The sequence below is a fragment of the Selenomonas sp. oral taxon 920 genome, assembly GCF_001717585.1.
Taxonomy (GTDB): domain Bacteria; phylum Bacillota; class Negativicutes; order Selenomonadales; family Selenomonadaceae; genus Centipeda.
This window is the reverse complement of the sequence record NZ_CP017042.1, coordinates 57,672-115,342: the sequence shown is the minus strand read 5'-3', so window position 1 is coordinate 115,342 and position 57,671 is coordinate 57,672. Positions and strand designations below refer to the sequence as shown.

General features: G+C 53.8%; 46 protein-coding genes, 1 tRNA gene and 1 pseudogene (2 of these 48 cut by a window edge). 19 read left to right on the top strand and 29 right to left on the bottom strand.

Going from position 1 to position 57,671, the window contains the following annotated elements; all coding sequences use genetic code 11:
• The 10 genes from BCS37_RS00490 to BCS37_RS00445 form a co-directional block, all read right to left on the bottom strand.
• Positions 1-459: the 5' portion of a hypothetical protein gene (locus tag BCS37_RS00490; RefSeq protein ID WP_069179642.1), read on the bottom strand. Its footprint begins 294 nt before the window's first position; only the first 459 of its 753 coding nucleotides appear in the window; its start codon is at positions 457-459; the stop codon falls past the left edge of the window.
• Positions 460-605: 146 nt separating this feature from the next.
• The gene (gene rsmG / locus BCS37_RS00485; protein WP_069179641.1) at positions 606-1,307 is read right to left on the bottom strand and encodes a 16S rRNA (guanine(527)-N(7))-methyltransferase RsmG; all 702 of its coding nucleotides are present in this window, start codon (positions 1,305-1,307) and stop codon (positions 606-608) included.
• 137 nt (positions 1,308-1,444) lie between these two features.
• Entirely contained in the window at positions 1,445-2,674 is a 1,230-nt protein-coding gene (locus tag BCS37_RS00480; RefSeq protein WP_069179640.1) for a glycerate kinase type-2 family protein, read from the bottom strand.
• 400 nt (positions 2,675-3,074) lie between these two features.
• A complete protein-coding gene (locus BCS37_RS00475; RefSeq protein WP_069179639.1) occupies positions 3,075-4,037 on the bottom strand; it encodes a D-2-hydroxyacid dehydrogenase in 963 nt (320 codons plus the stop codon).
• 50 nt (positions 4,038-4,087) lie between these two features.
• Entirely contained in the window at positions 4,088-5,365 is a 1,278-nt protein-coding gene (locus tag BCS37_RS00470; RefSeq protein WP_069179638.1) for a TRAP transporter large permease, read from the bottom strand.
• Positions 5,365-5,883: a TRAP transporter small permease gene (locus BCS37_RS00465; protein ID WP_069179637.1), complete on the bottom strand. Its 519-nt coding sequence runs from the start codon at positions 5,881-5,883 to the stop codon at positions 5,365-5,367. The genes BCS37_RS00470 and BCS37_RS00465 overlap by 1 nt, the downstream gene beginning before the upstream one ends.
• Before the next feature lie 36 nt (positions 5,884-5,919).
• Positions 5,920-6,978, bottom strand: coding sequence for a DctP family TRAP transporter solute-binding subunit (locus tag BCS37_RS00460; protein WP_083205745.1), 1,059 nt, complete (start codon positions 6,976-6,978; stop codon positions 5,920-5,922).
• Between the two features lie 52 nt (positions 6,979-7,030).
• On the bottom strand, positions 7,031-7,897 hold the full coding sequence (locus tag BCS37_RS00455; RefSeq protein ID WP_069179636.1) for a phosphogluconate dehydrogenase C-terminal domain-containing protein: 867 nt from the start codon (positions 7,895-7,897) through the stop codon (positions 7,031-7,033).
• 43 nt (positions 7,898-7,940) lie between these two features.
• The gene (locus BCS37_RS00450; RefSeq protein WP_069179635.1) at positions 7,941-8,879 is read right to left on the bottom strand and encodes a transketolase family protein; all 939 of its coding nucleotides are present in this window, start codon (positions 8,877-8,879) and stop codon (positions 7,941-7,943) included.
• 1 nt (position 8,880) lies between these two features.
• Positions 8,881-9,702: a transketolase gene (locus tag BCS37_RS00445; protein ID WP_069179634.1), complete on the bottom strand. Its 822-nt coding sequence runs from the start codon at positions 9,700-9,702 to the stop codon at positions 8,881-8,883.
• 318 nt (positions 9,703-10,020) lie between these two features.
• Here BCS37_RS00445 and BCS37_RS00440 point away from each other — a divergent pair, with 318 nt between their 5' ends.
• Entirely contained in the window at positions 10,021-10,749 is a 729-nt protein-coding gene (locus BCS37_RS00440; protein ID WP_069179633.1) for a FadR/GntR family transcriptional regulator, read from the top strand.
• Between the two features lie 72 nt (positions 10,750-10,821).
• Here BCS37_RS00440 and BCS37_RS00435 read toward each other — a convergent pair whose 3' ends face one another.
• Positions 10,822-11,676 (bottom strand): aldo/keto reductase, encoded by an 855-nt coding sequence (locus tag BCS37_RS00435; protein WP_069179632.1) that lies wholly within the window; start codon positions 11,674-11,676, stop codon positions 10,822-10,824.
• 225 nt (positions 11,677-11,901) lie between these two features.
• Between BCS37_RS00435 and BCS37_RS00430 the strand changes: the two genes are divergently transcribed.
• From BCS37_RS00430 to glyA, 4 genes are all read left to right on the top strand, one after another.
• Entirely contained in the window at positions 11,902-12,138 is a 237-nt protein-coding gene (locus tag BCS37_RS00430; protein WP_069179631.1) for a DUF1653 domain-containing protein, read from the top strand.
• Positions 12,139-12,389: 251 nt separating this feature from the next.
• Positions 12,390-13,649, top strand: a complete 1,260-nt coding sequence (locus tag BCS37_RS00425; protein WP_069179630.1) for an SLC13 family permease — start codon at positions 12,390-12,392, stop codon at positions 13,647-13,649.
• A 170-nt stretch (positions 13,650-13,819) separates the two neighbouring features.
• Positions 13,820-15,142: a serine hydroxymethyltransferase gene (locus tag BCS37_RS00420; RefSeq protein WP_069179629.1), complete on the top strand. Its 1,323-nt coding sequence runs from the start codon at positions 13,820-13,822 to the stop codon at positions 15,140-15,142.
• Between the two features lie 216 nt (positions 15,143-15,358).
• Positions 15,359-16,594: a serine hydroxymethyltransferase gene (gene glyA, locus BCS37_RS00415; protein ID WP_069179628.1), complete on the top strand. Its 1,236-nt coding sequence runs from the start codon at positions 15,359-15,361 to the stop codon at positions 16,592-16,594.
• 83 nt (positions 16,595-16,677) lie between these two features.
• Here the strand turns inward: glyA and BCS37_RS00410 are convergent, their stop codons facing one another.
• Positions 16,678-17,427 (bottom strand): hypothetical protein, encoded by a 750-nt coding sequence (locus tag BCS37_RS00410; RefSeq protein ID WP_107528570.1) that lies wholly within the window; start codon positions 17,425-17,427, stop codon positions 16,678-16,680.
• Between the two features lie 377 nt (positions 17,428-17,804).
• Between BCS37_RS00410 and BCS37_RS00405 the strand changes: the two genes are divergently transcribed.
• Both BCS37_RS00405 and BCS37_RS00400 read left to right on the top strand, forming a co-directional pair.
• Positions 17,805-18,149 (top strand): single-stranded DNA-binding protein, encoded by a 345-nt coding sequence (locus BCS37_RS00405; RefSeq protein ID WP_069179627.1) that lies wholly within the window; start codon positions 17,805-17,807, stop codon positions 18,147-18,149.
• 34 nt (positions 18,150-18,183) lie between these two features.
• Entirely contained in the window at positions 18,184-18,876 is a 693-nt protein-coding gene (locus tag BCS37_RS00400; protein WP_069179626.1) for a formate dehydrogenase, read from the top strand.
• 803 nt (positions 18,877-19,679) lie between these two features.
• Here the strand turns inward: BCS37_RS00400 and BCS37_RS00390 are convergent.
• The 5 genes from BCS37_RS00390 to BCS37_RS00370 form a co-directional block, all read right to left on the bottom strand.
• Positions 19,680-20,600 carry a Ppx/GppA phosphatase family protein gene (locus BCS37_RS00390; protein WP_069179624.1) on the bottom strand — a complete coding sequence of 307 codons (921 nt, stop codon included), beginning with the start codon at positions 20,598-20,600 and terminating at the stop codon, positions 19,680-19,682.
• A 3-nt stretch (positions 20,601-20,603) separates the two neighbouring features.
• Entirely contained in the window at positions 20,604-21,605 is a 1,002-nt protein-coding gene (locus tag BCS37_RS00385; protein ID WP_069179623.1) for a pyridoxal-phosphate dependent enzyme, read from the bottom strand.
• A gap of 203 nt (positions 21,606-21,808) precedes the next feature.
• A complete protein-coding gene (locus tag BCS37_RS00380; RefSeq protein WP_069179622.1) occupies positions 21,809-23,668 on the bottom strand; it encodes a phosphoethanolamine transferase in 1,860 nt (619 codons plus the stop codon).
• A gap of 12 nt (positions 23,669-23,680) precedes the next feature.
• On the bottom strand, positions 23,681-24,382 hold the full coding sequence (locus BCS37_RS00375; protein ID WP_069179621.1) for a 3D domain-containing protein: 702 nt from the start codon (positions 24,380-24,382) through the stop codon (positions 23,681-23,683).
• A gap of 85 nt (positions 24,383-24,467) precedes the next feature.
• Positions 24,468-25,298 (bottom strand): menaquinone biosynthesis protein, encoded by an 831-nt coding sequence (locus BCS37_RS00370; RefSeq protein ID WP_069179620.1) that lies wholly within the window; start codon positions 25,296-25,298, stop codon positions 24,468-24,470.
• Between the two features lie 390 nt (positions 25,299-25,688).
• On the opposite strand from BCS37_RS00370, the gene BCS37_RS12355 reads away from it, so the two are divergent.
• From BCS37_RS12355 to BCS37_RS00330, 8 genes are all read left to right on the top strand, one after another.
• Positions 25,689-25,976, top strand: coding sequence for a winged helix-turn-helix transcriptional regulator (locus BCS37_RS12355; protein WP_069179619.1), 288 nt, complete (start codon positions 25,689-25,691; stop codon positions 25,974-25,976).
• A 161-nt stretch (positions 25,977-26,137) separates the two neighbouring features.
• Positions 26,138-27,310 carry a phosphoribosylaminoimidazolecarboxamide formyltransferase gene (locus BCS37_RS00360; RefSeq protein ID WP_069179618.1) on the top strand — a complete coding sequence of 391 codons (1,173 nt, stop codon included), beginning with the start codon at positions 26,138-26,140 and terminating at the stop codon, positions 27,308-27,310.
• 230 nt (positions 27,311-27,540) lie between these two features.
• Positions 27,541-29,658, top strand: coding sequence for a TonB-dependent copper receptor (locus BCS37_RS00355; RefSeq protein ID WP_069179617.1), 2,118 nt, complete (start codon positions 27,541-27,543; stop codon positions 29,656-29,658).
• A 272-nt stretch (positions 29,659-29,930) separates the two neighbouring features.
• Entirely contained in the window at positions 29,931-30,560 is a 630-nt protein-coding gene (locus BCS37_RS00350) for a hypothetical protein (RefSeq protein WP_069179616.1), read from the top strand.
• Between the two features lie 36 nt (positions 30,561-30,596).
• A complete protein-coding gene (locus BCS37_RS00345) occupies positions 30,597-31,028 on the top strand; it encodes an LktC family protein (protein ID WP_069179615.1) in 432 nt (143 codons plus the stop codon).
• A gap of 51 nt (positions 31,029-31,079) precedes the next feature.
• Positions 31,080-31,153: transfer RNA gene (locus tag BCS37_RS00340), tRNA-Gly, on the top strand.
• Positions 31,154-31,288: 135 nt separating this feature from the next.
• The gene (locus BCS37_RS00335; RefSeq protein ID WP_069179614.1) at positions 31,289-32,467 is read left to right on the top strand and encodes an AAA family ATPase; all 1,179 of its coding nucleotides are present in this window, start codon (positions 31,289-31,291) and stop codon (positions 32,465-32,467) included.
• On the top strand, positions 32,449-33,024 hold the full coding sequence (locus tag BCS37_RS00330; protein WP_069179613.1) for a hypothetical protein: 576 nt from the start codon (positions 32,449-32,451) through the stop codon (positions 33,022-33,024). The genes BCS37_RS00335 and BCS37_RS00330 overlap by 19 nt, the downstream gene beginning before the upstream one ends.
• Positions 33,025-33,356: 332 nt before the next feature.
• Here the strand turns inward: BCS37_RS00330 and BCS37_RS00325 are convergent, their stop codons facing one another.
• From BCS37_RS00325 to BCS37_RS00315, 3 genes are read right to left on the bottom strand one after another with little or no spacing between them, the layout of a single operon-like run.
• The gene (locus BCS37_RS00325; protein ID WP_069179612.1) at positions 33,357-35,087 is read right to left on the bottom strand and encodes a nuclease-related domain-containing DEAD/DEAH box helicase; all 1,731 of its coding nucleotides are present in this window, start codon (positions 35,085-35,087) and stop codon (positions 33,357-33,359) included.
• Positions 35,088-35,102: 15 nt separating this feature from the next.
• Positions 35,103-40,292 (bottom strand): DEAD/DEAH box helicase, encoded by a 5,190-nt coding sequence (locus BCS37_RS00320; RefSeq protein ID WP_069179611.1) that lies wholly within the window; start codon positions 40,290-40,292, stop codon positions 35,103-35,105.
• Positions 40,293-44,420, bottom strand: a complete 4,128-nt coding sequence (locus BCS37_RS00315; RefSeq protein WP_069179610.1) for a DNA-directed RNA polymerase subunit alpha C-terminal domain-containing protein — start codon at positions 44,418-44,420, stop codon at positions 40,293-40,295.
• Between the two features lie 836 nt (positions 44,421-45,256).
• Here BCS37_RS00315 and BCS37_RS00305 point away from each other — a divergent pair.
• Positions 45,257-46,069 carry a hypothetical protein gene (locus BCS37_RS00305; RefSeq protein ID WP_083205743.1) on the top strand — a complete coding sequence of 271 codons (813 nt, stop codon included), beginning with the start codon at positions 45,257-45,259 and terminating at the stop codon, positions 46,067-46,069.
• A 97-nt stretch (positions 46,070-46,166) separates the two neighbouring features.
• Positions 46,167-46,294 (top strand): annotated as a pseudogene (locus BCS37_RS12155) (secretion protein HlyD); the annotation flags it as partial.
• A 20-nt stretch (positions 46,295-46,314) separates the two neighbouring features.
• On the opposite strand, the gene BCS37_RS00300 reads toward BCS37_RS12155, so the two are convergent.
• Entirely contained in the window at positions 46,315-47,037 is a 723-nt protein-coding gene (locus BCS37_RS00300; RefSeq protein WP_069179608.1) for a DUF805 domain-containing protein, read from the bottom strand.
• Positions 47,038-47,363: 326 nt separating this feature from the next.
• On the opposite strand from BCS37_RS00300, the gene BCS37_RS00295 reads away from it, so the two are divergent.
• Entirely contained in the window at positions 47,364-47,978 is a 615-nt protein-coding gene (locus BCS37_RS00295) for a TNT domain-containing protein (protein ID WP_069179607.1), read from the top strand.
• 95 nt (positions 47,979-48,073) lie between these two features.
• The gene (locus BCS37_RS00290) at positions 48,074-49,240 is read left to right on the top strand and encodes an MFS transporter (protein WP_069179606.1); all 1,167 of its coding nucleotides are present in this window, start codon (positions 48,074-48,076) and stop codon (positions 49,238-49,240) included.
• A 175-nt stretch (positions 49,241-49,415) separates the two neighbouring features.
• On the opposite strand, the gene BCS37_RS00285 is transcribed toward BCS37_RS00290, so the two are convergent.
• The 8 genes from BCS37_RS00285 to BCS37_RS00255 all read right to left on the bottom strand — a co-directional run.
• Positions 49,416-50,672, bottom strand: coding sequence for an ADP-ribosylglycohydrolase family protein (locus BCS37_RS00285; protein ID WP_083205742.1), 1,257 nt, complete (start codon positions 50,670-50,672; stop codon positions 49,416-49,418).
• A 197-nt stretch (positions 50,673-50,869) separates the two neighbouring features.
• Positions 50,870-50,998 (bottom strand): hypothetical protein, encoded by a 129-nt coding sequence (locus BCS37_RS12320; RefSeq protein ID WP_257784611.1) that lies wholly within the window; start codon positions 50,996-50,998, stop codon positions 50,870-50,872.
• Positions 50,995-51,405: a hypothetical protein gene (locus BCS37_RS00280; protein WP_069179605.1), complete on the bottom strand. Its 411-nt coding sequence runs from the start codon at positions 51,403-51,405 to the stop codon at positions 50,995-50,997. The genes BCS37_RS12320 and BCS37_RS00280 overlap by 4 nt, the downstream gene beginning before the upstream one ends.
• 97 nt (positions 51,406-51,502) lie before the next feature.
• Complete coding sequence (locus BCS37_RS00275; protein WP_069181502.1) at positions 51,503-54,619, bottom strand: type III restriction-modification system endonuclease; 3,117 nt, start codon at positions 54,617-54,619, stop codon at positions 51,503-51,505.
• Complete coding sequence (locus BCS37_RS00270; RefSeq protein ID WP_006692348.1) at positions 54,619-54,981, bottom strand: HepT-like ribonuclease domain-containing protein; 363 nt, start codon at positions 54,979-54,981, stop codon at positions 54,619-54,621. Before BCS37_RS00270 ends, BCS37_RS00275 begins: the two co-directional genes overlap by 1 nt.
• Complete coding sequence (locus BCS37_RS00265; RefSeq protein WP_069179604.1) at positions 54,978-55,283, bottom strand: nucleotidyltransferase family protein; 306 nt, start codon at positions 55,281-55,283, stop codon at positions 54,978-54,980. Before BCS37_RS00265 ends, BCS37_RS00270 begins: the two co-directional genes overlap by 4 nt.
• A 41-nt stretch (positions 55,284-55,324) precedes the next feature.
• On the bottom strand, positions 55,325-57,226 hold the full coding sequence (locus BCS37_RS00260; protein WP_173862581.1) for a site-specific DNA-methyltransferase: 1,902 nt from the start codon (positions 57,224-57,226) through the stop codon (positions 55,325-55,327).
• Between the two features lie 125 nt (positions 57,227-57,351).
• Positions 57,352-57,671: the 3' portion of a DUF4391 domain-containing protein gene (locus tag BCS37_RS00255; RefSeq protein ID WP_069179603.1), read on the bottom strand. The gene runs 337 nt beyond the window's last position; 320 of the gene's 657 nt are visible here — the last part of the coding sequence; its start codon lies off the right edge, out of view; it ends in the stop codon at positions 57,352-57,354.

Below are 57,671 nucleotides of genomic sequence, written 5' to 3'. Positions count from 1 at the left end.
CCCATCCTCCGCCACCGGCTCTCCCTCATGGTTCTCGACCAGACGGACCCACACATCGAGGATCTGCTCCGTCGGGCGGTACGGACGCGGAATCCACCGCGTATTCTGCGAATCCATGTAGTAGGTAAACCCGTTGTCCTCAAACAGGGTCTTGTAGCGTGCAGCCTTTTCGCGCTTCGCCGCTTCCTTCGCCGCCTTTTTCTCCGCGCGGGCAGCCGCCTTCTGAGCTTTCTTCTCTGCCTTCGCGGCAGCCTTCTCCTCTGCTGCCGCTGCCTTATCACTGCGCTCCGCTGCGTGCAGCGATTCCATACGGTCAGCGAGCGACGTCACCTGCGGTTCACCCGCCGGCTCCTGCACAGCTGCCGGCTCCTTTGCCGTATCCTCCGCAGCCTCCGCGAACGGTGCGGACAGCAGGACGGCGGTCAGCGTACCGAGTGCCAGACCTCTCCATCGTTTCATCACGTCATCCCCTTATCGACTCGTGTTCCTATTCACCTGCCGCGCCGAAAATCGGCGCAGCAAATACACGCATACTCGTTTTTATCTATTCGACACAAAGAAGATAAATCCTTTGTTAAAGAAATTATTTGCGTTGTGTACGCCTCCTATTTCACCTGCCGCCGCGGATATCCCTTCGGTGTCGGGCGCTCCTTGCGCACCGAGAGAATCGCGCGCACATCGTCCAGCCCCGGCAGACGCACGGGCCGCGCAGTGATCGCGCCGCCGCCGAGCGTCCTCGCCGCCGCTGCGCCCTCTGCCGCCTCCTCGGCGTACGCGCGCCCCTTCAGGGCGAGCAGCGTCCCGCCCACACGCACCAGCGGCAGCGTGTACGAGAGCAGCACCGGCATGCGCGCCACCGCACGGCTCACCGCGATGTCGTAGTGCTCACGATGCGCGGGCTGACGCGCCGCCTCCTCCGCACGCGCGTGTATGCAGGCCGTATTCGTGAGCCCCATCGCACGCGTCACCTCCGTGAGGAAGCGCACGCGTTTCTGGAGCGCATCCATCAGCGTCACGCAGATGTGCGGCGCCGCGACCGCGAGGGGAATGCCCGGCAGCCCCGCGCCCGTCCCTACGTCAATGAGCGTCTTTGCCCCATCGAACAGCGCGGCATCGTACGCCGTCAGGCTGTCGATGATATGCTTCACCGCCACATCCTCGGGTGATGTCAGCGCCGTCAGATTCATCCGCGTGTTCCAGTCGATGAGCATCTCATGGTAGACGGCGAACTGCGCGATCTGTGCATCCGTCAGCAACAGTCCCGCCTCTGCGGCACGCTGCGTCAGGATCTCCTCGAAAGCTGCCATGTGTCCCTCCTTTTCCTTTCTCAATTATAAGGTCTCCGCGCGCTGCGGTCAATCGCACGCCCCGGCTTTTGTCCGTCGAACACAAAGACCCCGCCCGCACAATCGCCGACGAGGTCTTTCCTCAATTTTCGACCGGATTACCCGCGCACGAGCAGTACCGCAACATCGTTCACATTCGTGCCCGTGGGCCCCGTCATGATGAGTCCGCCGACGGCGTTGAGCGTGGGGTAGGCATCATTCTCCGCGAGTGCCGCTGCCGCGCTCCGTCCCTCGCGTGCGAGTGCCGCCTGTGTGCCGCCGTCGACATAGCCGCCCGCCGCATCTGTGGGGCCGTCAGTGCCGTCGCTCCCGACGCTGAATACGGCGACGTTATCGAGCCCTGCAATGCCTTCCGCTGCGGCAAGGGCGAGCTCCTGATTGCGTCCGCCGCGTCCCTTCCCTTTGAGCTGCACCACGGTCTCACCGCCTGCGATGTATGCGAATGATCCATCGTCCGCGTGTGTGCGTGCAATCGCGGCGAGGAAGCGTCCCGCCTCGCGTGCCTCAGAGTTCAGCTGATCGGTGAGGAGGACGGGCGTGTAGCCGCGCTGCTCTGCTGCCCGTGCCGCCGCCGTGCAGAGCTCGCGCACGCTGCCCGTGATCTGCGTCGTGACATTCGGCAGCGCCGTCGGCAGGGGACTGTCGAGGAGTGCCGCAGCCTCTGCCGAGAGGCTGAGATGGTATTTCTCCACGACGCGGTGCGCATCCTCTGCGGTCGAGGCATCGGGATGCGCGGGGCCTGAGGCGATCATGTCGAGCGGGTCGCCGAGGATGTCGCTGAGAACGATCGAGAATACATGTGCGGGCGCACAGTGCTCCGCGAACCGGCCGCCCTTGACCGCGCTCATGCGCTTGCGGAGGGTATTCATCTCAACGATGTCCGCACCCGATGCGAGGAGCGCATGCGTCAGCTCCGCCAGCTCCCCGGCGGGGATCAGCGGCTGCTCGAAGAGTGCGCTCCCGCCGCCCGAGAGGAGGAAGAGCACCGTATCGTCCGCCGTAAGGTTCTCCGTGAGACGCAGCGCCGCACGCGTCGCCGCAAACGAGTTCTCATCCGGCACGGGATGCCCCGCCTCCATGCACGAAACGCGCGGGATCTCGCCCATGACATGATCGTATTTTGTGATCACAACCCCCGTGTCGATGCGCTCCCCAAGCACATCCGCCGCTGCGCGCGCCATCTGCCACGCCGCCTTGCCCACCGCGACGAGCACAATGCGCCCCGACGCGAATACGTGCCCCGCAAGCGCCTTTTTCACAGCCGCGTCGGGCAGAACCGCCGCGAGACACTCCTTGATAATTGCGTCTGCATCGCTGCGCAGATTCATGATGATCACTCCTTTTCTACATCATTTTCCCCATCATAGCGTATTCATGCTTGTCAAAAGCGTGGTTGCCTGTTATAATAGGCGTAGAAAGAAACGTCCTATGACGGCATCTTTCCGATAATCGTTCATTGTTTTACAACAACCGCTCATTGGTCAGAATGGGCGGTTATTTCTTTTGGGTTGTCGCAAGAATGTACCCGGTCGCTACAACAAGCAATGCGATTGCGTCAGCTTCCGTCATCTCACTCACCCCCTTTCGGGGGAAAGATACCGCCACAAGGCCTGGGACGTTCCACGCTTATTATATGGCACATCCCGCCTGAAAGTCAAACATAGTTTCCGAAAAAAGCCTGTTTGGAGCGTATTCCTCCAAACAGGCTTTTATGATATCGGAACGTCCTCAGTTCACAACATTCTCGGGCTTCCCGGCAATGAACGATTTCACGTTGTCCGCCGTGGTCTGCATGATGCGCTCGCGCGCCTCCTTCGTCGCCCATGAGATATGCGGTGTAATGATGCAGTTCTTCGCCGTGAGCAGGACATTGTCCGCCTTGATCGGCTCCGTCGACACCACATCAAGCGCTGCGCACGCGACCTTGCCGCTGTTCAGCGCCGCCGCGAGATCCGCCTCCACCACGAGAGGACCGCGGCTGTTGTTGATGAGAATGACACCATCCTTCATCTTCGCGATATTCGCCGCATTGATGATACCCTCCGTCGCCGGGAAGAGCGGGCAGTGCAGGAAGATGAAGTCCGACTGTGCGAGGAGTTCATCGAGACTGACGTATTCGGCAACTGCACGCCCTGCGTCCGACTCGTGTGCATCACACGCGATCACGCGTACGTTGAGTGCACGCAGCACCTTCGCCGTATTGACGCCAATACGTCCAAGCCCGATGATCCCCGCCGTCTTTCCGCTGACCTCGATCATCGGATGGTGCCAGTAGCACCAGTCCGGATTCGATGCCCATTCACCCGCATGGACGGAGCGGTCATGATCGCCGATGTGCGAGCACGCCTCAAGCAGAAGCCCGATCGCGAACTGACTGACATTGTCCGTGCCATACACAGGCACATTCATGACAGGGATATTCTTCGTGCGCGCGTATTCGTAGTCCACAACATTATAGCCCGTCGCAAGGACCGCAATTGCCTTCAGATTCGGGCATTTGTCCATTGTCGCCTTCGAGATCGGGGTCTTGTTGATAACGATGACCTCCGCATCGCCGATGCGCTCCGCGATCAGCGGCGACTCCTCGTATGCCGTGCGGTCATAGACCGTCACAGCGCCAAGCGCCTCCAGCGGCGCCCAGCTGATATCCCCCGGATTCTCCGTATATCCGTCGAGTACAACAATCTTCATCGCATTTCCTCCTTTTTAATGTACGTCCTTGTCCCTGTGAGAAAATTCTATCACGGGGCGAAGGAGATGTCAAAGACGACCTGCACGTACATATAGAAGAGCAATATGGCAAATTCGAGGATCAGGTAAGGCATGACCCGTTTCGAAATTGCACCAATACTCGCCTTGGTAATACTGCTTGCAACAAATATGTTGACTGCCATCGGCGGAGTAATCATACCGATTGAGGTATTGACGATAATGATCAGCCCCAGAACAATTGGATCAACGCCGAGTGCCACAGCAATCGGGAGCAGGATCGGTGTTACAAGCAGGATGATGGACTGCGTTTCAAGGAAGCAGCCAAGGAAGAGCAGCAGGAAGTTCATCATCAGAAGGATGACATACTTGCTGCTGAACGCCGCCATAATCGTAGTCGAAAGGATCGTCGGGATATTCTCCGTCGTCATAAACCAACTGAACGGTGCCGACATACTGATGATGAACATGACGATGGCCGAGCTGACGCAGCTCTCTGCAAAGATATCGTACAGCTTCTTTGCATCCACCTCGCGGAAGACAAAGACAGAAACGACCAGTGCGTAGACGCAGGCAACTGCAGCCGATTCAGTCGGCGTGAATACGCCCGTATAGATGCCGCCGAGGATGATCACAGGCATCAGGAGTGCGAGAAACGCGTCCTTAAACCGTACGACGTATTCTTTTGCAGGGTACGGCGTACGATCCGGTGTATCAAACTTGCGGCACTTAAACATATTCATGACGCAGAGGCCAACCGCGAGCATAATGCCCGGAATCCATCCGCCCAGGAACATTGCCGTAACTGATACACCTGCCGTCACGGCATAGGTGACCATGCCGATGGACGGCGGGATAACAACGCCGAGCGTCCCCGAAGAGGCCGCGATTGCCGCCGTCACGTCACGCGGATACCCCTTTTCTAGCATCTTCGGTGAGGTGATGCCGCCAATGGCAGCCACCGTCGCGGGGTTGGAGCCCGAGATCGCACCGAAGAATGCCGACGCAACAACAGAGATACACGCGAGACGTCCGGGCAGACGCCGCAGCAGCAGCTCGATAAAGCCGATCAGGCGATCCGAAATACCGCCGACCGCCATGATGTTGCCTGCGAGGATGAAAAACGGTACCGCCATAAGGGTAAAACTATCCAGCTGCGTAAACATACGCGTCGGCACCGAGGCAAGATACTGCGGATTGCTTGTTACAAGCATCGTAACGACCGCAGCAATGCCGAGACTGATCGCAATTGGAACGCCCAAAAAGAGGACGAGGAAGAGCACTGCAAAGAGAATTCCTGCAATTTCCATCAGGTCGTCGCCTCCTTCTCATCCTCGGGCACAGCCCCCGCGGATGCCGCGCGAAGCTTCTCCACGGTGCGATAGGTATAGAACACCGCCATGAGCACGATCCCGATAGGGATCAGCGCATAGAGACCGCCGAGGGGGAGTTTCAGCATGGGGCTGAGCTTCCCCTGTGCAAGCATCTTCGATACGATGTCCCAACCATAGCTTGCCATAAATATGGCAAACGCATCGAGCAGTACCGTAACAACGACATTCACCCCGAGTATGACACGCGGCGATTTCCGAAAGATGAGCGGTACCAGCTCAACAATGAAATGGCGTTCCTGCAGGGATGCAAGCATCAACCCGAGGTAGACGATGGCGATCATGCAGTAGCGCGCAAACTCCTCGCTCCAAGGGATGGCAAAGAGCTGTGAGTACCGCCCAACGGTCGCCATAAAAACGACGAGAACCATGAGCGCCATGAGGATAACCAAAAAGGCTTCGACGACTTTCGCAAAACCGTTCACCAATTTTTTCATAAGCCCACCTCAGATTCGGCGATTCCCTGCAGCAGCTCAGCGGCCGGTGATGGCGCGAATGCGGGAGAGTAGATTCTGATCGATGCCGAGAGAGGAATCCTGATAGACGCTCTCCGTTGCCTTCATCCACTCAGCCTTGTTCACATCTGTGAATACGATGCCCTGTGCAGTCAAACGCTCACGCGCCGTATCGTCGATATTCTTCGAGATCTCGCGCTCCTTCATCTTGCCGTATTCCGCAGCCTCATCGAACCACTTCTTCTGCTCATCGGTGAACTTGTTGTAGGTGTCCTCATTGATCATGAGTACGCAGGGGCTGTAGAAGAGATCGATCATCGAGATGTACTTCTGCACCTCATAGACCTTTGCCGTCAGGATGATCGCAAGCGGATTCTCCTGCCCATCGACGGTGCCCTGCTGGAGTGCGGAGAAAATCTCACCCCACGCCATTGCCGTCGGTGTTGCTCCGAGATCCGTGTAGCTCTCCATATGGACGTGGTTCTCCATCGTGCGGATCTTCATGCCTGCGAGATCTGCCGGCGTCTTGATCTCCTTCTTGTTGTTCGTCAGCTCGCGGAAGCCGTTCTCCCAGAAGCCGATCGCCTTGACACCCGTGCCCTTGAATTCACCTAGGAGTTCCTTGCCAATTTCGCCGTCCAGAACCTTGTATGCCTCCTCACGCGACTCGAAGAGGTACGGCAGGTCGAGCGTGCCCCAGTTCGTCGTTGCATCCGAGAACGTCGGGATGGGACCCGTCGAGGAGAGCACCATATCCTGCGTGCCGAGAGAGACATTGTCGAGCATGTCGGACTCGCCGCCAAGCGCCGAGTTCGGATAGATGTCGAGCGTCATCGTGCCGCCCGAGAGCTCCTCGAGCTTCTTCTGCATCTCGATCAGACCGAGGACATAGTGTCCGTCCGGCGCCGTCGTCGTACCGACTTTGAGATGTGTCTTTGCCGTTTCGCTGCCGAGGAGCTTCACCTCATCGCCCTTCTGCTGATTTTTGGGCGCAGCACCATTATCCCCGCCGCCGCAGCCAATCATTGTGAGCGCCATAATCATCGTCATGGCAAGGAGTGTCAGTCGCTTCAACATGTTGGATTCTCCTTTTCTCTCTTAGAAAATAAAACTCATCTGCCCAGAAGCCTCAAAGCTTGGGATTCTCAGGGTGAAGCATCGTGGCGATTGCCTTTTCAAGCATATCGTCCTCCCAGATCTTCTTCCAGTCGTCGCGCAGCACATGACGATTGCCAATGCCAATGGCGACCTTGCAGGCGTCCGAGACAGGCGGATTGCCCGGCAGATAGCCGAGGAAGTTCGCACTTAGATTGAAGATGTGTCCCGTCAGGAAGGAGACCGCTGCCTCTCGTTCAATGCCGCGGCGCACCGCCTCATCCACCGTCTCTGCCATCGCGTACAGCGTGCTCGCGCCGAGGATCTCTACGAGTGTCGGCTCGAGGAACGCGATCTGTTCGGAGGTCATGATGTACGCCTTGTCCGCACGGTACATGCAGCGTGCCGTCTCCTGTGCCAGATCGAACTTTGCATCATCGCCGCATATTTTCGACATGACAATGTCCTGATGTCCGCCCTCGCCGCCAAAACGGTCAAGATATGCATCCTCTTCCTTCTGCCACTTGAAATAAGATGGATGACATGGATGGGCAACCCCGAAAGTGCAGTCATCACGCAGCGTCAGCTCCTTGGCGACTGCAGCCGCAGGATCGAGGATAAGAAACACCGTACCGGGGCGCAGGAGCGGCACATACTCTGCCGAAAGTGTCCGGATCATCGTATCCGGCACGGCGAAGATGACGACATCGGCGAAGTCAAGGGCTTCCTTGACGGGGGTCACCGAGAGGCCACGTTCCTTCTCAATGCGCTCGACAGCAGGCGGATAAGTCTCCACCAGTTTCACATCAAATTTATCAGGGAACTTCGTGATGAGGTTATTCGAGGTGCGCGTCCCCATCTTCCCGCCTGCACCAATCACTGCGACCTTGATCTTGCTCATAGATTCGGCTCCTTTCTGCCGCTCTGAACAAAGTGTTCAGAGATTATTTCCCAAGCGCTTTCAGCGTCTCCTCCGCAATGCCCGTAGGACTGAATCCGTAGCGGTCTCCGAGTTCCTTTGCCGCACCGGACTCCGCATAATCCGTGAGTGCAATCCGCTTCACACGCACCGGCTTATGTTCGGTCGCCAAACGGCTGATGTAGGAGCCGAGTCCACCGTTGATGTTGTGATCTTCAACCGTGACAACGCAGTCGGTCTTAGCCATGACATCGAGAATCTTCTGCGGATTCTTGCCATAGAGGATATTGATGTCCGCAACTGTGACATTGACGCCGCGTGCCTTTAGCTCCTCTGCCGCCGCCATTACACGGTCAAGGACAAATCCATTCGAGAAGATCACTGCATCCGTCCCATATTCCTTCAGGACTGTGATCCCGTCGAGGGAGAACGGTGCCTCCGGCGTAAAGACGTCCGCCTCACGGCCCGATCCGCCGCGAATGTAGACAGGACCCTTGATCTCGGCCGCATAGCGCACCGCCTTGTACATCTGATTGCCGTCCGCCGGCGTCAGGATCGTGAAGTTCGGCAGGGAACTGACAAAAGCCAAGTCCTCGTAGAACTGATGCGTGACCCCCTCGCGTTCGCCGCCGAGACAGCCCGCGTTGAACCCCGCACATTTTACATTGAGATCTGTATAGCCGACAAAGGTACGCATCTGCTCGCCCGCACGCATGGTCATAAAGCCGCAGTAGGTGCCGACAAACGGAATGCAGCCCGCGCTCGCCATGCCCGCCGCAACATCCACCGCGCACTGTTCGGCGATGCCGCACTCGATGTAGCGTTCCGGATACTTGTCACCGAACGCTACTGCACGCATTGCTTTGAGTGCGTCGGGATAAACGCCGTAGACATCCTTGCCCTCATCCGCCAAATCCATCATTGCTGCCGCAAAGGCCTCGCGTGTTCCCTTAAACTTTGCCATCTCACTCGCCTCCCAGCTCGCTCTTCGCAATCGCCCACTCTTCATCCGTCGGAACGCCCTTATGCCACGCGTTGTTGTCTGCCATATAGCTCACGCCGCAGCCTTTGATGCAGTCACAAACGATCGCGTGCGGCTTGCCGGCAACAGTCTTGGCTTTTGCTACAGCCGCTTTGATCGCATCCATATCATGTCCGTCGATCTCCTGCGTGTCCCAGCCGAATGCACGGAAGCGCTCCGCAACATTATTGAGGCCGACAGTGAAGTCCACCGTCTTGTAGCTCTGCCAGTTGTTCTTGTCGATGAAGACGATGAGGTTATCGAGCTTCCGTCCGGTCGCGATATTCACCCCTTCCCAAATGACGCCCTCCTGCAGCTCACCGTCACCACAGATCACGTAAGTGTAAAAATCCCTCTTGTGCACCTTTGCTGCGATCGCCATCCCCGCTCCAATCGCAATGCCGTTCCCGAGGGAGCCGCTCGTCATGTCGATCCCGGGGACACCGCTGTGCATGGACGGATGTCCCTGGAAGATGCTGTCCAGCGCACGCAGACGATAGTCCTGCACCTTCGGCTTTACGAAGCCGCGCTCATTCAGTGCCGCGTAAAAGATAGGACATGCATGCCCCTTCGAGAGGATGAAGCGATCACGATCCGGGTCGTCCGGCCGATCAGGATCTACGCGCATGATGTCAAAGTAAAGCGCCGCCATGATATCGGCGATCGAGAGCGCCGGTCCTGGGTGCCCGTCCTTGCCCTCATAGATCATGCGAACAGCCTCGAACCGCAGCTTCTTTGCGATCTTTTTCAGTTCCGCAGATTCCATACGTTTTCCTCCTTCTGCTTGGGGAAGATGCGGCAGACTTTGTTTCCGATGCGGCCGCATCCTCTTCCTCCATCCTAACTATGATCAGACATCAGACGTCTGATTCTTATGCTCTATATATAACATATTATTATCTTAATGTAAAGGATATTTATCGTTTTTGTGCAAAAACTGCGCAGATTCGATATAGAACAACTTCACCAACTTCTCTGATAAATCAAAAACTGTTGTACGTAAAATGATTTATTCGCCTTTTCATATCGCTTCTGCTATAATGGGGCGCGGAGAACAGGGAATGGACGCAGGAAGGATCTATCGATGCTTATGAAGGCAAACGGCACCGCCGTGCATTTACAACCGGATTTCAAACACCAATCCATGTCTGCTGCGGAGCTTGTCGTCACCGGCATCAAACAGCAGCTGATTGACCGCCGTCTGCGCGCGGGCGACCGACTGCCGCCCGAAACAGAACTGTGCGAGGTCTTTGGCGTCGGCCGCAGTTCCCTGCGCGAGGCAATCCGCACGCTGCGCGCACAGGGTCTGCTCGAGCTGCAGCCCGGTGTCGGAACGTTCGTATCAGACGGCCGCGGCAAAGCGTTTCGCGATACTCTCTTCTACAATCTCTGTCTTGCGGATCCTGAGTTGGACGAGGTCGAGGAGCTGCGCAAGATCCTTGAGGTTGATGTTATGGAGCTCATCATCCGCAACTACAAACGCAACGCCCCTGAGCGGGTGCTCCTGCATGAGAATTTCAACGAACTCACCGCACTTGCCTCAACGGACTATGACAGCGAGACACTGCTTGCGAATGATATGGACTTCCATAAAATCATGGCAGATGCGTGTAAAAACCACGTCATCCGCTCCATCTATCGGAGTCTTATCGACTATCTCCAACGCTCGATGGCCGATTCCTACGCCGCGCAGAGTATTGAGCGCGTCCTCGAAAGCCATCGCAGTCTCCTATCCACAATCGACGATCGCGCCATCGACCGTGTTGAGGAGAGTGTAAGTTTCTCCCTCGCTCCTTGGCGTCCACAGGCGTAGCCCACACATAGCAAAACACCCCGATGGCTGTATTATACCATCGGGGTGTTTTGCTATGCGGGTTGTCATTTTTTACTCAATATGCAGCGGCTCTTTGCGTGTCGGCGGGGGGAAGGCGCGGTCGAGTGCAGCGCAGTCCTCTGCCGTAAGATCGAGTACATCCGCGCCCGCGTTGCTGACAGCATGTTCCTTGCGTCCCGTACGCGGAATGGCAATGGTATTCCCGTCGCGAATCGCCCATGCGAGTGCGATCTGCGCAGGAGTCGCTCCGTGCCGTGCGGCGACCTCTCCGAGCACGCTGTTCCCAAGAAGATCGCAGGAGAGCCGCCCCGCCTGTGCGAGGGGGCAGTATGCCATGAGAGCAACATTGTGCTCCCGCATCCACGGCAGAAGACTGTAGTCAATGCCGCGTGAACCCATGTGGTAGAGCACCTGATTCACGGCGCAGTTCGTGCCGCCTGGGATGCGCCACAGTTCCTCCATATCCGTTGTGTCGAGGTTGGACACGCCCCACGCGCGGATCTTGCCCGACGCGCGTGCCTTTTCCATCGCCGCGACCATGTCCGCGAGAGGGTGACTGCCGCGCCAATGGTAGAGGTAGAGATCGAGATAGTCCGTCCCGAGGCGGGAGAGACTGCGATCGAGCGACTGCATGAGCCGTGTGCCGTACGCGTTCGACGGCATGACCTTCGACACGAGAAAGAGCTTGGTGCGGTCATAGGAACGAATTGCCTCACCTACGAGGCGCTCCGAGCGCCCGTCACCATAGTTCTCCGCCGTGTCGATGAGGGTCATGCCCGCCTCGATACCTGCGCGCAGTGCCTCGATCTCCCGCGCATGTGTTTCGGCGGAGTCCCCAAGGTACCATGTCCCCTGCCCGAGCGCGGGGACAGATGCCCCGCTTGACAGCTTGACCATGTGTTTCATATCATCACGCTCCTTACCTATTGGAAGAATACATGACCTTTGGGAAAATACCATTATCTCGGTATTCTTTCATTTACAATTCTACACGAATACTTGGCATGATGAAACCCTTTGCACGATTTTCTTTTTCAAAAATACGTAAGAAAAGGACTTTTGACAGCGGCTCAATAAATCTCTATAATCGTGCAGGGAGCATCCCATAATACAGGAAACAGGGAGCAGAATATGACACGCAAACAACCAAAGCACGGCGAGATCTGGCGACATTTCAAGGGGAATCTCTACCGCATTGAGACGGTGGCGGAGCACACGGAGACGGGCGAACTGCTCGCCGTCTATCAGGCACTCTACGGGACGTACGGCATCTACGCGCGCCCGCTCGCGATGTTCCTGAGCGAGGTCGATCGCGCCAAGTACCCGGATGCAGCACAGAAATATCGCTTCGAAAGAGTACAGCCATAGGACGCTTTTCCCCTCTAAAAATAAACGCCGTAGTATATGACCATAAATAAAACATAACCGCCATTTATGTTTTTAATGTCAAAGTTTCATAGGCCTTTCGGGTAAATTTTAGCAGGAATCCCAAAGAAGAGAGAGAATTATAAGAATTTGTCGAAAGAAAGTTTCCGAGGTTTCTATGGAAACTATCGGCGGCGTCCGTCTGCGCATCGGAGGACGCTGTCCGGAGAACTGTATGAATAGGAGATGTATTCATGGATCCAGCAATGCTGACACTGGGAGTGCTCGCCGTCGCGGCGTTCCTCTTCGCGACTGAGATCATCCCACTCGCCGTTACGGCGATGGGCGCGGCGATCGCGCTCGGACTCTTGGGGGTGCTCACCCCCGCACAGGTTTTCTCGGGGTTATCCAACTCCACCGTCGTCCTCTTTGCCGGTATGTTCATCATCGGCGCAGCGATGTTCCAGACGGGACTCGCACAAAAAATCGGCATCGCAGTCGTCAAAAAATCGGGTAATGACGAACGTGCATTGATGGCGGCACTGATGCTCATAACGATTGTTCTCTCATCCGTGTCCTCGAACACGGCGACAGTCGCCTGCCTCATGCCCGTCGTCATTCAGATCTGCGCCGCTGCAAAACTGCCTGTCTCACCGCAGCTCATGGCACTTGCGGTCGCGGCAAATGTCGGCGGTACGATCACGATGATCGGCACGCCGCCGAACATCCTCATGAGCGCAACCCTCGGTGCGAGCGGTCTCACGCCGTTCGGCTTCTTCGAGTTCGCATGGATCGGTGTCCCGCTCTCCATCGTCGGTATGATCTACATGCTGACGATCGGGCGCAAGCTCTGCCCGCGCCGCCTCGTAGACAGCGATGCGTTCGCCAAGGAGGAAGAGGAAGCAAAGGATCCGCGCAAGATGATGATCTGCGCTGCCATCCTCATCGGTGTTGTCGTTGCGATGGTGCTCGAAAAGCAGATCAACGTCCCGATGCAGACCTCTGCCATCATCGGCGGTCTGCTCTGCGTCCTCACGGGCTGTCTCACGGAGAAGCAGGCATATCAGGGTGTAGACTGGACGACCATCTTCCTCTTCGCGGGAATGCTCCCGCTCGCCAGTGCCATGGATCACAGCGGCGCAGGCAAGCTCATCGCGGACTTCGTTGTCGGTCTTATCGGCGACAGCCCCGCGCCCATGGTCATCGTCGCAGCAATGTTCGTCCTCTCCTGCGGTCTCACGCAGTTCATGTCAAACACGGCGGCGGCGGCACTCCTCGCGCCGATCGCGATCTCCATCGCCCAGACCATCGGCGTATCCCCCTATCCGGTTGTTATGGCGATCGGCATCGCGGCATCCTGCGCGTTCACCACGCCCGTCGCGACCCCGCCGAACACGCTCGTCCTGGGTCCCGGTCAATTCCGCTTCATGGACTATGTCAAGGTCGGCGTTCCGCTCGTCTTTGTCTCGCTGATCGTCTGCCTCGTAGTTATCCCCCTCGTCTGGCCGTTCTAAAGAATTGCTGATATATTGACCTACTACATATAAACGGCGGCAGGAGCATTGCTCCGCATTGTGCACGACCGTGAACTATGCGAACTGAAAAACAGCGCTGTTCATCAATGACAGGTGTATCATCCGATATGCCTGTCATTTCATTGTGCATCTATGAGGAGAGAACCACCATGAAAAAAGAAGATCTGCTCAATCATCTGAAAGCATTCGACCCCGAAGTCTACACCTTACTGCAGGATGAGAGCCATCGCCGCCGCTACGCACTCTCACTGATCCCCACGGAGAGTGCCATGTCCCCCCTTGCTGCATTCATCGAAGGGAGTGCGCTCGCCAACAGCACACTTGAGATGTATGGCGCAACGCATACCTCCTCCATCGAGGAGCTGGTGCGCACGCGTGCACAGGAGCTGTTCGGCAGCGAACATGCCGTTGTGCGTCTCGGAGGCATTGCCGCCGCCTCACGCGTGGCACTGCTCGGTCTGCTGCAGCCGGGGGATACCGTTCTCTCGTTCAACCTGCGCAAGCAAGAGCACTGTGCGGGGCTGAATTTCCACTTTGAAAACTACGGCATCGATCCAGGTCTTCAACGGGTGGACTGGGATGAGGTTGCACAGATCGCAGAGCGTATCAAGCCGCGTCTCATCGTCTTCTCCCCCGTCAGCTATCCGTGCATTCCGAACTATGAGCACCTCACGGCGATTGCGCGTTCCGTGGGGGCCTATCTCTGGGTGGACATCGGTCAGTGTGTCGGGCTTGTCGCGGCGGGTCTCATTCCCTCGCCTGTTGCGTGTGCCGATGTGGTGAGTTTCCCGACAAACGACTCCCTCCGCGGTCCGGAGGGCGCAATCCTGCTTTGCAAAAAGGAACTCGCACCGCAGCTGGATACCGCCGTCGCGAACACGGGACACACGGCACTGCATACGAGCCGTCTCGCAGCGCTCGCCTTTGCCCTGCACGCCGCCGCACAGCCGAAGTTCCGCGCCTACGGGGAGCAGGTACTCACGAACAGCAAGTCACTCGCCGCCGCACTCGAAAAAAGAGGAACGGCGCTGCTCTGCGGCGGTACCGAGACGCATCTCGTACTGGCGGCCCCCGCACCTGGGGTCGATCTCATGGATGCCGTGCATACACTCGCGCAGATCGGGCTCTATGTAAAGCCCGATCGGATTCCGACCATGCGTGCGGAGTTCATGCTCTCGGCACTGCGCCTTTCGACACTGAACCCGACGACGCGCGGGCTCACGGCGGGAGACATGGAGATCGTCGCCGATGCCCTCGCAGGCGTACTCTCAGGTCCGCTCAGTGAGATGCAGCAGGATGCACTTCGTATGAGCATCGGCAAGCTCATCATGGACAAGCCGCTCTTCTCCGACAAATGGATGAACCTCGATGCGATGGCGCACGCTGACTGCCCCGTCTCGGGCGAGGGTATCACGGTCCATACGCACGCAGCAAGCGAGCGTCGGAACATCCTCAAGAATCTGTTCCAATAAAAATATCACCCATCCATCGGTGCGGACGAAGGCATCCGCACGCTCTACCGCTCCTGCATGTGTACTTGCGTCGCATGCGGGAGCTTTGATTTCCCATAAAAATATTCAGAAACGTCAACAAATGAGTGACCTGTGCGGTACAATATGGTATACTAAAGAAACAACATTAACGAAATGGGGAAACGGCCCCCATTTTACGGAAGAGGAGAATGATCCATGAAACGTGAAGAAGTCGTCAGCCACCTGAAGACATTTGACCCCGAGATCTACAATCTGCTTGAGGAGGAGCGCGAACGCCAGCGTTACACCCTCTCCCTCATGCCGAACATGAACGCCATGTCGCCGTTCGCGAAATACCTTGAGGGCAGCATCCTAACGAACAGCATCTTTGACCGGAGGGACGATACCCCAACGGGCGGGCTGCACCTCGCCGGAATCGTCCGCCAGCGCGCCATGGATCTCTTTCGCTGCGACCATGCCATCGTCCGCCTCGGCAACATCGTCGCCGCCTCGCGCGTCGTCTTTCAGGCACTTTTGGAGCCGGGCGACACTGTCCTCTCCTTCAATCTGCGGAAAAAGGATCATGTCGCGGGGCTCTCGTACAAATTCGAGAACTACGGCATCGAGCCCGGCACGCAGGAGATTGACTGGGGTGCCGTGCGTGCACAGGCAGAACGCGTAAGGCCGCGTCTCATCATCTTCTCGCCCGTCAGCTATCCGCGCACCATCGACTATCAGATCCTCTACGAAATCGCACAGACTGTTGATGCGTACTTCTGGGTCGACATCAGCCAGAGCGTCGGACTCGTCGCCGCAAAGCTCGTCCCCTCACCCGTGCCGCTCGCCGATGTTGTCACCTTCTCTACGCGTGACTCGCTGCGCGGTCCCGACGGCGCCATCGTTCTCACAAAAAGCGAACTCGCCGCACGCATGGATGCCGCCGTCATCAACACGGGGCACGAGGCACTGCACATGAACCATCTCGCCGCGCTCGGCGTCGTCCTGCGCGAAGCAGGCAGTGAGAGCTACCGCACCTATGCCGAACAGGTCGTACAGAACGCGCAGGTGCTTGCGCGTACCCTCGCCGACCACGGGGCATCCGTCCTCTGCGGCGGCACGGACACCCATCTCGTCCTCACCTCCACCGCCGCCGGCATCGACATGCGCGAGGCAGTCAAGGCAATCGGACGCATGGGAATCCGCGTCAAGCCCGACAGCGTTCCCACGATGAACTCGGGGCTCTTCCTGCACGCTCTGCGCCTGTCGACTTCAAGCCCGACCACGCGCGGCATGGCAGAGCAGGACATTGCCTACATCGGCTCACTCCTTGCAAAGCCGCTCACCGCCATCCTCACCCCCGAGGAGATCGAAAAGATCCGTCAGGAGATCGTCGCCCTCGTCAAGGACGCGCCCATCTTCGACGACGAGTGGGTGGGCGACTCCGAGGACTAAGGACCGCCAACCACTTACAGCTGCATAGATTTACATAGGCAAATGCCCCTTCGTATGAGCGAAGGGGCACTGTTCGTATGTGCTTATGCCTTTCTTCCGAGAATCTCCTGCATCTCCTCAAGTGTCTTCATCTGGTCGACATAGAGTGCATACCCCATCATGGAGGAGGCCGCGAATTTGATGGTGAACGGATACCGCTTATCTTTAACAAGCTTTGCCATTTGATCAACCGCCGCTTTTAGCCTTGTCTTGTCCGGATCATGGTTCGCGATGAGAAAGATCAGCTCAATATTCTCTTCCGATATCGTGATATTATGCTTCTTTCCCGCCATATCCGGAATCAGTCCAAGCTCGCATTTCTGCCAGAATACCTTCGCCATATCCTTACAGAATATATGCATCGCTGCACCGTCGACAAATGCCTTAACATCATTCAGATGGGCGATCAGTCCCGCCGAACCATCCAGCGCGTCATCTCCATACTTCATCTCCATCACCGCGAGCGTCGGTGCTCCCTCGTTCTTTCGGGCAGACGCGGTCGACAGCCATTTGACTGCAACCATATCAAACCGCGCATTCGTATCCTCCTTCCCGTTACAGACATACTCCACATCGACGATATAATAATCCGACGCGTGCGAGATCGCGCCATGCCGATTATTCTCCCGTACAACTACCTGCTGGAATTCCCGCTCATACTTCCGATTCTTCGCGAACCAGACATCCATCACGTGCTTGTAAAGCGGGATAAGCCCGACTGCTGCACGAACCGAAGGAGCTGCCTCCATATCCTCATCACACGCAGTACAGTACTTCGTATCAAACGTGAGCATATATCCCCCACGCTTCGGTCAATGCGGAAGAGACTGCCGCCGCGATAGTAAATATTCGCCGCATGATCTCCTCGAAATTCCAAATCAAGGGTGTCATCGTTCTGCACATACGTGAGCAGTTCGTGAAGCGGGCCGCCCTCTTGGAAATCTTTGAACATCTCTTCGCCCAGTGCTCTTTGATACATGCCCTTACACCTTTCTCTCCGATTAAAACAATATTGCTTCTACAGTATAAAATAATATTACTTTTCTTTCAACTTCTGAAAAATATTTTTCTTTTTCTGCTTGACATTATTAACCAGAGTATATATAATCCAAATATGTTCACAAACAACTGAATCCACTTCATCAAGCAAGAATATGTTAGGAGTGTTATCATGAAGAATATCCAGCTCTTACTGAATGACGATGAGTATGCCCGCATTACAGAGGCAGCGGAGAAGCAGGGCATTCCTGTCCTTGTCCACATCCGCAGCCTGCTCCTCGGCAAGGAGGATGCGTTTGCGGCGACATACGCCGAGACCCTGCGCCGTGTCGAGGCGCTGACCCCGGGGACAAAGTTCAGCCTAAAGACCCTCTTCGGCACAGACTGGACAATGCCGCGCGGAATAAAACTGACCCTCGGCAGAGCGTTCTACGACATGGTCGACGGCGGTAAGGTCACAGCGGCAAAGGCGCTTGGCAAGGACAGCTCGAACATCATGCAGTATGTGCGCATCTGAGGTACACAGGAAAACACAAAGAACGGAGGAACGCATGAATCTCAAAGAAGCATTCCAGATGCAGAAAACCCTGAGCCGTCTCTTGGAGGAAGCGGCAGCGTATCTGGACGATACAGACAACATCATGACGGTGACGGAGAAGCACCTCTGCAGCAAGGTCGTACCCGAGCAGAAGGACGAGGAGTACGACTGCAGCGAGAAGTCATACATGGCGTACAACCCCATGACAGTGCTGCGCGCATGGCATGCACTCATGGAGGAAAAAGAACGGCTCGGAAGCGCCATCACGGCGGCAAAGGCAGCAATGCCGCTGAACTTCGACACTGCCGCCGAGGAGAACAAGGCACGCCGCCGCTTTCTGCGCACGCTCGTGCACATGGCAGAGCAGCGCTCCGAGAGCAAGCTGCGCCGCTCCATGGGCAAGGGCTACGTCTTCAACAAGGAGGGCAACCAGACACCGTACCGCTACGACATCGAGATCGTACGGACAATCGACTATGACCGTACAGCTGTCCGCCGTATGCAGGACGCACTGGCGAAAACGGCAGCCGACACTTCCCGTGCTCTCGACGACGCACTCGTGAGCACACAGGTTGACTACACGCTGCAGCTCCCGATTTCTGCAGATACGACAGGGGAGGATCCCGCAGCCCGCCTTCTCTCCTCCATCTTCGGCAATAACGGCAGTACCCTCGCGGAGATCATCGAGGCACTTGAGGCGAAGTAGCGTATTTTAGACCGTGGTCAGATTGGCGCAGATTTTTCGTCCAATCAAGGAAATCAACCGGAAGCACAGAACTCCTATGCTGAGGACTGATTGACGCAGAGCAGACGGAAAAGATGCGCCAAGATGACGGCTGTTCCGGCAGGGGCAGGGATCGCTCCCGGTTCAGGTGCAGATGAACTAAGAGGCTGCACGCCCCCTCTGTGTGTACGTACACAGAACAAAAACTTGATATAGACGCCCCATGAGGGAGTATCCGAATATCACCCCCGCGCCGCCGATCGGCATCTGCGGATAGTGCCACAGAGCGGAAGAAAAACGCGGGACAGGCGGGAGAGACCGCCACACGCGCAGCGCAGCGCAAAAGACAAACACGAAAACAAGAAACGGCACGTCCACGCGCAGGGTGCGGCTCCCGAAAGGAGCCGCATACAGCCCTGCCGCAGCGGACAAGTACCGCATCAGTTCCCCGTCCGCACGCACATCCACCCATACCAAAACACGCTTTCGCCCCTGATAATATATGATACACTTTTGCCGTGTCCCACGGGGTACGGCACAATGGGGAGCCCCCTGCCTCTGCCGGAGCAGCCGAAAACACAAAGCGCCCGCCCACGAAGGTTCCGACCTTCATGAGCGGGCGCTTTCATGTGATTTCGTGCAAAGTGCCATAAAAAGACGCCCCGAAGGGCGACTCATCGTGATGAGATTCTTTGGCAGGCGTGCCGCCGGCGGCATCGCTCGATTTCCCCATGTCCATACCGGCGGCGTGTGGTTGACACGAAATCTACCGCCTCAAAGAATCTCTATCGTTCATTTTCATCCACCCCGATGATCTCCTTCCATATATATCCCTCACGCACGCCCGAGTCGCTGTAGAGAATATCCGCAGCGGCGAAAGTGTCGGCAATGGTATGGGCGATGAGGATGCCCGGGATGATGGTGTGCAGGCGATCGGGGGCAGAGCGCAGGAGAACGGCGGTACGTTCCTCGCTGAGGGACGCACCGCTGCCGAACATCTCGGCCATCGCAGGAAGATTGGAGACGCGCAGGAGGCGCGGCGTCTCATCGGGATAAAGCAGCCCATGCATGCGGCTCGCACTGCTGAGCACGCCCCCCATGCCGACCATATGGCGCGTGCGCAGCTGCCGTACATCGGGCACACCGTCAAGGACACTCTCCGCCGCCGCGCGGATCGCACGACACTCCTCGGCAGTCGGGAGGAGCCCTCCGACATGTGCCTTGGCGATCGCAAGTGAGCCGAGCGGCAGACTCCACCGCCCCCGCATCTCATGATCGACGTAGTGAATAATCTCGGTACTGCCGCCGCCAATATCCATCATGACGCCGTCCGCGTGCTCTATGTTCTGCGTTGCGCCGATAAAGTCGTACGCTGCCTCCTCCTCGCCGCTGACGATGCGGACGACAACCCCCGTACGGCGCGTGATCTCCTCCACGGCGGCACGGCTGTTGGTCGCAGAGCGCAGCGCCGCCGTTGCAAAGGCGTGGACGTGCGCAATGCCGAAGGTCTCGATAAACTCCATAAATCCGCGCAGGATCTTAACGGTCTTTTCGATCCCCTCGCGCACGAGCCGCCCGTGATCGAGGTAGCCCGCGAGGCCGACCGTGTGCTTGCGCTTCAGGAGGAGCGTGAACGCCCTGCCCTCGATTTGATAGACCGCCATGCGGATGGTGTTGGAGCCGATGTCAATGATCGCGTGCAGCATAGGTTACCGCTTCAGCCCGCTGCCGGGGACGGGGATGATGACGCGGTAGTTGTCGGGCATGCCGCCCTCGAAGAATGCACGTGCACCCGCGAGCCCCGCCGCCGCTGTGAGCTCAGCGTAGATGCCGCGGCGGTTGAGTGTCTTTGCCGCCTTTAGGATCTCGCTGTCCTCGATGGCGACCGCATCGCCGCCGCTGTGTCGGAGCACCTCCAGAATATCATCCATACGCGGCGGTGCGCCCACACGGATGGTCTCGGCGATCGTGCTCTTGCGCGGCGTTTCCGGCAGGTCATGGAATGCCTCGACCACGGGCGCACATTTCGTACTCTGCACGCCGACGAAATGCGGCAGGCGGCCGAGCTCTGCGAAGCCCTGATAGAGGCCAAGGAGGAGTGAACCGTTCCCAATGGGGACGATGATGTAGTCGGGCACGTTGTCATCCAGCTGGTGATAGATCTCGTGTGCCATGCTCTTGATCCCATCGGCAAAGAGCGGGTTGTAGACGTGCGAGGCATAGTAGTCGCTGCCGAGCTCCGCGCGCGCCACACTGCTCGCGTTCATGCGCCCGTTCGGCACGCGCACAACCTCCGCTCCGTACGCCGTGATCTGCTTGGCGCGCTCGGCAGAAATATCGTCAGGCACGTAGACCTTGCATGCGATCCCCGCCGCTGCGGCGTATGCCGCGACCGCCGCCCCCGCGTTGCCTGCCGAGTCGAGGGCGACGCGGTCAATGCCGAGGTGCACGAGCTCGCCGATGAGGCGCTTCGCCCCGCGATCCTTGAACGAGCCGGTCGGCTGGCGATCCTCCATCTTAAAATAGAAGCGGCAGCCGTCAATGACGAGCGGCAAAAGCGGTGTCTCCGTCTCGCCAAGCGTCACCGCCTCGTGACGATCCTCCGCGTCCATTGCGCTCTGATACAGACGAAAAAGCCCACCGCATTCGCACGCATAGGCGTGCGTTGCGACGGGGTATTCCTTTTTGCAGCGCTCACAGTAGAAGTGCATGATGGATCCTCCTCTTGAACGTATGAAATTGCATCTTGTAAGGTATTATTGGTGCAAGCCCCACACGAACGCCTCGTTGCGCAAGCGGCCACGTGCCTGTATGCTCAAATACCGACAGACTGCTTAACCGCGCTTCGCTTGAACGAAAGAACTCCGCTGAGACATACTGCACATTTTTACTCGCTTGCTCCACTATGGTTCGCTTAGGGGTTTTGTGCGTTCTCTCCGCGTACGTCCCCTGCAGCCTCATCCGTCGTGTCCTCGGTCAGCGCGTGATTGCCGAACATAGTCGTCAGCGTCTCACGCGTAAAGCCGTAGGCGGGGCTCGAAAAGTCCTGCCGCGGATCGTAGCGGTTCGACGGCGCGCCGAGCAGCCCGCAGACCGTATCGTACATCATATCGTTGGTGAAGTATGCCTCACGCCGCGCGGCAAGCGTCGCCGTACGGTTCGGGAGAGCGGCGCGGTACTCCGGCGAGAGATAGATAAAGAACGGAATGCGCACCATATCAAAGCTGAACACGTCGGGGTTGTGTGAGATCTTGAGGTTTTCGCCGTGGTCGGAGAAATAAACCATTGCACGCAGGTTCAGATTCTTCTCTGCATAGTTAAAGATCTGCGAGAGAATGTAGTCTGTATAGAGAATGCTGTTCGCATACGACGGTGCGCTTGTCATCGCTGATTCGCCGTCCTCGGCAGTGAACTTCGCCCACTCGTCGGGATAGCGGTTGTTGTAGTAGATATGGCTGCCCATCAGGTGAAGAACAATGAAGTTGTTCACGCTCGGGTCAATGCGTGTGAGATACGGAAGCAGGCTCTCGTCATACTTTGTCGTAAAGGTGTATGAATCATCCGTCCACTCCGCCATGTCCGCCGTCTTCGCGACCATCGTGATCGCACTGTCGAACTGCCCATAGCGACCCTGATTGCTGAACCAGTACGTATGGTAGCCGATTTTTTTCGCCACATCGAGGAGAGAGGCCGACTCGAAGAACTCCTTGTCGTTATACTGGCTCTTCTCCGTCAGCGCGCGCTCGAGAACAGGCACCGTCTGCGTCCACGAGGAGTAGGTGTTCCGATAGACGAGGAAGCCTTCGCGCTCGGCCGCCATCTGTTCCATCCACGGTGTATTCTCATACGGGAAGGACGGCGTGTAGTAGTGCATATAGTTGCGCGAAGCCGACTCCCCGATGATGAAGATCACCGTCCCCGGTGCACGCGCCGCAAGCGTGTTCTCCGTATCTATAATGAGCGATGCATATCTATCGTCCTGATGCAGACCATACGACTGTGTCTCTTCAACATATGTCGTCACGTCTTTGTAAAGCCCCGCAATCGAGCACTCAGGAATGAGCGCAATGTGCACGCCCGCCGCGACGATCATGACGAAAACAAGGCTGCCCATGCGCGATCCCTCTGCGCTCGGATATATGTGTCGTGCGAACACAAGATAGCTGCGGTAGGAGAGATAGATGAACAAAAGCAATAGAAGTACAACGAGCACGGCAGGCAGAACGCCCACGGTCGACTGGATATAGTCCCCTGCCTCGTGCCAGTTCGTCAGATAGAGTGCCATGAGCGAGGCGGGGCTGAGTGCGTGCCAGACGGTCATATAGTAGGCGATCTGCGTGAGCGGGATGAGCGACATGAGGAAGCCAAGTACGGCGAGCAGTGCCGCCGTCAGGCGTTTGTGCCCAAGGTGAAAGAGAACGCCGCCCAGTGCAGCGAGTACGAGCATACACGCCGTCCCGATGAGGAAGTCATAGAAGATCAGCGAGCGATACCAGTCCTGCTTATACGTCCACACATAGAGGAGAGGAAATGTCAGGCACCAGAGCAGCCCCGGCACCATCGCCCCGAGCATGCCGCGCGAAAAGAGAGGAACGCCCGTCCCATACTGCATGAGCATGAGAACGGCGAGGACAGGAAGGAGCGCAGGGAGAAAATACTCCGCGCCCATATCCTGTCCCATATTGATATAACACGCGACCAGCGTCAGGAAATACGCTCCTGCAGCCGCCGCACAGCGAATCCACTCATTCGCCCGCTCCGTCGAGAGATTCATAATAACGTCATACTACTCCATGATAAAGATTTCGAGATCCTGCCGCCCAAACATCAATGCCTCGGCGTGCGTGTCAAAGGCAACGTCAATACGGTATCCGTGGATGGCTCCGCCGATGTCCTCCGCGACGGCCTCACCGTAGCCGGGGATAAAGACGCGCGTACCGAGCGGGATCACCGAGGGATCGACCGCGATCACGCCGTGCCGCACAGGGGTTCCCGTTGCCGTGCGGTTGCCGTTGCCCGGATCGTACGCGCTGTACGCCGTCGCCGATACGTAGACCGAGCGTCCGCCGCCGCGGCTCACCTGCGGCGCGTGCTCCTCCACAATGCCGAGCGCCACGGGATCATACTCCGCGCCGCCGGAAAGCACGTGATAGGTCGCAGCGCCGCAGATGCCGTCCACCACGAGGGCGTGGTCCGCCTGACAGCGCTCGATCGCCGCGCGCGTCAGCGGCCCCGCAATGCCGTCCGCAGCTCCGTTGAGGTAGCCTGCCTTGATCAGCAGCTCCTGAACATGCTGCACCGCAGCGCCGCGCGCCCCCTCCTCAACGCGCAGGTATGCCGCCTCGACAGGCGCATGGAGGGCGAGCGGCGCCGTCACAGCAAGTGCCGTCCCAACGGAGAGTGCCCCCCGCATACGGCGCATCTCCCTATGCCGCCCTGCCCTCCGCATCAGATTCCGTGCTACCCACAGGAGTTTTCGCATCTTCATTCCATCGCGCTCCCTTCGTTTCTCTCACTTCGATAAAATCCCTTACATATAGATGGGAATATTTTACTATAAAGAGGGATTCACGTCAAACGTGTGCCATCTCGATCGCAGGTTCATGCGCAATCAGCCCGTCCTCCGCGGCGCACCGGTAAAAAAGCCGAAGCCCTGCGAGCGTCGCCTCATCGAGCTGCCAGACCACCGCGCGGCCGAGGTACTCCGTCAGCTGTGCCCGCGTGAACCGCCCGTCCTCGAGCACTTCCGTAATCGCCGCCGCCTTCACAGCATCCCAGTCGCGAAACGCCCGTACGATCCGCCCGTGCACCATCCGCAGGGCATCGGGATGTGCCTCGGCAAAGCCGCGTGCCGCCGCCCAGATGCCGAACACCATGCGCGCGCCCGTCAGCTGTTTCCACTCCCGCGCGAGATCGTAGATGCAGATCCCTGCGGGCGGATTGTGATAGAGTTCGAGTGCATCGTCCCCGATGAAGAGGGCTGCCGCAGCGTCCTCCGGCACGGGGTCGGACGGCGTGAGCGCACGCGTCTCATAGGTCGGCGCGGCATCGTACGCACGGCGCAGGATAATCTTGAGGAGCGCGTGCGAGGACGCCGACTTATCCGAGAGCAGGACACGCGCATTTCCGATCTGCTCTGCAGGGACACGGCTGACGAGCAGCACGCTGCGCACGTCTCCGTCCGAGGCGATGCACACATCCGGCAGGATGAGGAGATCGTCCGCGTGCCGCGCATATGTGATCGAGGACACCCCCGACACATCCAGATGCCGTGCCTCGAGCCGTCCGTTCAGCTGTGCCGGCGTCGCGCGCAGGATATCCAGCCCCTTCGCAGCCCCGTGTGCAAGCGCGTATGTGAGCGGCAGCACATTCAAAAACGCAATATGCCCCAGACGCGGTACCATACGCATCCCCCTCTCTTTCTCTCCTCCTATTATAATCCTTCTGCGCGGAAAAATACAGTATTTTGAAAATACACTTTTCTATCCGCTTATCTCAGAATTGATTTTTTTCTTCCTTTCGTATAGTATGTGCGCAGAGATATCGTCCCAAATGATGCTGCCTACTGCCCCCTGCGCGGGAGCGGCAGGGATTCAGCAAATGCATCAAGTAGGAAAAAAACGCGATTTTTTCCTACTTGGTTTTCCATCTGGGAAAAACCGCGGTTAGGACACGAATCATCAAGGAAATTATGGTGATTTAACGCCGTTTGCCACCGGTTTTCTTTGGCTGATCCAAAAGAGCATTACTCGGGTCAATGAGATTTTACAAGAGCGCGGGAAAAACTTAATGCCTTGGTACATCATCTTGAATATAACTACTTCAACACCTCAAAAAGCAGAACGGATTGGAAGATCTATTTTGTTCTCCTGCAGGCATATTTTTTCTCGGACGACGGAGCAACACTGGAAGAGATTGCAAATACGGTAGGACAAAGCGTAAAAACAGTCCGAACGCATATCAAGAGCTACCCTGCCGAACGCATCGCAGCCAATAAAATGCGGAAAGCGCACAGGTATAAACTTTCCACCGCCTTCATACAGGAGTTGGAAGCTCTTGCATCAAGACATACGATGCCATGAAGGATAAAACACCCCATTCGCGCAGAGCGAACTAACTTCACGTCAGGGGCCGGATTGAAGGGCCGCGTCCTTTTTATGCGTATGTCTCCTCAGTTGAAAATCTCCCCGCGCGCCGTTATAATAGAAGCAAAGCAACACACTGCGAAAAAGGAGCGCTTACAATGAACGAAATCGCACTGAAATACGGCTGCAACCCGAACCAGACGCCCGCACGCGTTTACGCGGACGGCGGTCTGCCCTTCACCGTCCTCAACGGGCGCCCCGGCTACATCAATCTGCTCGATGCACTGAACAGCTGGCAGCTCGTCCGCGAGCTGAAGGACATGTCGGGTCTGCCCGCCGCCGCCTCGTTCAAGCACGTCAGCCCCGCAGGAGCCGCGCTCGGTCTCCCGCTCAGTGACACGCTCGCGCATGCGACCCATGCCGCAGGACGCGACCTCTCGCCTGTGGCGTGTGCCTATGTGCGTGCCCGCGGCGCGGACCGCATGAGCTCCTACGGCGACTTTGCCGCCGTCTCGGACATCTGTGACGAGAGCCTCGCGGAGTTCCTGCGCGGCGAGGTGTCCGACGGCATCATCGCACCGGGGTATACGGAGAAAGCACTTGAAATCCTAAAGAGCAAACGCAAGGGCAGCTATCTCATCCTCCAAATGGACGAGAGCTACGCGCCGCCCGCGCTGGAACGCAAGGATGTGTACGGCATCACCTTCGAGCAGCAGCGCAACGACGTACACATCACAGAGGACTGCCTGACCGACCGCCCGACGGCGAACAAAGACATCCCCGATGCCGCGCGCCGCGATCTCCTGCTCGCCCTCATCACGCTGAAGTATACGCAGTCCAATTCGGTCTGCTACGCCGTCGACGGACAGGCGATCGGTGTCGGCGCAGGGCAGCAGTCACGCGTCCACTGCACGCGTCTCGCGGGGAACAAGGCGGACATCTGGCAGCTGCGCCAAAGCCCGCAGGTGCTCGCCCTCCCGTTCAAGACCGATGTGCGCCGCCCCGACCGTGACAACGCCATCGACGTTTATGCGGCGGGCGACGAGGACGACTATGCCCTGCTCACGGCGGACTGGCAGCGGCTCTTTACCGAGAAGCCCGCTCCCTTTACGCGTGCGGAAAAACGCGATTATCTCCGCACCATCAAGGGGGTCGCACTCGGCTCGGACGCATTCTTCCCGTTCGGCGACAATGTGGAGCGTGCCCGCCAGAGCGGCGTCTCCTACATCGCGCAGAGCGGCGGCTCCATCCGCGACGACAACGTCATTGAGACGTGCGACAAGTACGGCATTGCAATGGCGATGACCCACATCCGCCTCTTCCATCACTGAGTGCGGCATCCTTCCATTCAATCATACACAAGCAGCGGGCTGCTCTGCAAGGACAAAACGTTCTTCGCAGAGCAGCCTTTTTCATTTCGTCGAATCTTTTTCATAGTCCATTCTCATATATTATACTGCTGTTAAACATTTTTATTTGATTTATCTATCAGAATTGTGTTATTATTCCGTTATCTATTGTATAATAAGTCTCATTTTCTTCTCTGCAGGAGGTATCCAAAATGACCCGATCCCCCCGCCGCCTTGCCCTGCTCGGCATTACACTCAGCGCAGCATGTTTTGGAGCGCACGCCTACGCGGCTCAGACCATGACCGATACGCACAGCAGTACGACAGATATGCAGGGCATGACGAGCAGCCCCGCTGCCGACGGGATGTACGTATTCACCCTTGACGAGGTCATCGTCACGGGCTACCGCGTGGCAACGCCGCTCACCCTCTCCACCGATCCGCAGCGGCCGCGTCAACCCATCCCCGCCGCCGACGGCGCGGGCTACCTCAAGACCATCCCTGGCTTCTCCGTCGTCCGCAAGGGCGGGCTCGGTGGCGACCCGATGATGCGCGGCATGGGCGGCTCACGCATGGTGATGGATATGAACGGCGGCATGATGTCGGGCGGCTGTCCGAACCGCATGGATCCCACATCGACCTATGCGTTCCCCGAGACGTTCAGCCGCATCATCGTGAACAAGGGCCCGCAGAGTGTCCGCTACGGTGCGAGCGTCGCGGGCAGCGTCATCTTCGAGCGCGAGACGAAGCGCTTTGAAAAGCCCGGCGTGCGCGGCAGCGTCTCTGTCCTCGGCGCGTCGAACCACCGCCTTGACGAGCTGACCGATGTCGCGGCGGGCGATACAAAGGGCTACGCGCGCATCATCCAGACGCGCAGCTATGCGCGCGACTACGCGGACGGCAACGGTCACCGCATCCACTCGGGCTACGGCCGGCACAGCCTCACGGGCATCGTCGGACTCACCCCCGACCCCGATACCCTCTTCGAGGTCTCCTACGACCGCAGCCGCGGCTGGGCAAAGTACGCGCACGGCATGATGGACGGCAGCCAGTTCGACCGCGACAGCTGCGCCGTCAAATTCGAGCGCGCTCATCTCTCGCCTGTCGTGGAGAAGTTCACACTGAATTTCAACAACGATACAATCGACCACATCATGGACAACTACACGTTCCGCCCCGGCGGGATGATGGGAACGGAGGTCAAGCGCGAACAGTACGGTGTCCGTGCCGCCTTTGACCTGCGATTCTCACCGCGGACGAGCGCCGCCGTCGGCATTGACCTGCGCCGCGACGCACACAGCTTTGCCGAGGCGCACAAGCGGCGGAAGGGCTCGTTCAACAACGATATGGACATCAACAGTTTCGGCATCTTCCTTGAGTACAGCCGCGATCTCACGGAACGCAGCAGCCTGTTCACGGGGCTGCGCTACGACCGGACGGAGACAGACTATCACAACGCCCTGTTCCGCAATCCGATGGGGATGCTCACGCGCAGCCTCGTCCCCGGCAGTGCGAGCGATCATGCGGTCAGCGGCTTCATTCGCTGGGAGAACACCGCAAAGAAGCAGCCGCTCACGTTCTACGTCGGCCTCGGACACGCAGAGCGCCCCGCCGACTACTGGGAGGCGTACCACACATGGGCAGCATACAGCAACCGCGTGAACGGACAGACCGCCTCGCCCTCCGCGACGCGTCCCGCCACGGAGAAGAACACGCAGCTCGACCTCGGCTGGGTCTATACGAGCGAAAAGACGAACGCAAACCTCTCCCTTTACTACGCGCACATTGACGACTTCATCCTGCGCAAGCCGCAGATCGGCATGGGTCCCACGGCGCGCACCCCCTATACCAATGTGGACGCGCGTCTCTACGGATTTGAGGCGGAGTACACGCGCATCGTCTCCCCGCGCTGGACGCTCGGCGCATCGCTCGCCTACACGCGCGGCGACGACCGCACGAACAATACAGCGCTCCCGCAGATCGCCCCGCTCGAGGCGACGCTCACGGCGAAATACAGCCACAAGAAGCTGGAGACGAACGCCGTCTGGCGGCTCGTCAGCTGCCAGAACCGCTTCCACAAGGGCTACGGCAGCGTCACGGGCACGGACTACGGCCCGACGGGCGGCTTTGGCATCTTCTCCCTTAGCCTCGCCTACCGTCCCGACGAGAACCTGACGTTCTCCCTCGGTGTGGACAACCTCTTCAACAAGACCTACGCCGAGTTCGTCAACTACAGCGAGGCGGCAATCGCCTCCCTCGGCATCCCCGCCGGCGGCCACATCACAGAGCCCGGACGTACCTTTTGGTTCAAGAGCAGCTATAAATTCTGACACATATTTCCCGACGAAGCTGCCGCATCGTGCGGCGGCTTTTTTTCTTCCCCTTTTCGCTCCTCTATGCTATAATAAATCATTATTAAGAAATCGCCGATAAAATGAAGCCTGTACGATTGGCGCAGATTTTTCGTTCGGACAAGGAGACAAGCCGGACACGCAGCCAGGGCTATGCATAGGATTTGCAGGCGTTGAGAGGGCGAAAAAGATACACTGAGACGGCGGTGCTGAATTTATCAGTGCTTCCTTAAAATATGGGGGGATTGCAAATGAACACATATCGCACACTCTTCGCCGTGCTGATACTCGTGCTCTTCCTTGCCTTTCCTGTGTCAGCGGCGACACCTCCGCTGCCGAGCACACCGCCCCTCGTGACCCCCATAAAAACTGAGGGCAACAACAAGGATGTGCGCCGTGCCTACTACCGCGTCGGCAATACCGAGATCAAGGCAACCATCTCGCAGATGGGCGGGCAGCAGCATTTCACCCTCTGGGAGGGCAAAACGAACGTCTTTCACTTCAGCGCTCCGACGAGCAAACTGTTCTACGGCGACATGGGCGCCTTTACGAGCGGCGGGCAGACATTCTTTTACTACTATGCCAACACGCGCATCGGATGGCGCGCACCGGGCGCACCGCCTGCCTCCGGGCACGGCATCGTCGTCGGCAAGTCTCCTGTCGACGGCACCTATCGCATCTATGTGGACAGTGCCGACTACTACCACCCGAACACCGACGATTTTCAGCTTGCCATCGGTCTCGTCCAGATGCGTGAAAACGAGCGATTCATCGCGCTCTATTTCGGTCCTGAGCTATTTTCCGACTTCGGCGGCGTAACGGCACGGTACCAGCTCACGTACAACCCAGCTGCCGACAGCTTCGTCTACGAAGAACGATAAATGATTTTAATGAACAACACGGGGAGGTGATTGGTCGTGATCGAAGCGGCCAAGACATTCGAGGAGTATATCAAAAAGGAAAACATTACGGGCTTTCAGGTACGCGAGGCGGGCGACGACCGCAATACCGTGATCTTTGAGAGTGAGATCGAGGTGGAGGAGCGGCGGCTGCCTATCGTCCTTATCATCGACTCCACGGCGTACGCCACCATCCGCATCCGTCTCGCGCAGAATGCCGTCGACGATACGAACGCCATGCTCCTCACGGGCTGGCTCATGCGGCAGAATCAGGACAGCCGCCTTGTCAAGTTCTACCTCACCTCCGACACCACCATCCTCGCCGACGTCGTCGTCCCGCACAATCCCGACGCGTTCGACCCCGAGGTCATGGTCAGCGTCCTTCGCGTCTTCATCCGCGACATCACGAAGCTCATGCCGGATCTCGCCATGCTCCTGCCCGAGGAGTAAGCGGCGCCGCGTTTGACAAAGCGCGGCAAATCTGCTATCATAGCAAACGTCGCGGGCATAGTTCATCGGTAGAATACGAGCTTCCCAAGCTCGGGAGGTGGGTTCGATTCCCATTGCCCGCTCCATACGAGCATACAGCACTGTCAGGAATGGCGGTGCTTTTTTGTTTTTCTAGCGCTTTTGTTTTCTATTTATAAACAGTTTTTGTGGTTATAAACAGTGTTTTATGCTATAATATCCTCATAGGAGGAGATTTTATAATGGATTCTATCAAAATACTCCGTATACGGTATGAGAATATCCCGCTGTTTCACGATGGCTGCTTTGAGTTTAGCCTTATGGCAGAAGATCGTGTTTCTGACCCTACACAGGTGTTTCAGCTCCGCAGAAATCTCTATACGCAGAAACTCAGTGCACTTGTCGGTATTAACGCTTCTGGCAAGACATCGGTACTAAAGCTGATTTATCTCGCCATGTCGATCGTCTTGGAACGAGGAAGCCTCAATACTCTCGTTTATGATAAATCACTCCTTCAGGACGAAACAAAAATCACCATAGATTTTTGTCACGGGGATAGTTGCTATGAGCTGCATTCCATAATTGGAAAAAGAGCCCCTTCCCGCAGTATGGGAACAGAGCTTTATTTCAAGGAGGAGCAACTTTTCAAAAAGCCACTTGCATCAATCAAATCAAAGAAAGACGCATTATATTTCAATCAAACAAGACTTGCTCTCCAACGTTCACAATTGCCAAAGGACGCATTGGGGTTCTTAAAATTTGACGACAGCATCGTTATCAGCATCATGACAGATCGTCAATTGCCAGCAGTAAGATCACTGATCACATTTACAAACAATAACGCCCTTATGCTATACGGGCAATCCGCCTCTGAGGTTCTTCACGCTTTTGATTCGAACTTAGAGATGCTTTCCTCCTCTATGATAGACAACAATATATCCTATACCATAAAATTCAAAAGTGATCCTCGGACGTTTCATGTGACAAGTGAATGGGGACTAAACAATCTCATTTCCTCCGGCACAATCAAGGGGCAGAACATCATGATGCTCATTGAGGATGTTCTTCAAACAGGCGGGTATCTCATCGTTGATGAGCTTGAGAATCACATGAACAAAGAGCTCGTTCGTATGATTACGGACATCTTCAAAAATGAGCGCATCAACAAGCACGGCGCGTGCCTGATTTTCTCCACGCATTATGCAGAAATCCTCGATTTTATGGATCGCAAGGATAACATCTACATCACGCGCCGTAATCAGACAGATACCTCAATCGAGCTTCTGAACTACGCATCCGAAGTCAAGCGGAATGACGTTAAGAAAAGCGATGTAATCCTCTCGAACTATATTGAGGGTACCGCGCCATCCTACGAGAGCATTCAGGCGTTGGAGGACTATCTATGCAGCAAGATGGATTAAACTTCGATCACCTGAAAGACGAATATGTCATCTGTATCTGCGAGGGCGCAGCAGAGCAGGCAATCATCGAATTGCTGCTCGACCATAACAGCCTCGTATTTGCTCACGATAATCTTGTCGGGAGAGAAATCACCCGCAAAAGGAAAGTCTCCGAGATTCAATCCTCCTTCTTGAACCGTGCCTACCAAAGGCGGGTGAATATCCTTCGGATTCTGGACTCCAAAAAGGATTCCTTCAAACTCCCTCCACTCTACGCAGAACGCTTTCCAGTGCATAACATATACACGCACCCCGAGATCGAGATGCTGCTGATTATTGCAGAGGGGCAGAGCGAAAAGTATCTGCAAAAGGAGAAAAGCCGCTATAAGCCCAGTGCCTACTGTGCAGAAGTTCTCTTTCCCGGCAAGCACATCAAAAGCTGCGAATTTATACAAGACTACTTCGCAGATATTAACAAACTGCACAACGCCATTCGCCTCTATCATGAACAAGCAGGAAAGCGAGGTGAAGCAAATCTGTTTCACCTGCTATCCAAGTCATTGATATGGACACTGTAATCCGTTATGGAGATTCAGAGCCGCCAAATAGACGGCTCTTTTTGTTATGCTCCGACAAGTGCCCTCTTTGGGCAGTCCATGCAAAGTGCACTAGTCAACAAAAACTGGACACAAAAATCTAAAAATTAGTCATGAGAACCTGAATATCGACCCATCGCAAAACTCACTTGCGATGGCATGGGCAACATTTTCAAGCTCGGACGCAAGCCATTCGCGATACTGCTTGTAAGGTATCCAATCGTATGTACGGGGTGCTCCTCATTGAAGAAGCGAATATCATCAAGTATCTGAGTGGGGCGTTATCCCGCGAAGTGATATGGAAATCGGTAAATTTAAATTTGTACAGGCTTAACATTTAGACACCTAGCAATTCCAATTTTAGCGTTTGGAAATATCTGGTCTGTAAGTCCCTTCCCTGCATTTTTTAAGGCATCTTCACTACCAACAAAAACAATATCAAGCTGATGCTTTGCTCTGGAACATCCCACATAAAACAGTCGCTTACTTTCATCATTCGTAAAGGTATTTCCATCCATATCAATAATAATTATGGCATCTGCCTCCAGCCCCTTGAATTTTCTTACCGTAGTAAATAGAACCCCTTCCCCCTCCATCTCTTTTCTAATTTGATGGTTTCCTATCTTGTCAATATCCTTAAGAATCGAGCTATTCTCAGTCTTGAGCGTAAGCACACATATTTGTTCGTAAGAATAATTTGCAGCACGGTATTTATCTATGCTTTTACTTAATGTCTTCAAGGCTTCTTTTGCATCCTTACACAAGTAAAAGCTTGGCATATCACCTTCAACGGACCGTTCTTTGACCCGTGGTTGAATGTCAACAGGTCTTCCGGCGGTATCCGCAATCTGATATGTATTCCGGCAATTTATATTCAACACGAGTCTGCATTCGGCATTGACAAGCCAATCGGGGAACTCAAGCCCCTGCACAAACTGCTTCTTATCGTAGAAGACATAGAACGCACCGTCTTGAAGCAAGGCGATATCATACAATTTACTAATCGCCTCGCCATCAAAGTCCTGCCCCTCATCAATGACTATGTGATTATAGCTCCAATCATAATTTTCAAAGTTCGACAGAAAGTAGATCATATCATCTTTCTCTACAGATGAAACCTTCATGACTGCACAGGCGAGTTGTGGAAGATTATAAAAATCGATATCTGTATATCTGTCTGGTTCATCTTCCTTTAATCCTTGTAAATGCTCTTTCAGATATCTGTTGAAGCATAAAAAGAGAACCTTTCCCGACTTGGCAAGCCTATTTGCCTTTTCGACCGCAAGCATGGTCTTGCCCGTCCCTGCCGCTCCCTGAATGGCAGCGACACGCTGTTCTTCGAGATAATCCAGCAGGTAATTCTGCTGTCTTGTCAGGCGAACGAACTCCTCATTCCGCTCTTGACGCCTCGACTTCAGACTTGGTACCGCACTAAAATATGGGGCAAAAGCATCTACAATTTTTTTGCAGGAATTCGAGTTTAATCTTGTATGTTTCCTTCCGTCGTAATAATCATAAATTCCCATGATGAACTTCTTGGGATTATCCAATGCATTCTCATACAGAACAATCTCGTCTCTGTACTCCATGGGAAGTTCACCGACAATATCCCTCTTGCCGATTGATGGAAACCATGCTGCCGGTTCAACAAGGCAATATTGTCTATCATCTTCCGATGAACGATCTAACAGCTCATGGACCAGATTCTTAAATTTATATCTTATCTCCCGATCACACTGCTCCAACGGACCACATTTCATACGGTATTTTTTTCCATTGTCAGTACGGACATATGTCCAGCGGTTATTTGTACATTCAATACCGCCGGATTTCACTTCAAGAACAATCATTCCGTAGGTCGGATGGAAAACCGTAAAATCACATTCTCCCCATATAATTGTATCCCTTTCATTGCGAGCATTCCATCTGACCGAATGAAAAACTATGAAATCATCTTCCAGTTTATCCTTAAGTGCTTCAAACACCCTCCTTTCTCCAAAACTTCCATGGTCATCTTCAAGTCTGTTGGGTATCATCCGTGCCATACATCAATCCCTCCGTTAAAATAAATTTATAAACGCTTTTGCTTTGATCTCACCCACTTTCATGGATGTCCACCCCGCAACATCGAGCTTTTGTCTGTCATCCTCAAACACCATTATTTTCTTATCCTCCCAAAGAAGGAGAACTTCATATTCATAGTCCGTTCCCTGCACTTTGCATTTGCAATATGCCTCTGTCGGCAACGGTATGTGGCAATAATCAAAGTCCGCAAAGATTTCCTTGCAGTTATCTGGTATCATCACCATGAATTCACTCCAATTGTTATAACTGCACGGCCATGAATCGCCAAAACGCAGACAGTCTTCTGTAATTTCTGCTGTAGGCTTCGCGCTATGTTTCTCTTGAAAATCTTCGTCCGGTATCACAATCGCCTCGCCGCTAAATGCTTCGAGGAAGCGATATGCTTCACAACGGTCCAATATATTATGCACTGCCTGATTGTAATAATTTCTCAGGCAGCGATAGCAAGAAGGACTGCAATTACAGTTCTTTGTCAGCGATACAGCCTTGGACACGATCCGCTGGAATACCCCACAGTCCTCCGTCACAAGTCTTCTGACATGACCGGCACCTCCGGCAACGCCATCATACAAGATGATGGCGTATACCATGCTGTTCTCGTATCGAACCTTGTGAAGACATCCTTTAATGTCTGTTCTTTCGATATCCAGCTCATCAGACATTGCCTCCAAAAGTGCATACATTACAGAAAGCATGACCGCCTGATTCTTTGCTCTTGATGTCCCGAATACAATTTGTACGACATCCGTCTTAAACGCATGACAAAGGTCTTTCCGGTATAATCTGCCATTGCAATCCTTGTCCCAAGGGGTCTTATGTCTCTCTTCAATATATTTTGCGTTAGAATTAAAATCTTTTTTATTCTTACCGGATACAGAACTAATAGAATACCCACAACGATCACATACGAAGAAGTTATCCTTGCATACAACCATCAGTGAATCATTCGTAGAGGTTTCCATCTGTATCTTATGGCTTCCCTCAATCAGAAATGTCTTTTTGGTCATAATCTGACGCTGTGGGTCGCCAATATAATAATCCTCGCTCTTAAATGATCGATCCGGTTTTCTGAGCGGCACAGCCGTAGGCTTAGGTTCTGCAATAAACCCTTTTCTCGGCTCTATCGCTTTCTTCCATCTCGCTTTTTCTATGATTGAATGACAAGAGATACATTTTTCCCCGTCTTTAGATGGCTCCGTTCTTCTATAATTCCATGTCTTACAGAATTTATTCTTGCATTCTGCAATATAAACCTCTTCCCAGTCCTGTCCCGTAGTCTGCGGCAGTTTTCTTATATATCTGCTGGTATAAAGCATTCCATCCGCAACAACCTGTGCATCAGGAGCATATTCCGCAATTGCAAGCTGAAGATCGCGCACCATCTGAAGTTTTTTTCCGAATGGCGAGTTCGTTCCTTGGTATAGTTCAACCGTATCAACCGGAAAACCATATTTCGGAAGGACATTGTTTCTGACGAGGAACTCAATCAATTCGTTTCGCCCACGCTTATCGTCCGGGCTTCTGCGATAAGCCTTCAAGTGTCTTTCATAGTGCGCTGCTGCCTGAATGTCGTTCTTTCGTTTTAACCTGAAAATTTCCTTCCCATACCAGGCAACGGTATTTCTGAAATCCTCAACAGCAACCTTTAATACGCCATCGTCTCCGATAAGCTTTTCTGTCCACGACCAATCAGTAATTCCCATACCATCATGGAGATTCACAGGAATTGACTGTTTCAAAATATCAAAGAGCTCATTGGGTCTGCTTTTGATATAATCCACCAGTTTTTCGTAACCATCGTTATTCAGAAGTTCATTGGCATCGTTCCGATTATAAACCTCTTCGTAATGACCAAAGAAATCAGCCAATGCAACGGCAAAGATATGCCGTAGAACAACCTTTTCATTGGAGATCGAAAAAAGCGGAACCCCAATCTTCCCAGAAATCATCCGCTCAGGTTTATCAAAGTATGTAAAGTCATGTGACCCCAGCTTCGCATAGGTAAGTGCATACGCTGCAGAATGTATGCTTCGGCCCGCACGTCCTGCACGCTGAACATAGTTTGCGGGGGACGGCGGCATATTTCGAAGATATACGGTCTCCAGATCACCAACATCCACACCCATCTCAAAGGTCGTAGAACAGCTCAGTGCATTGATCTCCTTGTTGACAAACATCTCCTGATATGTTTGCTGCTCCGCTCTACCAAGCTGTGCAGTATGTTCTCTGATATGCATCGGACGCATCTGTTCGGTAGAATACAGTCTTGCAAAATGATTATCTGACAGCAAATCTTCATGAGAAACCCTTCGCAGCTTCCCATCGCACCTTATAGATACACACTTGTCCTGACAATTCGTCATCGTCGTTTTGCCACATTTCGCACAGACGAAAACAGGCAGAGCCTCAGAGCCGGCTTTCACTACAAAACGGTTGGTTGAAATATAGTACTCTGCTCCGCCATCATGGGTCATGGAGAATTCACTTTGCAAAAGAACGGACTCCCAGAATTTCGAAAGCAGATCAATTGCTTCCTCTTCGCTGATACCAAGCACTTGCATGGTTCTTTTCACTCGACCATTCTTAAATGAACCGCCATTCGATTTCCGCCTGGGAATCCACCCGCTAAGACCATTTTTCTTCCTCTCCGACTCCGACTGCTTGCATTTTACAAATCTTCTCGGAGATGCCGTATAATATATGTATTCACGGTCATCGTCCGTAAGATTGACGCCTTCCCCCTCAAGCGCACCATTATAGACCAAGTCCATCACAAGTAGGTGAAATAGTGCCACAACATCCTCGATGGACTTACCGTACTTATTGGCAACTGCTGTCATGAGTTGTGGATTATTTCCCTTATAGGAAAAATCCAATATTCCCATCGATACCAGGCTGGTACTTCTTCTGGCTCCGACCATCTCGTTTAGGACGGCAATCCATGCCTGATGTCTGCTAACCGCAGTAAGATTTTTCTTTCCGTCATCGCCCGGGTCAGCAAACGTCCTGTTTGTATCAAAGTAAGATGTAATTTCATCAACAAGAGTAACGATCTCCCAAGGATTTTTGTTGATACTGTCCTGATTCTCTTTAATTACATGCCAGATCCCCCTTCTGCGAAGGAATTCCTGATAGAAGGATGTCATATAGCACGCAAAGAAGGCCGCTTCACTGCGACTATCAGAGAATGAGAGGAACTGTCTTTTTTTTCTTATGGTTTCAATGACCGGTTTTGAAGCAATCGCCATAGAGAACAGTTCGCCGGTTGGCTGTTCTTCCTTGTTCTTACTCTTGAGCACTGCCTCGTGTTCCGGAAGCTGTTCGAAAAGCTCCGTGCCAAGCACTGCGGTAGCAGCATCGTATCCAAGATAAAACAGCTTCATATGACCTATATTACAGCATGGACACCGATGCTCACTTCGTGTCCCCTTAACTTCAGCCTTTCTGACTCGTATACGATTAGCAGTATCGCAATCACAGTCAAATTCTGATCTCCGGCTTTCGTGAAGAATCTTTCCACACGTTGCACAGATCAGAAAATCATTTTTTCCACATCCATTTTGCTCTGTCGCATCATCCTCATCGTCTTCCTGCTCATCCCACCGCTCATTCTGTTCGCGAAGGAGATACACTTCCTTCTCTTTGTCCCATCTGTCATGGGCGAATTCAAAGAAGCCATGCACTTCTTTTCCGGCGATACCGATGCGGCCGCAATCATCACACACTGCCGCCTCAAAAACTCTGTATTTCCCGTCCGGAGTATACTTGGAGCGGTTCAAGAAGATGCTCTTCCGCGCCCCGATGGTGATGTAAGCACCTTCAAGCGCACGTACGAACATGTGATATCTTGCCTTGATAAGTGCCATCTTATTCTTCTCTGCACGAGATGCGACATGGATAAGATTAACAATGTCATCTTCCGTAACAGGCATGAGGCTATTAACACGAGAGGTGATCTGCTTTACCGTCATTGGACCGGTCACACATTCACGAAGCGCCTTGTACAGCGTTGAGGACATACATAGATCGAACAGGGTTTCCGCATCGCTGAGGCTGCTGTCATACTCCACATGATATGCATCAAGAATTTCGTTCAGTGAACTTTCCGGATTGGAAAGTTCGGAAAATAGCCGAATAGGATAGTCAATCATCCAATTCGGGAATTCCGGCATGACCGTGTTAGATCGGATAATATCGTCCTCCTGAAATTTTGCCGCACACAAAGTCTCAGCAAATGTCACGATATCCTTATCCGCTTCCTTTCCTCCGAGAGTTGCACTGGTAAGAATATGCCGGACTTGCGCTGGATTACTGATTCTGGCCTTCAATCGTCTTAGGAGCAGTGATGTTTCCATTCCTGTTGCACCTCTATATATATGCGCCTCATCAAGAATAAGAAACTTTAACTTCGCCCCAGAGAATACCTGATCGTCGTTCGGCCGAAGCATCATGTATTCAAGCATCGCATAGTTCGTCACTAGAATATGCGGCGGTGTATTCTGCATTGTTTCTCTGGATAACACTTCATTAGGAAGTGGATTCAACACGCGACCGTTGGCATCCTTAAATATACGACCATATTCTGCTATGCCTTCCTCATCATTCTGTTTAGTGCTGCTGTTGTAAACACCAAAGGTAATATCAGGATAGTTCTTCAAAATCATTCGCAGGCGTTTCATCTGATCGTTCGCCAATGCATTCATCGGATAGATCAAAATTGCCCGCACACCACGGGAGAGTGTTCCGGCCTGTTTTTCCCGAAGCAGATAATTTATGATGGGCAAAACAAAACATTCTGTCTTGCCGGAACCGGTACCCGTTGTCACAACCAGATTATGCTCCTGGTTGATCTTTCGAATGGCTTTCTCCTGATGCAGATACAGCTTTCTCTGCAACTTGATCTCCTTGTCGTTTTCCGGCACCTCTTTTTCGAGATCTCTGAACAACGGAGAAAGTTCTCCCTCTTCAATCAGGCTTTCTATGTTCTTTCCTATTTCAAAGGAATCGCTAATATCAAGATAGGGCCCCTTCGCCACAGAATTCTCTTGATTCAATTCCGCAGCAAACTGGTTGGCATAGTCTCTGTCTGCAATATGAAAACTGGTCAATACATAGCTGATGAATTCAGCCTTTATGCTTTCAGACGCTTTCATCGGATTAAACATTTATTCCACCCTCGTCTTTCTGTATGTATATAAATCCGCCAGATAATAATATCTCTGCTTGTCGATTGTGGGTTCTCTATCAGTGATAGAGTAACGATTTTCCCCTGATGATTTGTCAAAATATCTGTAGTAATAGATACCGTCACCGTCCTCATTAGTAATGCTCAGTGTATGGTCGTTGATAAATACGATTTTCACAGGATTGATTTTATACAACTGAAATCCTTTTTCTGATATCTTGTCCTCAAAGGAAAATTCATAATGTCTCGTGCTTTGTCCCATAAAGAACATGACACCGTTGTACACAGGGCATTCTCTCTCTTCACTGTCCACAAACTGAATCCCCTTATATTCTATCCGTTCAATATACGTATTTCGAATATCAACGCTTCTTAAATCCCCTCCTTCCTCAAAGGTAATGTTTGTTATCTCTATCATACGTTGGTTGAATCTTAATTCATTTCTATCACCTATAAAAAGTGTACCCTCATCAAGAATCGTCTCATCTCCCAGAAAGATATTTTCAGACTCCTTTACGATGCTGTACGTATATTCATTTAAGGCAAGTTTAGACGTGCCGACAATAACCTCATCATTCAGGTTAAGAGGATAATCCTCAGCCCCTTCCGCTGTTTCTATGCGCAGCTTAAACTGCCCATTCGGATTGCCGATGAACCCCATGCCCTTATTCCAAAAAAGGGTGCTGTCATGATAGTCAAATTGCACTTCTCCTACGAACCGTTCCGTCGTCGATATACGTCCGATATTGTATTCCTGTATCTCCCGGTCTTTCGATATAGTAAGTATAAGATCGATCCATGTTGGATCGACTCCACCGGAATATGCAAACACTGCATTGCCATAATCAAAACAGCCCTTTGCCTCTTCCGTAATATCGACCGTACCGAGCTTCATATTGCAGGAACAGTCTTTGGGGGTCGCAATATATATTTTTTCGTTCTGTTTAATCTGTTTTATCCATGCCGTATACCCTCTGTTCCACTCCTGCCCTTCATTATTTCTAACATATACCCTAGGTATTTTGAGTTCAACCATTCCATCATCATAGGGAAAAGAAATCTCTTCATCGCTGCTATTAATCTCATATCTTTTCGAACTATGCAAACTCACAATATTTACATAGGCACCTTCAAAGTCCTCGCTGCTGAAATAAAAATCCCGATTGAAATTGATGGAGAATCCCTGTATAACTTTTACTGAAAATCTCGAAATAATTCTGTTTTTCTCTAAATCGACAATCTGAAAATTACAAGTCTGATCCTCTACCGTCTGAAGTGGTATGGTGTAAATAAAGCTGGTACCTGATACCTCCGGAGCAATGTCGCCTAGTCCAAGCCGCGTCGCGTTCATTGACACGACATACTTGCGCAGCTTTTCCTTATCATCCAATATAAGAAGAATGCCGGTTGCCTTTGTGACAACACAGTATTTATGCCCCTTCTTTGTAAATACCACTCCCGCGTCTGACGCAGGATGTATCACTCGGATGCCACTGTCTGGTGATCCATCTGAACGATCAAATGCTATGATCTGGTCGTCATATTTGACTACAAAATTCTCTCCAAGTCTCACAAAATATGACTTCCACCGGCTGCCGGCATCAATATCCGACACCTCACTCCCTATGAAATCCAAAGCGTTACATTCAGTTGTAAAGAAGGAATACGCTCCTTTTTCACAATCACGAACATCACATTCCTTTGAGTTTGAAAAACACAGATATTCTCTGTAAAGCGTATCCCCTGAATCATATATTTCTTCATCATCGCAGGATAAAACGATACGGATATGAAGGGTTCCGTCCCCCCTTTGCAGACACTTATTTACATCAACATGAAATCCATGCAATGTTTTTCCAAGTTCATTTCCGTAATAACTTAACGATCTGACATCAACATTAACATCTCCGGTGTAAACTAGAAGTTCAACTTTTTCAAATTCGGTCTTTTTAAGTCGTATATCGGGAAATGATATAATAACATCTGTCTCATTCTGTAGAATATATGCCGGCCGGATTCTCGTGTAATCAATCGCGATGCTTCTTGCTACAGAAACACTCGACTCATATTTCCTATCCTCTCTTGCTCTCTTTAACTTGCTCTCAAACCATTGATCACACAGAACATCCACATACAATTGCGCTGGCGCAATTGTATGGTTTATTATTCCATCGATCCTGCGAAGCATATGACAGATGAGCTTAATTGCATATCCAGTCCTGTATATAATGAGTTTGCGGATCCCCTCCTGGAAGGAATAAACTTTTGCACTGATTTCAAACCTGTCATCATCAGCCTCATCGCCTGTATTCAGCTTGTTTCGCAGTGCCATAACCATTCTTTCTATAATTGGATCATCCTCGATATACGTCCACTCCATATTTGTCTTGTAAAAATCAAAAAGAAAATCATACATCAGCATCCATGATTTTTTTGTGGTCAGTGCATGGACAACAATAGTAGATTTGTATTGAGACCCTTTTTCACTTGAGATAAACCACCTACGATTCTTCACTGTGGCTTCTCGTACGCAATCACAGAGTATATCTCGAAGTTGATTCATCTCATCTCTGTAACCGAACTGCGTCGTAATATATTTCCAAAAGCCGGACTCATCTCCGGAATCCCACTCTTTGGCATAAGAAATAACAGCAAGCGTAATTTGCATTTTTGCCCTTAGCGGGAATTCTATTCGAGGATCTCTCAGTCGCTGATTGATATATTTCTTTGTAATCGTATACAGACTTTCTTTCCGCTTCTCTGAAAGTATTTCATTTCCAAGAAGTGGATTTTCTGCAAAGGTTTTTTCAACCGGGATTTTCGAATCAATCTCGTATGGCTGCATATCTGACTCTATAGAACAAAATTCCTGCATTTCGTCCTCCATCTGTTGTTCTGCAAATCCATAAAGGTCTGCTATATCCTCGATGGAATATCCATGTCGGGCTATAAATGAGCGAAACCACAGTGTATCCTTATTGGATGGAATCATCAGTCTGCCGTTAATAGAGTAGGCATTCAGAAATGCAACGATCTTCTCATCGTTCACCGTTGACTGTGTTGTAACATATTCCATTCCAGTTAAAATTTTACAGTATTCCTCTATACTCATCCCCCTTTTACTGGCAAACTGACGAAAAGTCCCCGTGTTCTCGGGACAAAAATATTCCTGTTTAAGAATCGAGACAATTTTTCCACTGGATATAATTTCAAGTTCATCCATGAACAAACAGTCAAGTCTACTTTCTTTTATTTTGGTCTGTATATATTCCGGCATCATGTTCAGGAAGAAGCATTTTATTGCATCGTCTGATACAAATATGGCTGCGCAGTCACCCGTACCATTGCTAAGAAAGTACGCTTTTATTCCTTTATCAGATTCAATGCTTTCGACTTTCTTCTCTATCATGTTGAGAAGAAGCCCCTCATCTGACGCAGTCATTTCTCTATTCAGCCAGTTTCCACGATTTCTACCTTTATTTAAAATTTGCTGTATTCTGGATCGAGTAACATTGTACCATTCTGTAAGCCATCCAGGCTTAAACCCGTAGCCTTCTTTAAGTCTCTTTACAGTCTCAACATCTAGAGCTCTTTTATGCCTTTCATCCACAGAGGTACATTTCACTCTATCATCAGCAAAATAGTTAAATCCTTCTTCATGTATTTTACAAATGATTCTTTTCAGTTCATCTGCAGTCTTTGCCCCCATCCCTCGGACAGAATTCATATCGTCTCTAGTCATTTTGAGGATTTTTCCAACTGTATCAAACCCACTGTGAACAAGTCCATTTCGTAAACGGGTACTAATATCCAAGTCATAAACCGAAACATTTTCAATCGCTTCAGGAATCACATATTGCTCAAAAGATTCCTCTTCTCCATAATCCTCCACAAGTTGAAAACCACTACCGCTGATCTCTTCAATAGTTTCCTTAATGTCCTCATAACTTTTCACACCAAGATTGCGAATGTCAAGAAGCGATCCATGTTCATAGGCTGTTACTAATTCTGCCAGCGTTTCTATACCCGCACGTTTAAGTGCATTATATGACCGCACCGATAAATCTATTTCGTCTATACTTATCTGTTCATATCGTAAATCATTCATGATACAACGCTCCATACACGCCCTAAGATCATTTTCAGAAAATGCATTTCACGGATTTAAACCAAAAAATGAAGTTCATCAGATTGGTTGAATGTCTACTCTACCAGGGAAACAAGCCAGACACATAGTAATAATGTCTATGTGGAAGATTTATTGACGATGGCAGAGCAAAAAGGATGCGCTAAGATGGTGGACAATTTTATTTAGATATTCCTTGGTCTTTCTCGTATAGTGGAATTTAAAACATTGAAACATCATTAACTTTTGCTCTAACCTATCACTCTAATATTAATATTATAATTCCTTCTACATAAGTTTTTTCCTGCTTATCGAAAAATATATTTTGGAACTTCTTCCTGCTATCCATACCTCCTCACCTCACTTCCATCCCCTCACGAAATGCCGCCGTCAGCCCCTTATCTACGCCCACAGACACGTACTCCACCATGCATATTGTTGTAGCAGTAGATGACGCGCCTGCACTTATCCGTGAAATACCAGACTTTAGCCTCAAAGCAGCTCGACACCTGTCCACATTTCTTGGTGAGAAATTCTGGTGTGAACATCTTTTGAACTCTCGCGCAGTCCATGTATTTCTTGTTGCCGAGGATGCCCTTGATGTTATTGGCGACCCATTTCTCCTTGCCCGCGACCGTCAGAATATGCCGCGCAGTCAGCTCATTGGTCTCAAGCTTCGCAGATAAATAATCTGCTGTAGACCTTGAAACATCTATCATATTGACAAATAAAATAGCATGAGCGACATCTATTTGATATAATTAATCAACGATCAAAAACATCCAATGATTCTTTGCATTTTAAAAAGGAGGCGCTCGATGGCAGGATTTCGATACATCAGAGGATGGGGCATGCTCGCCGCACTTTGCGCCTCTCTCCTCACAGGCTGCTCATCGACGCTCGCGACGGAGGGCAGCGATCCGTATACGGCGGACGATGTGATCGAGATGGTGGAGAAGGAGTTTTCCTCCTGCAATCCACAGCTCGTTTTGGAGGAGACGCAGACCGAGAAGGAAAAGCCGTTCGAGCGGCGCATCTACGTCCTGCGCGACACGGCAAATGACTTCACCTTCTCATGCAGCGCGGTCGTTCGCCGCCCGACGCTCCCGCGCCCCGGTGCGGAGCGGAACACGAACGCGTTCTTTCAGTATGCGGCGGGCTATGCAGCGCATCTGAATGCAGCGATTGGACGCGTGGCGGAGGAATACGGCTTTCGCGCCGCAACCACCGAGGAGGCGGAGGCACTGATTCATTCGGGGGCGAAACGCAAACACCTCGATCGGGAGGTCTCGCTCTTTGACGAGGGAGACTTTATCTTCGTCACGGACGGCGCACGGGGCGCGGATCTGGCGGCGGTCTGTAAAAAGCTCCACGCGCTGTACCGTCCAAACGGGGACGGCACTGTTCTCTCCGCGCTGTACGGGCGCAAGATCACATTCTACTACCTGCCGCCGAACGAAACGGATCGGACGCGGGCGGTCTTTATCGCGTTCTTTACGCTGAAGGGTCCGAACGACTGGGCGGCGACGCTCGCGGACAATCCCGGTTCTTCATCGAACGAAAAGGATGTCACTGCGTTGGAGCAAAATCTCGCGCGCTACTTCGACAACTGTCTGCGCAATGCGCGCTAGGAACACAAAAAGGGGCTGCTGCACGAAGCTGGAAAACTTCGTGCAGCAGCCCTTGTCATTAGGGAATCGCTGATAAAATAGACCCTCAGATTGGCGTAGATTTTTTCGTCCGAACAAGGAGACAAACCGGACGCATAGCAGGGGCTATGTGGAGGATTTGTCGACACAGTGCGGGCAAAAAAGATGCGCTAAGATGGCGCGCTGAATTTATCAGTGCTTCCTTAGATGGGGAGGTGTGCGGACAGCTATGCCAGTGGATCGTCGCCGTATGCGTTCGGGCCGTCCGTCCCCTTTTTCACCCACAGGAAGATCAGAACCAAGAGGTTCAGCAGCGGGATCAGCATGAGCAGGGAGAGCCAGCCGCTCTTGCCCAGATCATGCCAGCGGCGGATGATGAGCATAAAGGTGCCGACGCTGAGAACCACCATGAGGAGGAGCGGCAGCAGCGCGAGCAAATGCATCACCGTAGAGGAGGCTTCTGTCATTTCCGTCATGACGGTCGACATCACCGACGAGAGGACACTCAGCAGAAACCCGCGCAGGATGAACGGTTTGCGGTTGAGACGCCCCCGATAGGTGAAGAACATATCCTTGATGCTCTTCGCCGATGGTGGCTGTCCCGCCGCAGCACCGCCGTATGCGCCCGTCTGCTGCTGTGCCGCTTGGTACGGCATCTGCTCCATCGGAGGGCTCTCCATCGGAGCGTGCTGCATCTGCGGCGGCTGTCCGCCCGTTCCTCCTCCCATTGCTCCCCCGACGGCTCCTCCGGCTGCAGCGCCCATGCCGCCGGCAGCAGCTCCCATCGAATGTGTCGGCGGGGGCTCCTGCTGTGCTGGGCGCGGCGGCTGCGCAGGAGCTGCTGAAGGGGCGGCGGGACGGGGCGGAGCGGCCGCGACCTGCGTGCCGCAGTTCGTACAGAACCGCTCCCCCGCATTCAGCTGATTGCCGCAGTTTTCACAGAACGCCATGATGATTCCTCCTTATCGAAAAATAATTTGTGCTCTGTTCTTGGGAAGCACTGATAAAACAGTCTCTCAGATTGGCGTAGATTTTTCGTCCGAACAAGGCGGAAAACCGGACGCAGAGTGGTGCTCTGTGGAGGATTTTCCGCCGAAGTGCGGGCAAAAAAGATGCGTCAAGATGGTAGTGCTGAACTTATCAGCGATTCCCTTGTTCCATTATAGTCGAAAATGCGACGGAAGGTACTGTAGTAAATGACAGCTTGACAAAATTTTTATTGATATAATATGATATAAATATCGAATTGTTTGACGTTTCAGAAAGGAGAAATTCCATGACAATCCGATTCCCCATCCGCATCATTGCCGCCGCACTCTTCGCGCTGAGTGCCGTTCTCGGTGCACCGAACGCACAGGACGCACTGCTCGCCATCGGTACGCCCGCCGCTGCAGCACAGGAGGCACAGACAGAGCCGAGCTACTGGCAGATGTACTACAACTTCGCCCCGCCGACGGATGAGTTTATCGCAGGGCTCGCCGCCGAGCAGGGTGTCGCCTATACCCCGGGCAAGAAGGGTGAGGCACGTTTTTACGCCGATGACGGCCGCCCGATCTATCCGAGCAACGATGGTGCGGTCGGTCTGATCGTGACCGTCACGCTCCCTGCGGGCGATGTGCTGACGCGCTACGGGAAGCCGACGGGACGGTATGTCTCACCGGACGGCATGACGTTCGAGCAGCGGGCACTGCCGAGCACGACGAGTGAGGGCGACTTCCACGTCTACTGCGTTGAGCGGCCCATCGACGGTGTGCAGAAAGGGAAGATCGCGCCGTGGTTCGGACGCACAGGCGGCGGCATCCAGTACAAGCTCCCCGACCGCATCGTGAATCTGATGGAGGCGTCTATGCTGCGTGAGGTGGACTTGGCCGAGGAGAAGGAAGCCGCATAATCCGCGCACGTCGTAGAGCAAACTTTTTTCTTGCATTCTCCCCTCCCTGTTTCTATAATGCAGGTAAGTATCTGCAAAGACAGGGAGGTTTTTCTATGAGGATTCCATTGCGTCAATATATGGCGCTGCTCGGCATTACGATTGCCGCATTTATCTTTAACACATCCGAGTTCATACCGATTGCGCTGCTCATCGATATCTCGAAGTCGTTCTCCATGACGGAGGCGGCGACGGGGCAGATGATTACGATCTATGCGTGGGTGGTTGCTCTGCTCTCGCTGCCGCTCATGCTGCTGACCTGCCGCATGGAGCTGAAACGCCTCCTGCTGCTGATGGTCGCGCTCTTTGGCCTCGGGCAGCTCGTCTCCGGGCTCGCGACGAGCTATGATGTGCTGCTCGGCGCACGCATCATCGTCGCCTGCGCGCACTCGATTTTCTGGTCGATTGCCGCACCGCTTGCAACGCGCCTCGTGACGCGCGAGCATCGCCCGATGGCACTCGGCATGATCGTGACGGGCAGCTCCGTCGCGACGATTGTCGGGCTGCCGCTCGGGCGTGTGATCGGCCTCGCGGCGGGGTGGCGCATGACGTTCCTGCTGCTCGCCGTGGTTGCCGCCATCGCGTTTGTCTATCTCGCGCTTCTCCTGCCGAAACGGGCACCGGGAGAGGGGTTCACCATCGGCGAACTGCCGTCTCTCGTCCGCCAGCCTGCGCTCGCGTGCATTTACATCATGACGGCACTCTTTGCGACGGCGTACTTCACGATGTACAGCTACATCGAGCCGTTCCTGCACAATGTTGCGGCGTTCTCGCCCGATCTGATCACAGTCGCGCTCATGCTGCTCGGGGTCAGCGGCATCCTCGCGAGCCTTGTTTTCTCCAGGATGTATGGAAAGCGCCGCTTTTTCCTGCTGCGCTGGTGCCTTGTCGGGGTCGCGGCCATGCTCTTCCTCTGGCAGGCGGCATCCATCTCCGTCGGCACGATGATCGTGCTCACGATGCTGCTCGGGGTACTCGCAACGCTCTACAACACGATGTTCCAGGCGGAGGTGCTCGCCATCGTCCCGCGCGACGCATCGACCGTCGCGACGGCGATCTACTCGGGCATCTTCAACCTCGGCATCGGCAGCGGAACGTACATCGGCGGGCTCGCGGCGGGGGACGGCCACCTCGCCCACATCGGCTACATCGGCGCACTGATTGCCGGTGTCGCTGCCCTCCTCTGCCGCTGCGTCTACGTGAAAGACGTGCAGGGGAGATAACTCATACACGAAAAACCCCGCCGCATTCGGAGCATACCGAACGCGACGGGGTTTTTTTGAGGGGAGCAAAGAATGATAGGATGACGCTGCCATCGTGTGTCCTATCCTTTTCTGCTCTCGTACGATAAGATATTTCAAAGAAAATCCTGCATTTGCAGAGCCAAGCTCTTTGTCATCAGATCTTCTGTTCATGCGAGACAGCGTCAATCTCTCTCAGTCGCCGCAGCCATTTCAGCATGGAACCATTCTCAAAGCACGGTTTCAATGCGCCGCCACTTAGATGCTCCGCGCGAACGGCACCCGTGATAAGCGCAAAGACACTCTGCGCGTCCATTTTACTCACATCGGCAGCAGACATACTGCGCTCACTCCACTCGATCCCATGTGACTCGAGTATATCCGCATAGTTCATCAGATGATACGCCGGATATTCCTTCGCGAACGCATAAAATTCATCCTCGAACACCGTAATAGAACCGATGAACCGAATTGCAGCCGTTTCTCCCTCATGCACACGAACACTGCCATCCGCCGGCTCCTCAGATCGCTCCATCTCCGCAAATTTGCCGATGTACTTCGTCAGCACATGGAATGTCTCCCGAGGTGTGCCGTGAGTCCCCTGCCATTCGTCATATACTGCACGCAGCCGCCCATCGAGATAGGAAAGCGCCTGTGCCCGCATCCAGTCGGGAATGCCGTAGTACGCCTCGGCGATCGCGCCCGTGATTGCGGCGATGGTGTCGCTGTCACCGCCGAGCGAGATTGCCGTGCGGATCGCATCCTCAAAGGATGTGGACTCAAGGAAGCACTCAATTGCCTGCGGAACGGTCTCCTGACAGGTCTCGTTGAAACGGTAACTATCCCGAATGCCGTTGATGGAAAAATCCAACGGATAGTAATTCCGCTCTATATACCCCTTGATTTCCCGCCTGTCAGCACCCGTACATGCCATATGGATCGCAGCAGCGGTCGCCTTCGCGCCCTTGATTCCCTCGGGATGGTTGTGCGTGACCGCAGTCACAGCCTCTGCAAGGAATAAGGCTTCCTCCGCATCGCGCGCAGCGAATCCGGCAGGACTCACGCGCATCGCCGCACCGTTGCCAAAACTGTGATACGGCTGCGGATCGTCGCTGAACATCCACTGATGGAACCGTCCGCCATACCCGCAGTTCGGATAGTGCCGCCCGATGTCCTGCATACAGCGCACCGTGTTCTCGCCGAGCAGCGCGCGGAACGCCTCCGCACCGTCGCTGTTCTCGGACATATACGCCGCTGCTCTCTCCGTCTCCATGATCGCCTTTGCCACGGCGAGCGTCATGATGCTGTCATCCGTTGCAAAACAGCCCTTGCCAAAGAGATCAAACTCCTTGCTGCGGTGATTGTTGAACTCGAACCGCGAGCCAACGATATCGCCAATGATTGCTCCGATCATATACGCCCTCCTAAAATCATGCTTTTGCATCCATTATACCATAATATACGCATCAACATGACCGCATTCATGCGTGATGACGTACGACAAAATTCCGTAAAAGGGGGAATCGCCGTCGGCCGCGATCCCATCCATGCATAACAAGGGGGCTGCTGCCGAAGGTTTTAGCTTCGCACAACAGCCCCCTTGCTGTGTACTTAGTTCCAATACTTGCTCAGCATGATGTACTCCATGCGGTTGCAAAAGAAGAGGTGTTCCTCGCCCCCAATGCCATGACAGCCACTGCTGGTTTCTGTCACTGCAAGACCGTTGTCCCATCCGCTCACATTCGTCCCACCTGACGCTTCATCAAATCAAATGCTTCCTGTTCGGGGCTATTGGGGCTCACTTTCTGCGGCTGCCGCATGGTTGATGCGAGAACAGAGACTGTTCCCGACCGCTTATCTTCGGAAAAGTTCACATAACCACGAGGTTCCAAATCCCCATTTTCATAGGTGCGTCCATCACCCGCCGTATAAGTAAGGTGATAGTTGAACGCGCAGATGATCAGCTCAGAGTCCGTGTCCCTCGTAATGACGCACGAGGAGAGATCAAATGCCGAGCCGCCCCGATTGCCCGTATTCCATATCGGATAGTTCGCATCCCCGTTCGCATACATGATGGCAAGGCAGGTCTGCGGAACGAGACAGAGCAGAAATACTGTGACCACCAAAAAATGATGAAGTTTCCTCATGTAAAATCCTCCTCACAACTTACACAAACTTGCCGTGCATGGCATCCGTCCCATGTTCTCCGTTATAGCACCGCACGCAGCAACGCTGCGGCGCACATCACGTCATCACGCTGTTGAGCAGCGTCTGGAAATCATTCACATGCTCATAGATAACGCAGTCACTATGCAGTTTTTCAAACAGCTTCTTTGCACACGCTATTTTTGCCTCCTCAATCGGACGAAGCTGGAGCGAGGACAGCGTTCCCTTCGTCTCCGCGACGAAGTAGATGTGACGCACCTTCCCCTCGCGAAACACAATCGCCCAATCCGGCGCATAGCTGCCGACCGGCGTCGGGATGGCGAACCCGCGCGGCAGCTTCGCATAGATCAGCACCTCGTTCCCGCCGTCGAGATCCTGGGCAAATTTCCTCTCCACATTACCGTCCGTGAACACATAGTTCTGAATCGCCTTCTCCGCCTCGTATGCCTCGCTGTAGGGGCGCTTCTCCGTGGCAAAGATACTCGCATCGTAGCTGCCCTCGATCGTATTGTACTCGATGTGATCGACGATGCGTGTCGCTTTCTGCTCGAGGATGAGCCGCGTCACCGTACGGATAAACTCCTCAGGATTGCAGCGGTAGCCTGCGAACACCTCGGTCTTAATCCCCTGCAAAATCTCTGCGACCGTGCGCCGCGTGAGTGTCGTCCCCGCCGCAATACGCCCGATCAGATCATACGTCACCGCAGACCCCTGTGCGCGTTTCAGCGTGCTCGTCCGACTCTTGCCGTAGGCAAAGCTCGTGCCGTCCGCCACCATGCCCACATCCAGATCCGTCTGCTGACTGCCATAGGTGATCGTGTATTGGAGACGGCTGACACGCAGCTCAGCGTTGATATGGTCGATGGCCGCCCGTACGAGTTGTCTCGTGTCAAATGAGACCGTATAGGCGTACTTGTGATTAATCCTCTTCCAGAGTTCCTGAAACTCTTTCTGATAAAATCGCTCGTTCAGCTTATTCTCCGGTGTCTTCGTCGCCCCCGCATCCGAAATCATCGTGCGCAGCACACTCTCGTCATAGATTGCCTGCACGAGGCGATGAACCCCCTCCGTCATGGGTGTGAGAACCTCAGGCAGAGGCTTGAGCGCCCCCGCTGCAAGTGCCGTACGATAGTCCTCCGTCACATGCCCGTCATCGTCGATATAGTCATGTTGCAGGAGATATTTATAGATCACCCGCGCCGCCTTCTCATCCAGCTCCACCGCCGTACCATCCGCCGACTGTACCGTCTTCCCCTTGAAATACGCCTCCGTCGCCGCCTTCGGACGATCGTACAGCTCCGCCTCCATCTGCTTTTGCAGATCGCCGACGAATCCCGCATAGCTCTCGCTCGCGATCACCGTCAACACATTCACCTCATGCACCGCATCTCCCAGCACCATCCGATCCATCCGCTGGCCCGTCTGATCGACCGCAAGGCGCAGGCCTCTGCCCACCTCCTGCCGCTTCGCCGTCACACTCGCCGCGTGCTTCAGCGTACAGATCTGGAACACATTCGGATTGTCCCAGCCCTCGCGCAGCGCCGAGTGGGAGAAAATCACACGCGTCGGCTCATCGAACGAGAGCAGCCGCTCCTTATCCTTCAGGATCAGATCATACGCCGAGATGTCGTCCGACAGATCCGATCCGCGCCTGAGACTGCTGTCCACCGCGCGTCCCGTCTTCTTGTCAATGCTGAAATACCCCGCGTGTATCTTTTCTACAGGCACATCGTCCAGATATTTCATATACGCAGGGTCAAAAATATCGCGGTTTTCGTTCATCACCGCGCGGTACTCCTCCTCGAAGATCCGCCCGTACTCCCCAAGCACGGCATTTCCATCTGCATCGTACTGACGGTACTTCGCCACCTCGTCGATGAAGAACAACGAGAGCGTCTTGATCCCGCGTGCGAAAAGCCGCTGCTCCTTCTCAAAATGCGAGACAATCGTCTCACGGATCTGCACCCGCCGGAGATCCGCCTCCGATACGTCGCCCTGCACATCTCCCGTATGGAGCGTTGTACCGTTCAGGAAAAGCACCGTCCCCGCAGCGGCATCGATGTGCTCCACCACATAGCCCTCGTACTGCGCCATCCCGCCCGAGAGATGGCAGAGATTGTCCCCCTTAGAAACAATGCGCAGCGTGCGCCGCACCCCGCCCTTTTGCGCTACCTCGAACTCGATCCGCGCACGCGGCGGCACCTTCGGCGAGAGCACGATCTCCGCGAGATAGAGATAGCGCCCCACACCCGGCAGATTCTTCACCTCGAACCCCTTCACCTCGATCTTCTTCACGAGGCGTGCATTGTAGGCGTCCACCGCATCCAACACATAGACGAGATTGTGACGCTCCGCGTGCGTCGCCGAATAGTTCAGCGTAAAGAGGGGAGCGAACTGCGCGAGCGCCTTCTGCGTCACCGAGCCCTTCTTTCCCATCTTTTGCGGCTCATCGAGAATGAGGATCGGACGGTTCGCCGCGATCACATCGATCGGACGACGCGAGCCGAACGCATCGCGCTTCGAGTAGATGATGCGCGCCTCCTTATTCCCGCCGCGTCCCTCGATCGACTTCTCCTCGTTCAGCGAGGCAGCGAACGCCTGCGTGTTGATGATCATCACCGAGAGCCCTGCATCGGCAGAGAATGCGTCCAGCTGATTCAGATTCGCACTGCTGTAGACGAAGAACCGCGCCTTCTTCCCATAGTGCTCCATGAAATGCTCCGCCGTCATTTCGAAGGACTTCTTTACGCCCTCGCGGATGGCGATGCTCGGCACCACCACGATGAACTTGCTCCAGCCATAGCGGCGGTTCAGCTCGAACATCGTCTTGATATAGACATACGTCTTGCCCGTGCCCGTCTCCATCTCCACATCCAGCGCACACGCACCGAGCGGCGCGGAGAGCGTATCAGACAGATGGAGATTGCGTGCGCTCTGCACCCTGCGGATATGCGCGAGCAGCTCCCCCTGCGTCAGATGCAGCTTTTCATTCCGAAAACCATCGTCCGCCTCCGCCGTGAGAAGGGGGGCATTCATGTAGCTCTCCTGCACCGGCAGCAGATTTCCCTGCGCCGCGCCCGTCCCAACATCACGCAGATACGTCGTGCGCGCGGCATACGGCTGCCCCTCGAACACACGGACAACCGCCTCCACCGCATCCGTCTGATACGGCTGCACCGTAAAGTGAAACTTCATCAGCAATCACCCGTATTCTCATATTCTGTCAAACAGCGCTCCAACTGCTGGATCAGGATGGGCAACTCCTCAAAAACAACCTCTGAAATAATATTCCAGTTCGTCCCGTCATAATCATGCACAAGGCGATGCCTGAGCCCTGCAATCATCGTCCATGAGATTTCAGCATGTTTCGCCTTATACGCTGCGGACAAATAATAACAGTGCTCTCCCATATTGTATAACGGCGTTGTGACAAGCCATTGAAGCGGCAGCTGCGTCAGCAACTCCTCTTTTTCAATGTCGTTTTTTCGGATATATTCCTGCAACTGAACAGCATAGTCATAGATCTTTTGAACCCTTTGCCGATCCGAGTACTTCATGCCACCAAAACCTTTTCTTTCATAATCGTTTGATAGAAATTACTGTTCGGGTTGACCTCTGCGATTTCAAAAACATCCACGTTTTTCTTGAGCACCTCGCGCAGCTCCTCCGCCAAGGCAAAAATCATCGTTCGCCGAAACATTTCTCCACCAAAAACAAGAAAATCCAAATCGCTGTTCTCGTCCGCTTCCCCGCGTGCGTACGAACCAAACAAATAAATTTCCTTCACACGGTATTTATCAGCAAGCGGTTTCACCGCTGCAGCAATCTGTTCCATGGTAAATACAGACGTTTGCATCATGACTCCTCCTGTTCATAATGATTCATAGCGCAGGTGTTACACTACAGCACCCGCCGCACCGTTGCGGGGCTGTACGCCGCAAAGATCTGGTCAAAGTTCGTCAGCGCAGAGTCGTCTGCCATCGAGGCATCGCGGAATACGGCATAGTAGGGCTTTCGCTTTGCGATTGCCGTCACCGTCTCATCCGTCACAGCGCGGTCAAAACACGCGAGGAGGAAGCCGTCCGCGACGTTAAAGACCCGCCGCCCCGCGATCTCCTCCACCGCAATCGGCTCCGAGAGCAGAATGCCGAGATCGAGCATCGTCTGAACGAGCAGATCCTCCGGCGTGCGATCCGCCTTCACATTATCCACCTGCGCGAAAAGCCCGTCCTGCGTCACCGCATCGGGCGCATAGTAGACATCGGTCATATTGCTCGTATCGAGCCGCAGACAGCGGAATCCAAGATCAAGCCCTGCCGCCTTCTCGCCCGCCTCAGCCGCGATCTTCGCTCCCGCACGGCGGATGCGCTCCTTGCCAATCTCGCAGATATTCCGATAGCCAGCTTTGTAGGCTGTACCGCCCTCGTCCGTCGCCTCGGGCAGCTGCACCATGATGAACTTTCGATGACCACCATCCTCGGCGTTCAGCTGCATCACGGCATGAGCGGTTGTGGCAGAGCCAGAGAAGAAATCGAGGATAAGAGCGTCTTCATCCACATTTGCCACCCTAAGAATACGTTTTAATAGGCGAAGCGGTTTCGGGCCAGCAAAATATCCTTTGTCCTCAAATAGTCGTTTTACTTCCTGTCTACCTTCTTGATTGTGCCCAACATCCTCGTGTTGCCATATTGTCGTCGGGGTCATACCTTGCTGAACATCTGCAAGGTATCGCTTTATTCTTGGCGTATTCCCCCCATTTTCACCAAACCACACTCTTCCTTCTTCTATGAGTTTCTCCATGCGTTCTCTATTCGTAAACCAACATCTTCCATCTGTCGGACGAATTACTGTTCCGTTGGGCGTCGTAATAGGATAGTCGTATGTAGCACTGTATGTTTTTACGGTCATATTGTCTGCTGTCCATGGTCCTCTTGGATCATTGTCCGGATTTTTATAGCGTGCATTGGCTATTTCAGAACGAGGCAATAATCCAATGGAAAAATTCGTTATATTCTTCGCATATACAACAATAAAGTCATGACTTGCAGAGAAATATTTTGCGTCATTTTTCGGTGAAAAAGCCCTTTCCCATATAACTGTTCCTACATAATTCTGCTCACCGAAAATCTCATTGCAAACCTTCTTGAGATTCTCCTGCTCACTGTCATCAATACTGATAAAAATTACCCCATCATCCGCAAGCAGACTCTTCGCCACTCTGAGACGCGGATAGATCATATTCAGCCAGTCCGTATGAAAGCGTCCGTTGCTCACATTGTTCGCACGCAGATCATACTGCATCGCGCCGTCCTCGTCGCGCCACCCGTTCACCGCATGGAACTCCCCGTTCTCCATCGCAAAATCATCATCGTACACAAAGGCGTCATTCCCTGTATTGTAAGGCGGATCGATATAGATCATCTTTACCTTGCCGAGGTACGTCTCTTGGAGCAGCTTCAGCACATCGAGATTATCCCCCTCGATGTAGAGGTTTTCGCTGTCGAATGCACCCGCCGTGCCGTCCCGCCCGACACTGTCTTCCACGATGGGACGCAGCGCCATCGCAATCGGCGCATTTGCCGCGAGGATCGCCTGCCGCTTGTCCGGCCATGTGAACGCATAGCGCTCCTCGCGCCCCTCCACGATCTCACGCGCGAGCTCCTGCCGCAGCACATCGAAGTCAATCGCCTGCACGAGCTTCCCGTCCCGCATGACCTCCGTCAGCGCATTCGGGAACAGCCGCCCCACCGCCTCGATATTCTGCGCCACATTGTCCCTGCTGTGCATCTTCATCCGCTCCATCGCGCTCTCTCCTATTCTCCTGCGTTATACCGCTCACATTCATATCACATTATATCATATCTGCACAGCATCGATCCTTTGCCATCGGTATGTCGTAAGGCCACTCTTGCCCCAACCGCGCAACTTTATCCCACTCCTTCGCCAAGGGATGCCTCCAATGCTCGCAGCTGCTGCACAAGCTCAAACTTCCTCTTCGGCTGTTTCTCCCGCCGGATCTTCGCCTCGAGCGCAGCAATCTGCTTTTCGATCCGCTCTCTGCGCCCCTGCGCCGCGACGCTCTCCCGGAGGGTCGATGTGCGTGCATCCCCGAGTGCCTCGCCCGCAATCCGGCGGACGAGGTTCTCATAGACGGCATCCATCGACAGTCCCTCGATACGCAGAACTACCTCCCCCACAGGCATCCAGTCTGTGTAATAGTACCGCTCCACCCGCACGCCTGTACTCT

Bases quoted from the DNA above. Each gene is read 5' to 3' on its own strand.
- rsmG (WP_069179641.1), bottom strand. From the start codon at position 1,307: ATGGCAGCTTTCGAGGAGATCCTGACGCAGCGTGCCGCAGAGGCGGGA.
- BCS37_RS00480 (WP_069179640.1), bottom strand. From the start codon at position 2,674: ATGAATCTGCGCAGCGATGCAGACGCAATTATCAAGGAGTGTCTCGCG.
- BCS37_RS00475 (WP_069179639.1), bottom strand. From the start codon at position 4,037: ATGAAGATTGTTGTACTCGACGGATATACGGAGAATCCGGGGGATATC.
- BCS37_RS00470 (WP_069179638.1), bottom strand. From the start codon at position 5,365: ATGGAAATTGCAGGAATTCTCTTTGCAGTGCTCTTCCTCGTCCTCTTT.
- BCS37_RS00465 (WP_069179637.1), bottom strand. From the start codon at position 5,883: ATGAAAAAATTGGTGAACGGTTTTGCGAAAGTCGTCGAAGCCTTTTTG.
- BCS37_RS00460 (WP_083205745.1), bottom strand. From the start codon at position 6,978: ATGTTGAAGCGACTGACACTCCTTGCCATGACGATGATTATGGCGCTC.
- BCS37_RS00455 (WP_069179636.1), bottom strand. From the start codon at position 7,897: ATGAGCAAGATCAAGGTCGCAGTGATTGGTGCAGGCGGGAAGATGGGG.
- BCS37_RS00450 (WP_069179635.1), bottom strand. From the start codon at position 8,879: ATGGCAAAGTTTAAGGGAACACGCGAGGCCTTTGCGGCAGCAATGATG.
- BCS37_RS00445 (WP_069179634.1), bottom strand. From the start codon at position 9,702: ATGGAATCTGCGGAACTGAAAAAGATCGCAAAGAAGCTGCGGTTCGAG.
- BCS37_RS00440 (WP_069179633.1), top strand. From the start codon at position 10,021: ATGCTTATGAAGGCAAACGGCACCGCCGTGCATTTACAACCGGATTTC.
- BCS37_RS00435 (WP_069179632.1), bottom strand. From the start codon at position 11,676: ATGAAACACATGGTCAAGCTGTCAAGCGGGGCATCTGTCCCCGCGCTC.
- BCS37_RS00430 (WP_069179631.1), top strand. From the start codon at position 11,902: ATGACACGCAAACAACCAAAGCACGGCGAGATCTGGCGACATTTCAAG.
- BCS37_RS00425 (WP_069179630.1), top strand. From the start codon at position 12,390: ATGGATCCAGCAATGCTGACACTGGGAGTGCTCGCCGTCGCGGCGTTC.
- BCS37_RS00420 (WP_069179629.1), top strand. From the start codon at position 13,820: ATGAAAAAAGAAGATCTGCTCAATCATCTGAAAGCATTCGACCCCGAA.
- glyA (WP_069179628.1), top strand. From the start codon at position 15,359: ATGAAACGTGAAGAAGTCGTCAGCCACCTGAAGACATTTGACCCCGAG.
- BCS37_RS00410 (WP_107528570.1), bottom strand. From the start codon at position 17,427: ATGCTCACGTTTGATACGAAGTACTGTACTGCGTGTGATGAGGATATG.
- BCS37_RS00405 (WP_069179627.1), top strand. From the start codon at position 17,805: ATGAAGAATATCCAGCTCTTACTGAATGACGATGAGTATGCCCGCATT.
- BCS37_RS00400 (WP_069179626.1), top strand. From the start codon at position 18,184: ATGAATCTCAAAGAAGCATTCCAGATGCAGAAAACCCTGAGCCGTCTC.
- BCS37_RS00390 (WP_069179624.1), bottom strand. From the start codon at position 20,600: ATGCTGCACGCGATCATTGACATCGGCTCCAACACCATCCGCATGGCG.
- BCS37_RS00385 (WP_069179623.1), bottom strand. From the start codon at position 21,605: ATGCACTTCTACTGTGAGCGCTGCAAAAAGGAATACCCCGTCGCAACG.
- BCS37_RS00380 (WP_069179622.1), bottom strand. From the start codon at position 23,668: ATGAATCTCTCGACGGAGCGGGCGAATGAGTGGATTCGCTGTGCGGCG.
- BCS37_RS00375 (WP_069179621.1), bottom strand. From the start codon at position 24,382: ATGAAGATGCGAAAACTCCTGTGGGTAGCACGGAATCTGATGCGGAGG.
- BCS37_RS00370 (WP_069179620.1), bottom strand. From the start codon at position 25,298: ATGGTACCGCGTCTGGGGCATATTGCGTTTTTGAATGTGCTGCCGCTC.
- BCS37_RS00360 (WP_069179618.1), top strand. From the start codon at position 26,138: ATGAACGAAATCGCACTGAAATACGGCTGCAACCCGAACCAGACGCCC.
- BCS37_RS00355 (WP_069179617.1), top strand. From the start codon at position 27,541: ATGACCCGATCCCCCCGCCGCCTTGCCCTGCTCGGCATTACACTCAGC.
- BCS37_RS00350 (WP_069179616.1), top strand. From the start codon at position 29,931: ATGAACACATATCGCACACTCTTCGCCGTGCTGATACTCGTGCTCTTC.
- BCS37_RS00335 (WP_069179614.1), top strand. From the start codon at position 31,289: ATGGATTCTATCAAAATACTCCGTATACGGTATGAGAATATCCCGCTG.
- BCS37_RS00330 (WP_069179613.1), top strand. From the start codon at position 32,449: ATGCAGCAAGATGGATTAAACTTCGATCACCTGAAAGACGAATATGTC.
- BCS37_RS00325 (WP_069179612.1), bottom strand. From the start codon at position 35,087: ATGGCACGGATGATACCCAACAGACTTGAAGATGACCATGGAAGTTTT.
- BCS37_RS00320 (WP_069179611.1), bottom strand. From the start codon at position 40,292: ATGTTTAATCCGATGAAAGCGTCTGAAAGCATAAAGGCTGAATTCATC.
- BCS37_RS00315 (WP_069179610.1), bottom strand. From the start codon at position 44,420: ATGAATGATTTACGATATGAACAGATAAGTATAGACGAAATAGATTTA.
- BCS37_RS00305 (WP_083205743.1), top strand. From the start codon at position 45,257: ATGGCAGGATTTCGATACATCAGAGGATGGGGCATGCTCGCCGCACTT.
- BCS37_RS00300 (WP_069179608.1), bottom strand. From the start codon at position 47,037: ATGGCGTTCTGTGAAAACTGCGGCAATCAGCTGAATGCGGGGGAGCGG.
- BCS37_RS00295 (WP_069179607.1), top strand. From the start codon at position 47,364: ATGACAATCCGATTCCCCATCCGCATCATTGCCGCCGCACTCTTCGCG.
- BCS37_RS00290 (WP_069179606.1), top strand. From the start codon at position 48,074: ATGAGGATTCCATTGCGTCAATATATGGCGCTGCTCGGCATTACGATT.
- BCS37_RS00285 (WP_083205742.1), bottom strand. From the start codon at position 50,672: ATGATCGGAGCAATCATTGGCGATATCGTTGGCTCGCGGTTCGAGTTC.
- BCS37_RS00280 (WP_069179605.1), bottom strand. From the start codon at position 51,405: ATGAGGAAACTTCATCATTTTTTGGTGGTCACAGTATTTCTGCTCTGT.
- BCS37_RS00275 (WP_069181502.1), bottom strand. From the start codon at position 54,619: ATGAAGTTTCACTTTACGGTGCAGCCGTATCAGACGGATGCGGTGGAG.
- BCS37_RS00270 (WP_006692348.1), bottom strand. From the start codon at position 54,981: ATGAAGTACTCGGATCGGCAAAGGGTTCAAAAGATCTATGACTATGCT.
- BCS37_RS00265 (WP_069179604.1), bottom strand. From the start codon at position 55,283: ATGATGCAAACGTCTGTATTTACCATGGAACAGATTGCTGCAGCGGTG.
- BCS37_RS00260 (WP_173862581.1), bottom strand. From the start codon at position 57,226: ATGGAGCGGATGAAGATGCACAGCAGGGACAATGTGGCGCAGAATATC.